This window comes from Chryseobacterium sp., from assembly GCF_029240215.1.
Classification (GTDB): Bacteria; Bacteroidota; Bacteroidia; order Flavobacteriales; family Weeksellaceae; genus Chryseobacterium.
The window spans coordinates 1-57,671 of sequence record NZ_JARBTK010000007.1; the positions used below are offsets into that span (position 1 = coordinate 1).

The window sequence follows — 57,671 nt, forward strand, 5'->3', positions numbered from 1 at the left end:
TGAAGTGATTTTTTTCGATTGAATCGAGCTTCCTGTAATCAAATATTGCTGATCGATTGTCGTAGTGACTTGTGAAAGAAAATCCTGAGTGGAGGATTTAATGTCTTTCTGCCAAACCACCTCCTGAGCTGAAATGCTCATGACGGTGCATAAGAATAATGCACTCATGTAGAGTTTTTTCATGATTTTTGTTTTTTAATTATTGTTAATTTTCTGCTAATATAAAATTATATTTTACTCCTGTTATGAGGAAAACCTTAATCTTCATTAAATATTGACAATAATTAAATTTTTTTATCTTTTTTCATAACATTTGTTTGTTTTTAAGTTCTTAATGCAAATATCAATGCCAGATGCGACAAAACCTGTCGTGTTATTTTAATTGATTCTTTCTGATTTTAGAAAATAAAAGGCACGGAGCAAAAGTCGATCCGTTAAAGAGGTACTGCGAAGAACCCGACAACCAGAAAGACTACGCCCGTGCCCCATTTATGAACATGGGCGTAAGCCTATCAAAATATGGTTGTCAAAAGAAGATTCGCAGTTTTCTTTAACCAATATGATAGCTTACGCTTTTATTATTTCGTTAAAATCTGCTGCGAAGATAAAAATATTTTTCATATTTTAAAACATAATAGTGAATTTAAATAACTTTTTAATGGATAAGCAGGTGGGAGATAGGTAAACGTAATTTTTTTTAACAGAATTTGTACATATAAAAATATTTTTTAAATTTGTCATTAATATTAAAATAAAACACAATGACGACAAAACAATCCAACAGGCTGAGCATGGCCAAAACCCTCAAACAGTTTTTTTCCGTTGAACAAGGAAAATATACAGGTAATAATCCCTTAACCGTAAGAATTTCAGAGCTGAACATCATTGTAGATAATCTGGATGCTTTAGCGGGAATTCAGACTACCGACACCACAGCAAATACCGGCTTAAAAACAGACGCAAGAACGAAGATGATCAGCCTTACGGTAGCATATGCCAATACGGCTGCAGATTATTTTGATGGTCAGGACAGTCCTTTAGCCAAACAGCTTACTACAAGCAAATCGAAGATCAAAAACATGACCGGGGTAGAAGCGAAAATTTACTGTCAAAAGCTGTACAATATAGTAAATGAAAACACTGTAAATCTTGATCCCGATTATGTGACCTCAGCCGAAGTACAGGACTGGCTGACAGCAATTAATAATTTTGATGCAAAGGCATATGATGCAGGAGTAAGTATTGACACAACCCAAAATGCAACGCATGATCTGCAAAACGAATTTAAAAAGTTCAGCGTATGTTTAAGCAAAATCGACAGGCTGATGAAGAAATATGATGTTCTCAATCCATCATTTCACGGAAACTATAAGCTTTCGCGCAAAATCTCAGATTTGGGAACCCGTCACAACAACGAAATTCCATTAACATAATAAATATATGAAATACCTGATTTGATGATCGGGTATTTTTGTGTGAGAAATTTCTTTACCATTCATCAAGATGTCTTTCCGTAGCAGTCAGAAGGTATTCCTGATCGTAAAGAAGGTATTCCTTTTAATACAGTTGATATTCTTTAACAGGCAGCTGGTATTCCGAACCGTTAAGATGTCATTCTCAGTTAGATATTTTGCATTCCGGTGTTTCCATATAATATTCAATATGGGGAAGCCGGGATTCCTTGAAGGTAAGACCACATTCGGAGATAAACAGCTTGTTTTCCCGATCGTACGGATAGTATTCTTGAATAATGAGCGGCAATGATGGTCAGTAAAATAATATTCAACAGGTCAATAAAGTAGTATCGATATAAGGAAAATTCATAATTTCTTACAGTTACATTCGATCAGAAAAAAAATAAAATCAGTATGTTTGCAGCGATGTAATTAATATCTGAATGAAGGATAAGTTTACACTCAACAGGGATCATTTGACTTCCGTATTCCTGCTCATAGGTTTTTTCATAGAACTGATAAAGATTAGTTTGAAGGTTTTATCTGAAATCAAAGAAAAATAAGTAAATTTGTGAGCATTAATTAAAATAAATTAAAACAACAATAAAATGTCAATTTTAGTAAACAAAGATTCTAAAGTAATTGTACAAGGTTTTACAGGTAACGAAGGTACTTTCCATGCAGGTCAGATGATTGAATACGGAACGAACGTAGTAGGTGGTGTTACTCCCGGAAAAGGAGGAAGCGAGCACTTAGGAAAGCCGGTATTTAATACTGTTGCTGATGCTGTTGCAAAAGCCGGAGCTAATGTAAGTATCATTTTTGTACCACCTGCATTTGCTGCAGATGCTATCATGGAAGCTGCTGAAGCGGGTATCAAAGTAATTGTATGTATTACAGAAGGTATTCCTGTTGCAGACATGGTAAAAGTAAAATCTTATATCGCTGACAAAGAATGCAGATTGATCGGGCCAAACTGTCCGGGAATCATCACTTCTGATGAAGCTAAAATTGGTATTATGCCAGGTTTCGTTTTCAAAAAAGGAAAAGTAGGGATCGTTTCAAAATCAGGAACTCTTACTTACGAAGCTGCTGATCAGGTTGTAAAAGCTGGTTACGGTGTTTCTACAGCGATCGGAATCGGTGGTGATCCAATCATTGGAACAACAACAAGAGAAGCTTTGGAATTATTCATCAACGACCCGGAAACTGAAGCGGTTGTAATGATCGGTGAAATCGGTGGTGGTCTTGAGGCTGAAGCTGCGAGATGGTACAAAGCTAGCGGTTCTACAAAACCTGTTGTTGGTTTTATTGCCGGGCAAACTGCTCCTAAAGGCAGAACAATGGGTCACGCAGGTGCTATTGTTGGAGGTGACGAAGACACAGCTCAGGCTAAAATGGAAATCATGAGAGAAAACGGTATCAATGTAGTAGATTCCCCTGCTGATATTGGTGTTACTGTTGCAAAAGTTTTAGGATAATTTAAAAAACAAAATGATATGAAAAAATTTTTATTAGCATCAGCTTTAGCGCTTTCTACTTTATCTTTCGCACAGATCGATTTTAGTAGTACAAGATTTGGTGTTACTGCTGGTGGAAACTATTCGAGAGTTAAGAATGCACATAATCCTTCAGGGGCAAGATTTGCTTTTCAGGGCGGTGCTTTAGCATTGATCCCAATGGGAGGAGCCAATCAGTTTTATCTTCAGCCAGAGGTTACATATTATGGAGCCGGAGAATCTGGGAAAGATAAAGATGCTAAAAATGCTGACGGTTATGATGCAATGTACGCTAATAATTATTTGAGCGTACCGATTTATTTCAAAGGATATTTTTCTGAAGCAGAATCAGAATTTTTTGGAATGATTGGTCCGAGATTTAATTTTTTATTGAGTCAGAATGTTAAAAATGTACCTGCAAGCAGACCCTATTATGATCCGGATGTAACAGTTCCCGACTATCCACAAATCAGCGGAAAAGCTAACAGCTTTAACTTCGCAGTAGGTGTCGGAATTGGGTATAGCTACAAAAGACAACTCGAATTAGCTTTAAAGTATGACTTCGGTGTTTCCAACACTTATCCTAAACTTATTGAGGATTTTACAAAAGATCCGAATACGGCAAAAAAGAAATCTGAACAGGTTCTTAGCTTAAGTTTAAGTTATATTTTCGAATAAAATTCTTAATTTAAATAAAAATCCCGGGATATTTATCTCGGGATTTTTTATGCTGTATATATTTATTAGTGCCACATCAGCATTTCTTTGAAATCCTTGATGTATGAGAATTTCTCATAACCTAAATATTCAAATTTATTCTCAATTTGAAATTTAATTTCGAAATAATTTTTATGGTAAGATTGTGAAATAGTAGCCACTGTCTTATTATTTCTAATGATAAGAATAAACTCACGTTGTGTATGATTATAAGTTTGATGAGATAATTTCCAGCCATCAATTACTGAATTTTTTATTATTCTTTCTTGTAAGCCCCAAAATCGTTTAATTTCTAACTTATTGTTATCTATATATAATTGTATGCATTTGTTTTTCAATTCCCCCATTGTCAAAAAAAAGAGAGCGAAAATAACAATTGAAGGAAGAAATATCTTTGGGAAAATTGTTCCATCATAGTAAGGATCAGTAAACAGTTTTGGTACTAAACTAAATACAATATAGACGAATGCAATTATTACAATTGTAAGTGAATAATATAGTAGGGTGAATTTAGTTTTCATTTGCTAATCGTATAGAACAAAATTTTGTAGTAAAATTAACTTCTGATCCACTTCCAAAGTTCCTTCAACGTGGCTTTATTTCCATACATTAAGATTCCTACTCTGTAAATCTTTCCAGCAAGGAAAATCATAAAAATAGTCGTAGCTAAAAGTAAAAAAATAGACAAAGCAATTTCCCACGCCGGAACACCATAAGGTATCCTCGCAATCATCGCAACAGGCGATGTGAAAGGAATTATTGATAACCAAAATCCTAAAGGTCCATCAGGATTATTCATTAAAGAAAAACTTCCGTACATTCCTAAAGTTAGCGGTAAAATGGCAAATAATGTGAATTGTTGGGTTTCTGTTTCGTTATCAACTGCAGAACCAATTGCTGCATAAATCGAGCTGTAAAAAATATATCCCAAAAGAAAAAATACAATAAATACAAATATGATTAAAGGAAAATTTAAATCCAATAAACTATGAGAAACCTGAGTCGCAATCTGTGCAATATCCAATTTGTCAGATAATTCTTCATTGCTGCCCGGAATATTTTTTTGAATGGATGAAGAGCCTGTATTTAAAACTAATGCGCCAATTACTGACATCGTAATCCAAATAATAAACTGTGTAAGTGCAACCATTGTTACGCCTAAAATTTTTCCCATCATCAGTTCAAAAGGTTTTACAGAAGAGATGATGATTTCTACTACACGGTTGTTTTTTTCTTCTAAAACACTTCTCATCACACGCACTCCGTAAATGATGATAAACATGAAAGTGACATACATTAAACCCAAACTCAACCCCGTTTTTACACCAAAAGCAAGATCAGAATCTTCTTTATTATCTTCTGAAACATTGATCGTTTTCAGTTCAAAAGTTTTATCAAGATTGTTAAGCTGAGATTCTGCAATCCCTAATTGCTTTATTTTTTCTTTCTTAATAACGTTGCTGATATCAGAAATAATGCGTTGTTTCGTATCAAGACCGATTTTTGTATTGACAACCAGTCTTGTGTTTTTTTCTAAGTCATCAAAATTCTGACTGTTAATCTGAGGCAGAATCAAAATTCCATCTAAAGATTCATTGTCTTTAAGGTTTTTAATTTTAGATTTTTCATCTGCTACGGGAACGAAAACATATTCCAGCTTATCATTAGATTTAAGCTGACCATTGAAAAGTCCGCTGTTGTCTACAACTTCAATAACATTATGTGATTCATTAGCTTTGAACATCAATCCGATCACTGCGCCAAATCCGATGATCATTAAAGGAGCCAATAAAGTCAATAGAATGAAAGATCTTTTCTTTACCTGCGTAAGAAATTCTCTTTTTGTAATTAAAATAATATTTTTCATAAAATTTAAGAATGATTACCAACGGCATTAATAAATACTTCATTCATACTAGGGATTTTCTCGTCAAATGATCTTACTTTTCCGGCTTGCACAAGATCAAGCAAAATATCATTTTGATTGACTGTATTTTTCAGATCAAAAGAAATCAGATTGTTTTGTTCTGATAAATTGAAAATATCGTACTTATTCTGAAAATTTTGAAGTTGCTCATTATTCACATCCGAAAGCGTAATTCCAAAAATATTTTTCTTGAATTTTTCTCGTACATCAAAAACTCTTCCGTCAATAATTTTTTTAGAATTGTCAATCAATGCCACATAATCACACATTTCTTCTACACTTTCCATCCGGTGAGTGGAAAGAATAATCGTAGTGCCGTTATTTTTAAGTTCGATGATCTGATCTTTAATCAAATTGGCATTTACAGGATCAAAACCTGAAAATGGCTCGTCAAGAATCAACAAATGCGGTTTGTGAAGTACCGTTACAACAAACTGTATTTTCTGAGCCATCCCTTTTGAAAGTTCAGAAAGTTTTTTCTTCCACCATTGATCGATGTGTAACTTTTCAAACCATTTTTTGGCTTCATTAAGAGCGTCACTTTTTTTCATCCCCTTCAGTTCTCCGAAATAGAGAATCTGATCTCCGACACTCATGTTTTTATATAAACCTCGTTCTTCAGGCATATATCCGATGTCTTTGATATGATTCGGATTCAGTTTTTCACCGTTGATGAAAACATCTCCGGAATCTGCCTGTGTAATCTGATTGATGATGCGGATAAATGAAGTTTTTCCTGCTCCGTTGGGTCCGAGAAGACCGTAGATACTTCCTTTCGGCACATGGATGCTAAAATCTTCCAAGGCTGTTTTCTTTCCGGCGTTGTAAGTTTTAGTAATGTGTTCAGCTTTTAGCATTAAGTTGTTTTTTTACTATGAGAATAAAAATAATCCGAAAGTTACGGAATTATTAAAACAGAAGAAATCTAAAAGAAAAAATCCTGATGATTATCAGGATTTAATATTATTGTTTTACTATTTGAGTAACCTTTTGAGTATTGTCGCTGAGAATATAGCGGATCAGATACTTTCCGGGTTTTAATTTTTCAATATTGATCTCAGCTTTATTGGTATTCACATTGTAATTGGCAACCTGCGTTCCTAATATAGAGTAAAATATCACTGATTTTATTTTTAACGAAGAATCTTTGGCTTTTACCACCAAAAAATCTTTTGCAGGATTTGGGTAAGCAGTAAGAACACCATCATCAGACTTCTGTAAAGTGGAGGAAGGCTCCTTTATTTGTGCTTTAATATTGTCGGAAAAACCAACAAAAGCGCCCGTAAATATAATTAATAGTAAAAGTTTTTTCATCTAACGTATTATTTGCATAATTATTACTAACAAAAGTAATAAATTCTATAATCATCCACAATAGTTTTTTATAGAACTTATATTAAATTTGCAATAAATTATTCAAAAAGTATTCCAAAATGATATATTCAAGAAACAGAAGATTGAGAGTAAATGAATCTATGAGAGGATTGGTAAGAGAATGCAGCCTTTCTACAGATGATTTTGTAATGCCGATTTTCGTAATGGAAGGTGAAAATAAAGAAGAAGCAATTTCATCAATGCCCGGAATTTTCAGACGAAGTATTGACTTGACGGTAAAAGAATGTAAAGAATTATTTTCTTTAGGCGTAAAAGCGGTCAATCTTTATATGAAAGTTTCAGAACATTTAAAGGACAACACCGGAAAAGAAGCTTGGAACAAAGACGGATTGATGCAAAATACCATTAAAGCAATCAAAGATGCCGTTCCGGAAATGATTATTATGCCTGATGTAGCTTTAGATCCTTATTCAATTTACGGTCACGACGGAATCATCGAAAACGGAAAAATTCTTAACGACGCGACCAATGAAGCTTTAGCAAGAATGTCAGTTTCACATGCAGAAGCCGGAGCAGACATTGTAGCACCGAGTGACATGATGGATGGGAGAGTTTTGGCGATTCGAGAAGCTTTAGAACAAAATGGGTTCCATGATGTGGGAATTTTGAGCTATGCTGCAAAATATGCAAGTTCATTCTACGGACCTTTCAGAAGTGCTTTAGACAGCGCTCCGAAAGACAATATGGAAATTCCAAAAGATAAAAAGACCTATCAGATGGATTTTCACAATTCCCGTGAAGCTTTAAATGAAGTTTTCAAGGATGTGGAAGAAGGTGCAGATATCATCATGATAAAACCGGGACTTCCATATCTGGATATCGTTGCAAAAGTACGTGAAGCCATCGACTTACCAATTGCAGTTTATAACGTAAGCGGAGAATATGCAATGTTGAAGGCTGCTGCTCAAAACGGTTGGTTAGACAATGATAAAGCCATTATTGAAAGTTTAACCTGCTTCAAAAGAGCAGGAGCAGATATGATTTTCACATATGCTGCAAAAGAAGCCGCAATGATTTTAAATAGATAAACAATGAAATATAATAAAAAACCACTTCAATTTGAAGTGGTTTTTTTATTATATTGCTATCCGAAACATGCATTGTAATGAAGAGATCCCGGAACAATAGGATTTTGTCCACCGTTGTCATATACACATATATTAGAAGGGCATAGATACCATCCTGGCTGGCAATTACCATTTTCGTCTGGAAATCTTATGTTTCCACCATTAATTTTCATTAGATTTTTTCTTGTTAACTTTTTCATAATAATATTTTTTTGATTAGTGAAAAACTAAATTAACAAAAAAATATCACATAATATCAAAATCTTTTCCTTTGGTGAATTTTGCTGCAAAAGGTGCTTGATTTCCTGAATATTTTAAAACAAAATGTTTTTTAGTATCCGTATCAACTTTGGCATCAACTTCCACATCCTCCGTTTGAAAACTCACATCTAGACCAATACCTGATTCTTTCTCCAAGAAAATTTCTACACTTTCAGCATAAAAAAGTGAGGTGCTTAAATAATTGAATTTAATATTCTTCCGGTAAGTTTTTGATTTTGAATCTGTGAACTCTGAATATTTCCTAAGAATTTCAATTCCGGGAGAATCAATATTGGTAATTCTTGATTTTGTTACTCCGTTCACGCGTACAGAAAAACTTTTGGCATTATTGATATTTCCATTAACTCCAATATTGAATAAAGATGGCAACGAAAGACCATATTCAACCATATTTTCCTTTGTAAATTCAAAATCGGGAATCAAAGCCGGATGTTTTGGAACATTCAAAAGTTGATCTTTAACTGTTTTCAATTGCTCTTCAGAAAAGAGAAAACCAATGAGATTATTGTTGGTTGTTCTCCAGTTTCTTCCGTTCCATTCGTAGATTTCGCAGAGCAAAGTATCTATAGAAGAATGGGGCAGAAGATCAATGTCCTGCCATTTAAAAACTTCTTTCGCGTATGGTCTTCGGTTAATCAGATTTATTCCGAGATCCGAAGCCAGCAAATCTGTCAGTTGTTGGTTATTTTCCATAAAATTTAAATTGTGATTGGTGATTTAAATTTAAGAAAAATACCAATTGATATGATTCAGGAAAAGAAAATTGTTTTAAAATTTACAGCCAGCCATTATGATCACTTAATATTAAGCACAAAGTTTGTCATTCCGTTAGAAATCTAAACGACAAAACTATTTTACAACCTTTGCTCCTTACGTGATGATAAAATGAGAGTTAATTTAAATTCACAACGTTCAAAATAACCTTAAATTTTCATAAAACTAAACCATCCGTTTTTTTAATCTGAAATTTAAATTCAAAAAAACTTTATCTTTGCCTTTATGATTTTACGAGGAGAAAACTTAATCAAAGAATACGGTCCGAAAAAAGTTGTAAAAGGCGTTTCTGTAGAAGTTCAACAGGGAGAAATTGTTGGTTTGCTTGGTCCAAACGGAGCCGGGAAAACGACTTCATTTTATATGATCGTAGGTTTGGTAAAGCCAACCTCCGGAAAAATTTTCCTCGATAAACAGGAGATCACGACCGATGCGATGTATCGAAGAGCCCAAAAAGGAATCGGTTATCTTGCACAGGAAGCATCCGTTTTCAGAAAATTATCTGTTGAAGATAATATCATGGGTGTTTTACAGCTAACGAAACTTTCAAAACGCGAGCAACAAATTAAATGTGATGAACTGATCGAAGAATTTTCTTTACAGCACGTCCGTAAAAACCGTGGAGATTTACTTTCAGGTGGTGAAAGACGTAGAACTGAGATCGCAAGATGTTTAGCAACCAGTCCGAGTTTTATTTTGCTGGATGAACCTTTTGCGGGAGTTGACCCGATTGCTGTGGAAGACATTCAGAAAATCGTAAGAAGTCTGACCGACAAAAATATAGGAATTCTGATTACCGATCACAACGTACAGCAGACTTTGGCGATCACCAACAAAACTTACATCATGTTTGAAGGAAAGATTTTAAAAGAAGGTCTTCCTGAAGAACTGGCAAACGATCCTCAGGTAAGAGAAGCCTATTTAGGGGAAAATTTTGTTTACCAGAGTATTTTCGACAAACCAAGTAAGAAAAAACATGCGTACAATATCTGGGCAGGAAATTTTGATTCTAAATCTCAGTTTCAAAGTTTCGTAGATGAAAATTTCGCTCAGTTTGACGATTTGAGATTGATGTATGGGTTTGAAGACATCAGTTTTTCATCATTAGGAAATTCAGAAATCCAACATATTTTCAATGATATCGTAGATAAAAATGCCAACAACTCTTTTGTTTTTCAAAAGAAAGAAATCAATATGCAATATTCTCTCGAACAGGCAGAAGCGGAATCGAAAGCTGCAAGCAAACCTGACCTGCATTATCTTACAACATATATGTTTGAAGGATAATCCTTAATAAAGTATTTAAGAATATGTTTTTTAAAAACTTGTTTAATAAAAGAAGGACTAACGCTTATTCTAAATCAAGTGATCTTTCTAAGATTGAGTATTTTGAAAAATATCAACTTCATAAACTATTCAATTTATTACATCAAGCTGAAGTATTACTCGAAGAACTTGCTTTAACAAATTCGGACTTGAAATTCTTGAAGTTTAAAAATGTTTTAATTGAAGAAATTTATGAGGTAGAGGGAGATAATGTTGCGGATTTTACAAATATCTGGAATTGGTTTAAGCCAAATAAAGAATGGAGACAATTTACCGAATCTAAAGGAATGGAAATAGGTTCTCAAATATTTAATATTACCGATATTTGGAAGATAGATGATGATTTTATTTCTGGAAGTAAAGTTTTTTTGGATAACGAATATGGAGTTATTCTTGATAAAGAAAAAAATAATAATTTTGGAATTATTAAATGGGATACACCGAAAGAAATAGATGAAGAAGATTGGATTGGGATGTTTGGTACATTTAAGGAGTCAGGAGGTGTAATTGTAGATAAAAGTCACCCATTTAAATATATTGATGATCATGGAAGTTTTAAAAAATAGCTTAGAAGGAAAGAATTATTTGCCTTAAAAAATAATAAAACGTACCTTTTCTCTCAGAAACGGTACGTTTTTCTTTTAACACCAATTCATGGCAAAACCTTTTAACAGAACAGTCACTTTATTTGGAATTTACAAGCAGTTGATTCCTTTTATTAAGCCTTATCGTTTAATGATTTACGGAACTTTGTTTCTTACTTTTCTCGGAGCTTTGGCGGCTCAGGTCAATCCTTTGGTCTTAAAATATACGGTAGATGAAGTTACAAAACTGACTCATTTGCCAGATCCGATGAATGAAGGAATTCATATTTTAATTATTATTTCAATCATTTTATTGGGTAAAGAACTACTGAATATTTTCATCAATTTCGGACAGAAATTTTATGGTGAAAAGATCAGAATCAATGTCAGTTCGGTTTTAGCGCAATCAGCAATTGATAAAATTCTGACCTACAGAGTCGCTTATTTTAATGATGAGAACCACGAGTCAGGAAAGCTTCAGATCAGAATCGATCGCGGAATTGAAAGTCTGACGAGACTGGTTCAGAACTTCTTCATTGATATGCTTCCCTTGTTTTCAAATGCATTTATTGCTTTGATTATAATGTATATGCAGAATGTTTATGTTGGGATTGTTTCTACGGTTATCGTTCCTATTTATTTTTATATCAGTTCGTTACAGGCTAAAAAATTAGGAGGCGTGAGAAGAACTTTGAGAAATCAGCGAGAGCAAAAAACTTCCGGACTTTTAAATCTGATCAATTCAATTATGGTCATTAAAAGTTTTGTCCGTGAAAAATTTGAAGGCAAAAAACAGTATGATCTTCAGATGCAGTTGATGGGAAGCCAGATGTTTACAAGAAAAACCAATTTTATCTATGACGGTTTGAAAACTTTTATCGAGCAGTTCGGAGTGGTTTTAATTATACTTTTAACGGTTTATCTGGTTTTGGATCAGCAAATGACAATCGGTGCAATCATGCTTCATATTATGTTATTTAATAATGTTTCGGCACCGATTCGGCAGTTGCACAGGATTTATGATGATATGAATGATGCGATGATTTATGCTGAAGGATATTTTGATATTTTAAATGCCGAAAACGAAGAGGAACCCAACGGAACTTTCATTGAAAACAAAATCACAGGAAATTTTGAATTAAAAAATGTCAACTTCACTTATCCGAACGGTACAAAAGCTTTGAATAATGTTTCGATGGTGATTGAAAACGGTAAAACGACTGCTTTGGTCGGTTTAAGCGGAGCAGGAAAATCTACGATTATCAATCTTTTATGTAAATTCTACCTTCCCGATTCAGGCAAAATTATGTTAGATAAAGTTGATTTAAATGATTTTGAAAACTCTTACTTAAGGAATGATCTCGGTTTGGTGTTGCAGAAAAATCATATTTTTCAGGGAAGTATTGAGGACAACATCCGTTATGGAAATATGAATGCAAGTTTTGAAGAAATCCAGGAAGCTGCAAAAAAAGCCTATCTCCATGATCAGATTATGGATCTTCCTCAAAAATACAATCATGATGCAACCCAACTTTCTGGCGGACAACAACAGAGAATAGCCATCGCAAGATTATTCTTAAAAAATCCCCCGATCATTTTTCTGGATGAACCGACTGCAAGTCTGGATGCGATCGCAACTGAGCAGATTAAAAACTCTTTGGATGCCATCAAAGAAGGAAGAACGGTTGTGATTATTTCTCATTCACTTTCTCAGATTTTAGATTCAGATAAAATTTATGTGATGAAAAAAGGAGAGGTGGTAGAAAGCGGAACTCACGACGAACTTTTTGAAAAAGACGGATCGTACAGAGAGATTTTTGATGCTTCGGCAAGAAGTTTAAATCTGGATCGTCTGATAAAAACCTACAAATAAATTCAATGAACGATCATTATCTCAAAAAACTAGATCGGGTAACTGCAATTCTCACGCAATTACAATCGAAACCATTGGTACGTGCACAAGATTTGGCTGAAAAATTTGAAGTAAGTATAAGAACAATTTACCGTGACATCAAAACGCTTGAAAACGCTGGAATTCCGATTATTGGCGAAGCGGGAAGCGGTTATTCTCTGATGGATGGTTACAAACTTCCGCCCGTGATGTTTACAAAAGAGGAGGTTTTAAGTTTCATTACCGCAGAAAAACTGATGCAAAAATTTTCGCATCAAAGTTTGGGAAATTATTATCAGACGGCAATGGAAAAGCTGCGTTCGGTATTGAGGCATTCTGATAAAAATTTAATTCAGAATATTGAAAATCAGATTGATATTTTTGATTACAGTCCGAAATCTGATGATTCTATAAAAAATGTGATTCCGATTATTCTGGAAAGTATTGCCGAGAAAAAACAACTTTCAATTGAATATCAAAGTGTTGAAGGAAAAGTTTCAAATCGTGTAATCGAAGCCGTTGGAATTTTTTATGAATTTACTTACTGGTACATCATGGCTTTTTGCACCTTGAGGAAAGATTTCAGACAGTTCAGAGTCGACAGGATTTTGAAGATTTCTAAAACAGAAATCGCTTTTTCTCAGGAATACGGAAAAATCAACGACCATCGAAGAATTGCATCAAAAAACATCACAAAAGTAAAATTGTTGGTCGATAAAAAAATAATGGGATATTTAATTAATTCTAAAAGCTATTACGGATTGATTGAAGAAAAAGAAACCGAAAAAGGCATCGAGATGACCTTTGAAACGGAATGGATTGATGAGGGTTTCCCGCGCTGGCTGATTACTTTTGCAGATTATGCCGAAATTCTGGAACCGGAATTGTTAAAGGTAAAAATGAAAAAATTAATTAATAGAATTTCAGAAAGAATTTAAAAGATGGTTTTAAAAAGAAAATCAGAGAATTTCTCCTATTAATCTAATTAGTTAAATAAAAACTCCACGTCAGTTTGAGTGTTTTAAGAAACAAAATGGAAAAAAATGTATCGAGAACTACTGAACCCTTCACAAAATCTCTTTCAAACAAAGACATTAATTAAAAACTTCTCGATACGATTTTTTCAAAATCTACTCGAAGTGACGATAGTATAGATTTTAACAAAAAAACTTTCAGAAAAATTCCGAAAGCTTTTTTTAAGTTGATTAAATGCTAAATCTTTCCCAGAAAAAAGGTGGCTCAATTCCTAAAGCTCTCAGGTAAACAAATCCCTGTCCACGGTGATGAACTTCATTGTCAACGAAATAAAGAATATTCTGATAAACCGGAAACTCATACTGACCAAATAAATTAAAAGTTTCCTGAAATTTTTCTTCTGAAATCTGATTGAAATAATGGTTGATTACTTCGGTTTCTTCGTCCCATTTTTTCAGGATGTCTTCTTTAGTTTTTGGTTGAAAAGCTTCCTCTGAAAATCCTTCGATTTGCGCTTCTACAATTCCTCTCAAACCCGGACCGGCAATGCTGATCAATTCAACTGCCAATTTCGCAAATGGTCTCATTCCGCCGATGGAAAATTCGAATAAATCTTTTTCAGGGAACATCTCGATCACTCTTCTGGTGAGGTTTCTATGTCCTTGCCAATGTTCTAATAATTGTGCTGAAGAGATAAACTGTTTCGTTGCTGTTGCTGTAGTTGTCATAATATTTAATTTTATTTGTTAATGTTAAGACAAAGGTAAGTCGACGTTATGACAACAGATTGTCAGTAGGTTTTTTGGGATTTAATTTTTTTTTCTTTAATTGTTAAATAAAATTCATCAGTTTGCGTTAAGTAAATAATTGGCAGCGAAATTGATGCTCAACTTTAAAATTTAGATTAAAAAATGAAAAGAATTATTGTTGCAGGAATCATTGGTTTTACTGTGCTGTCATGTAATAAAGTAGAAGACAAAATCAATGAAACCGTACAGCAGACTAAAGAAAAAGTACAGCAAGAAGCTCAGAAAGTAATGGAAGAAACTGTTAGTGAATCGATTAATTCGCTAACTCACTCACAGGATGTTAAATTTGATGATGTTTTTAAAAATGCCGGAACTAATATGATTTCGGAAGCAAAAGGAAAAACTTTTAAATTTCCGAATGGTACCGAAGGGTTTATTTTTAAATATAAAGCCGACAAAGCTGTATTAATTCCTTTTTTGGAAAACCAGCTAACAACTGATGAAAGCAAATCAGATCAGAAAGTCCGGAGAATTGACGGACAAAGTATTGTAGATAAAATAAGTTTAGTTGAGAAATTTCTTCCCGAAAATACTGTTGATACAGGTTTTCTTGAAGATATGAAAAATGATCAGAGTATAGAATATTATAAGCTAAAAAGATTTCCAAACAGCAGTACAATCATCTACAATCCGAAAAATCAGACCGTTTTACAATATGTAGAGGTAGATAAATAATTTTGAATGAGACCGGTTTTATTAACCGGTCTTTTTTATGATGTGTAACTGGGAATTTATTTTTAGTTTCTAAAGCTTTCCTGTTTTTTACTTTTGAAATTGTACAAAATAAACTATTTTAGTCTTATGAAATCGCCATGATTGCGTATGGCTTTTAAAGACAATGAAAATTTACATATGAAAATTTACACCAAAACAGGTGACAAAGGACAAACCGCTTTGTACGGCGGAACCCGTGTTTCCAAGGCGAGTGCGAGAGTAGAAAGTTACGGAAACATTGATGAGCTCAATTCGTTCATCGGAATTTCAAAAAGCCATATTACTGATGATGAGGTTTTAATACAATTAAAGAAAATTCAGTTTGATTTGTTTACGGTTGGCTCCGAAGCAGCAACCCCGGTTGATAAACTGATGTTGGCAAATGGAAAATCCCGGCTTCCTTTAATTATTACAGATAAAGAAATCGAAGAGTTGGAAAACTGGATGGATGCTTTTGAAGAAAAACTCGAGCCATTACAATACTTTATTCTTCCCGGTGGCGGAAAATCTGCAACATTTTTGCATGCTGCGAGAACGATTTGCAGAAGAGCCGAACGTTCTTTGGTTTTTTTAAATGAATCTGAAGAAGTGCGTCCAGAATTGATAAAGTATCTCAACAGACTTTCAGATTATCTTTTTGTTTTAGCAAGATATATTTCAAAAATCAACGACGAACCGGAAGAATACTGGAACCCGAATGAAAGATAAAGCACTTCTTTTCATCAATGGTGATGTACCAAAGTCACTTCCCAATCCAGAAAACTATAATCTCATAGCGTGTACAGACGGTGCTTTTCATTATCTGAAAAATCTTAATTTCCCATTAGAAAAACTGGATTTTATTTCCGGCGATTTTGATTCGCATTCAGGTGTTGATGAAAACATTTATGAAGACAAATTCATATATACTCCGGATCAGGAAAAGACAGATTTTCATAAAGCTTTGGAACTTATTTCAGAAAAAAGCTTTAAAAATATTGATGTTTTTGGTGGAAGTGGAGGAGAGCAGGATCATTTTTTAGGAAATCTAACAGTTGCCTATTCATTTAAAAATACTTTAAACATAAAATTTTATGATGAGTTTTCTGAATATTTTTTTATTTCCGAAAATGTTGTTTTAAAAAATGTCAAAAATAAACTCATTTCACTGTATCCTTTTCCAACGGTTGAAAATGTGACAACTAAAGGTTTAAATTGGTCATTAACTGATGAAAATCTGAGTATTACGTCAAGAATCGGAACGAGAAATTTTGCAATTGAGGACGAAGTTTTTATCCAATATGAAAAAGGAGATTTGCTGGTATTTATCGGAAAGAATTATCTCTGATTTTTACATAGAAAATAACGATACGGGTAATTTCAAATCTGTGAAAACTTTAAGAAAATTTAAAACTAAAAAATCAATCTTTTTTAGCAATTTTGCATTCTTAATTCACTTGTCAGAAAATGAAAATAAAATACTCGGAACTTATTGATCAGACATTGTATTTTCCAACGGAAGAATTCAATGTTTCTGAGAACAATTTGTCTTTTCACGATATTCCTTTGATGGAGGTTGTTGAAAAGTTTGGAACACCTCTTAAGGTAAGTTACCTCCCGAAGATTTCTCAGAATATCCAGAAAGCAAAAGGCTGGTTCAAAGAAGCTTTTGAGAAAATCGATTACAAAAAAAACTACAGATACTGTTACTGTACAAAATCCAGCCATTTCAAATTTGTAATTGAAGAAGCCCTGAAGAACGATATTTCTATCGAAACGTCTTCGGCTTATGATATGGATATTGTAAAATCGCTTTACAATGAAGGTAAGGTTGATAAAAATATTGAAGTGATCTGCAACGGTTTCAAAACGGATGATTATCTGGCGAAAATTTCAGATATGATTAATAGTGGTTTTGAAAACATCACTCCGATTCTGGATAATTATCGTGAATTGGATAAATTAACGGAAAGCATTGACACAACATTCGACATCGGAATCAGAATTGCTTCCGAAGAAGAGCCAAAGTTTGAATTCTATACTTCAAGATTAGGAATCGGATATAAAGATATTATTCCTTATTACAGTCAGAAAATTGCGGAACATCCGAATGCAAGACTGAAAATGCTTCACTTTTTCATCAATACCGGAATCAAAGACACAGCGTATTATTGGAATGAATTGTATAAATGTCTTCGTGTATATGCACGTTTGAAGAAAATTGCTCCGGAAGTTAATTCATTAAATATCGGTGGTGGATTTCCAATCAAAACTTCTTTAAATTTCGATTATGATTACCAATATATGGTAGAAGAAATTGTTTCTCAGATCAAAAAATTCTGTGAAGAGGAAGGAGTAGAAGAACCCAATATTTATACTGAATTTGGAAGCTTTACAGTTGGTGAAAGTGGCGCAAATCTATATAAAATTATTTCTCAGAAACGTCAGAACGACAGAGAAAAGTGGAACATGATCGATTCATCTTTCATGACTACACTTCCTGATACTTGGGCGATCTCAAGACACTTTATCATGCTTCCGTTAAACCGTTGGGAAGATTCTTATGAAAGAGTTTTCTTAGGTGGATTAACTTGTGATTCAGATGATTATTATAATTCTGAACAGCATACGAATGCAATTTATTTACCTGTTTTCAGTGATACGAAACCTTTATATATTGGTTTTTTCCACACTGGAGCTTATCAGGAAACTATTGGCGGCTACGGTGGAGTTCATCACTGTTTGATGCCTCAACCGAGACATATTCTGATTCAGAAAGATGAAAATGGAGAATTTCAATATGAAATCTTTAGAGAAAGACAGGAACCGGAAGATATTTTGAAAATATTAGGCTACTAAATAACTGAAGCACTCTAAACGAAGGCGACGAACAGTTTGCAATTTTAAAAAGACAGCTCTCAGATTTTTGAGAGCTGTCTTTTTATTCAAAAGAACTTTGAAATCTTATCAACTTCCAATTCAGAATAATCTGATACAATTATATTTGCCAGAGTATAATCCTGATTATGTGTATGCAGACTTTTGTATGCCGCACAGAAAATATTAGCACGATGAGCTGCCAAAATTCCGTTGGTGGAGTCTTCAATGACCATACAGTTTTCAATTGGTTTACCAGCCATTTCTGCTGCCTTCATAAAAATTTCAGGATGTGGTTTTGATTCCTTTAAATCGGCACCGCTGATTTTTCCGCTGAAATATTTTTCTAATTCAAATTTCTCAAAAACCATATTGATGGTGGTCATCGTTGCGGAAGATGCTAAAATTAAAGTAATTCCGTTTTCGTAATAATGTTGAATTAATGTTCTTACTCCAAGAATTAAATCAAACTCTTCATCATGATAAAAATAATCTTTGAAGTGTGCTCTTTTGATGCCGGCAATTTCTTCAAAAGTTTGAGAAAGATTGAATTTTTGAATTAACGTTTCGCAAACCTTTCTCGTGGAAGCACCAGTGAAGGAGGTGTAAAGTTCTTCAGAAACTTCAATTCCCAATTGATTAAATGTTTTGAAATACGCTTTTCTGTGCAAAGGTTCTGTATCTACAATAACGCCATCCATATCGAACAGCACAGCTTTTAATGACATGTTTTAAATTTTTGCAAAGGTAGGAAATTTGGATGGATGCTGGGAGTTGGATGCTTGTAGCTTAAGAGATATACATATTTCGGAAATTTGTTTTAAAAGTAAAATCAGCAAAATCAACGAGAGTTTTAAAAATTAATACGAATTTATTTTTTCACTGCAAAAATTTCAAGCTTCCAACTCCCAGCTTCCATCTTTTACTATCTTTGCAAAAATCATTTAACTTTAAAAACATTATGAAAACATACGCAGGAATTCCTGAAGAAAATGCTTCATTAGAAAATTCAAAAGTAGTTTTGGTAACGGTTCCTTACGACGGAACGTCAACCTGGGGAAAAGGTGCCGACAAAGGTCCGGAATTGTTCTTAGAAGCTTCCGAAAATATGGAACTATATGACATAGAAACAGGAACAGAGCCTTATCTTGAAGGAGTTTACATGGCAGGAGAAGTTTCAGAAAACTCTACTCCTGAGGCAATGACAGAAGCGGTTTATCAGAAAACAAAAGAGCTTTTGGCAACAGATAAATTATTTACGCTATTTGGTGGTGAGCATTCAGTTTCTATCGGTTCGATTCGTGCGGTTGGAGAGAAATTTGAAAATCTGACGGTTTTACAATTGGATGCTCATACAGATCTTCGTCCTGAGTTCCATGGTTCTACTTCCAATCATGCTTGTGCGGTTTTTGAAGCAAACCAGAAACATAATCTGGTTCAGGTCGGAATCCGCTCTATGGATGTTGAGGAAGCTGAATATTTACCTGAAGGAAGAGTGTTTTTCGCTCACGAAATTGCCAATAACGAAAACTGGGTAAATGATGTTTTAGAAAAAGTTTCAGGAAATGTTTATATCACAATCGATTTGGATGCTTTTGATCCGTCAATCGCACCTTCAACAGGAACTCCGGAACCAGGTGGTTTACAATGGTATCCAACATTGGAATTATTAAGAAAAGTTTTCGAAAAATGTAACGTTGTTGCTTTTGATATTGTTGAATTAATGGATTCTGCTTATTCAAAACCAAGTGCATTTTTAGCGGCAAAACTGTATTATAAAATGTTGGCATATTATCACATCAACAGAGACTAAAATTCCGCAGGAAACGGATTTTTTTATTCAGGATTTCTTTGGAAATTTGTGATATAAAACAAAAGTAAATGTCCATACAAAACGAAATAGACTATCAGAGAATTGCCAAAGCGATCGAGTTTATCAAAATCAATTTCAGAAATCAGCCAAATTTGGACGAGGTTGCTGAAAAAGTAAATTTAAGTCCGGCACATTTTCAGAAAATATTTACGGATTGGGCAGGAACAAGTCCGAAGAAATTTTTGCAGTTCATTAGTCTTGAACACGCAAAAAGTTTACTGAAAGAAGAAAAAGCCACGTTGTTTGATGCAGCTTTAGAGACCGGACTTTCAAGCACGAGCAGATTGCACGATTTATTTGTGAAGATTGAAGGAATGTCGCCTGCAGAATATAAAAACGGCGGTAAAAATTTAAATATCAATTACAGTTTTTCAGAAAGTCCATTTGGAAAAATCATTACAGCTTCCACAGAAAAAGGAATCTGCTACATGGCTTTCGAAGAAGATAAAGAAAATGCATTGAGAGATTTACAAAATAAATTTCCCAATGCATCTTTTTTTGAAAAAAAGAATGAGTTTCAGCAAAATGCATTATCCATTTTTAATAAAGACTGGACGAAGCTGAATACGATAAAACTTCATCTCAAAGGAACCGATTTCCAGCTCAAAGTCTGGGAAAGTTTACTAAAAATTCCACTTGGGAAATTATCAACTTATGGAAATTTAGCCAATGAAATCGGAAATCCAAAAGCTTCAAGAGCAGTCGGAACTGCGATTGGAAGTAATCCGGTTGCATTTTTAATTCCTTGCCACAGAGTGATACAATCTTCGGGAAAAATTGGCGGCTATATGTGGGGAAGTGACAGGAAACAGTTGATGATTGGGTGGGAAAGTTCGCAGGTTTATTCTGATGATTTTATTTAAAAAATATTCGGCTTTTTGACATTGACTTCGTCGAATCTGCGATTTCCGCAGGAATCTCAACAGTTAAAAAAATAATATTGCTTAGATTCATATGGAATGACAAACTAAGTTTTGATAAATAGGTAATTAATTTTAGTTTAATCATGAACAATTTATTTGAAGAAATACAAGATTTCCCCATCAATATTCTTCCCAAAGACGGAAATGCAGAATATTATGGCAAAATTTTTTCTGATGCTGAATGCGAAAAATATTATCAGTATTTATTCAGTCAAATTCCGTGGGAAAATGATGAGGCTGTTATTTTTGGAAAACTGATTATTACTAAACGAAAAGTTGCATGGTTTGGTGAAAAAGAGTTTGAATACACCTATTCCAACCGGACAAAATACGCAAAACTCTGGACTTCCGAATTGTTAGAATTAAAACAAAAATGTGAAGAAGCTTCAGGTGAAACCTACAATTCATGTCTGCTAAATTTATACCATGACGGAAGCGAGGGAATGGCTTATCATAGTGATGCCGAAAAAGATCTTAAAAAACACGGTGCAATCGCTTCTTTAACTTTCGGAGCAGAACGTAAATTTTCTTTTAAACATAAATTATCTAAAGAAAGAATTGATGTGATGCTTGAAAACGGAAGTTTACTCGTGATGAAAGGGACAACTCAGGAAAACTGGCTTCACAGACTTCCGCCAACCAAAAAAGTGACAACTCCGAGAGTGAATCTGACGTTTAGAACAATTAAGGATTGATTTTAAGTGTAAAGATTTTATAACATTAATATTATCCACTCAGTTTGTCATTCCGTAGGAATCTCAACAGGGATTTTTACGATTCGATCTCTACAAAATGAACCTAGATTCCTACGGAATGACAAACTGAGTGGATAAGTTGATGCGAAAAAAAAGCTGTTCAAAACGAACAGCTTTTTAAAATTTATTTCAAAACCTCAACTTCAATCGCAGAATCCTCAAAAACTTTAATAAAAGCTTTCGTATAATCTTCCTTTTTCGCCATATTCGGATTGTCTAAGAACTTTTGTGGATTCACCGAGAAAAGCGGAAACCAGGTTGAAGAAATTTGAATCTGAATTTTATGCCCTTTTTTAAATGTATGCACCACATCCTGCAATCTGAAATTCACTGCAGTTTTCTGATTAGCAACTAAAGCTTCAGGTTTTTCTCTCGAATTTCTGAATCTTGCCGGCATAATTTCGCTTCTTACCATCTGATGATAATTTCCATAAATAATACCTTCTTTTTTCTCAACAGGTTTAAAATCTTCCGGATAAACATCGATTAATTTCACAGCAAAATCTGCATCAGTAGAAGTTGAAGCGATATTTAATTTAGCCATAATTTCTCCTGCGAAAATCATATCTTCTGTCAAAACATCTGTTGTGAAAGTCAAAACATCAGGTCTTCCGACTGCAAATCTCTGGTCTTCCGACATATAATTTCTTGGAGTAAAACCGTTAAAGTCTTTTAGATTGTCAGAACTTAAAACAGGGTTATTCGGATCACTGTAATATTCCGAAGAGCCTTGTTGTGGGGAATTTTTCAATGTTCCGTTTGCCAAATAGAAATTGACTTTCTGAGTGTTTTTCGGAGGATATTGTGCAAATTCTTTCCATTCTTTGGCTCCGGTGTCGTACATCAAAGCTTCCGGCAAACCTGCGTCTTCTTTTGTATTTCCTTTTAAATAATGATTAAAAAATTTAGTCTCAATATTTTTCTGATAATACGTTGCGATGCTGTCTCTAAAATAAATTTGGTTATGGAAATGTTTTCCTTCTTCTCTTGACCATCCGCCGTGTGAGAAAGGTCCCATGACGATTGTATTTTTAGCTTTCGGACTTGTTTTTTCAATCGTTTTGTAAATATTTAAAGGTCCTGAAAGATCTTCGGCATCAAACCAGCCTCCGACAGTCATTACCGCATGATTTACATTTTTCAGGTGAGGGAGAAGATTTCTTTTTTGCCAGTATTCATCGTAATTCGGATGATTCATAATTTCGGTTATGAAGAAGTTGTCTTTGTAATATTTGTCGTAAGCTTCTTTCAAAGTTCCTAATTCTCTATAAAATTTCAAACCGTCTTCTGATGTAGATTTAATCATAGAATCAGAATACCATGCTTTTTGTTCAGGCTTAGTTTTTTGAACTCCAAAAACAGGAAACGTTCTGAAATAACCCAACATAAATTTTCCGTTGTGAAGAAAATCGTCATTCCAGAAATCTGAAATCGGAGCTTGAGGTGAAGAAGCCACCAAAGCTGGATGTTGCGCCAAAGTTCCTACTGCAGTGTAAAATCCCGGATATGAAGTTCCGTATTGACCAACTTTTCCGTTGTTGTCTTTGATGTTTTTGATCAACCAGTCTATCGTATCATACGTATCAGTGCTTTCGTCGACATCTTTTTTTGTTTTCCGCTCAACCTGCGGAGTCATATTGGTAAAAGTTCCTTCGCTCATGTATCTTCCTCTCACGTCCTGAAAAACAAAAATGTATTTGTCTTTCATCAAATATTGATTGGGACCAAGCTTGGTTCTGTATTCGTTTTCTCCGTAAGGTGCAATGCTGTAGCAGGTTCTTTGCATTAAAAATGGATATTTTTGCTTTTTTGAAATGTCTTTCGGAATGTAAACAGCTGTGAAAAGTTTTACGCCGTCACGCATCGTAATGTAAAATTCTTTTTTGGTGAAATTATCTTTCACGAAGCTTTCTGCCTGCGCCGGGTTTTGAGATTTTCCTAAAATAAGAAAGAAAATAAGTACAATTGAAAAAGGAATCTTCATAGTTGAAATTTGTTGCTAATTTATTAAAATAAATATCTCCATTTAATTTAAAAAAGAAAATGACCAGAATCTCTCCTGATCATTTCAAATATATATAAAAGTGGGTTTGGTCGCTATTTGGTTTCCATTTTTTTACCTGCAAACTTATTAAGCTTCATCGTCAATGAAAACATCACATAACGTTTCAGAATAAGATCTTCACGGTCTTCAAAATAAGCAGGCATAATGGTTCTTCTTACACTTTGATTTTGATTCAGAATATCATATACTTTCACTTTTGCAGTCAGCTGTTTGTTGAAAAATGAATATCCCAAACTCGTATTCCAGAAGTAAAAATCTCTTTTGAAACCTGGTGCTATGTTTGAGTTGGTGTTGTATTCAAAATCGTTGCCAAAGACGAGTTTTGTTTTAAAAATATAGTTGGTAAGTTCAAGTTTTACGACCTGATTTGTAGTCTGCACTCTTCCGATATCATAGTTGGTGTAATCTGAAAAATTGTAACCGATTTTGTATGAGGGTTTTATAGTAATTTTGTCTTTAATTTCATAGGTAAGGTTAAATCCGGGATTGATAGTGTAAGAATCACTGGTATATTGCACCGAATTAATAAAACCTCGATTATATCCGTAATTCATGCTGAATCTTGGGTTGAGTGTAAGTTTATTTTCTTTCCATTTAAATGTTTTGGTAAACCCGCCGCCAAAATTCAGGTTTTTATTCCCGCTCACATTAGCATAGGTCACAAATTGTTTCCCCGAATCATCGAAATACGAATAGTTCACCACATCATTATTACCATATGTGAAACCAATATTAATATAATAGCTGATGTTTTTTATCATATTAAAATTGTTAAAATAAAGATAAGCCTGATTTCGCCAGGAGTTTTTTAGATCGGGATTACCCTGATAAGCGATCAACGGATTAGCAAGATCTACATAAGGGGTAAGTTGCTCCGCAGTAGGAATTGTAAAATCTGAGTAATTGTAAAAGCTTAATCTTTTGTTTTGCGAAAACTGATACTGCACATTAAAATTATAACCAGGAAGTGCAAAGTTTTTCTGAAGATCATATTGTTTTCCATCAAATACAGAATTAACTCTCATATTTGAAATGTCAAGATCTGCGGTTGCCCACAAATTCAGTTTGTTTTTATTGATTTCATAGACTAATTCCGGACTGATTTTGTCGATTTTTTGATTCATTCTGTTGGATAATCCCATATTGTAATTGGAATATTGACCTGTGTTTTGATCAAAATCATTTACTTCTCTCAGATTTCGGTCAACATTGTTTTCATAGTTTAAACTAAGACTTATTGATGTCGAATCGGATAATGGTTCAGAATATCCTGCGCTGAATCTGTAGCTGTTTGTCTGAGTTTTGTTTTTTGAAAGCTGATTTCTAATATCGTTGGGCTCACTCGTTTGATAGAATAAAGTTTGAGATTTGTTTAATTGATCTTTTTTTGATTCAGAGATCGTAGAATTCATATTGACATACGCAGACCGTCCTTTTTTCTTAAATTTTTTAGAAAAATAAATGTTCGGAGTGAATGAATTGCTTTCAGAATCTGTACTAGTGTAAGCATCACTTTCATTCAGAAGAAGATCATCTCTTAATGTGCTTGATTTTGAATTGTTAAAATTAAAGCCTTCATTTCGCGAAAATGACGGAGAGAAATAGATGCTGGTTAAAGAATCCAGTTTTATTCTTGCTGATGTATCAAAATTATACTGTCTGTTATCATTTTCACCATTGCTTTCCGAGTTGGTTTTTAAAGTATAGTCAGGAAGTAGAGTTGTTCGTGAAACTTTAGACCTGGTTTTAAGATTATTATCTGAATGCATCAGACTTAAAGTTTCCAGATCAGCATCATTAGACAGTTTATCACTGTAGTTAAAACCTACTGTGGTTGATCTTTGAATTCCTTTGGTATTTCCGCTTCCACCCTGATTATAAAATGTTGTTCCGCCAACGGTCATAACGCTTCCGCCCTGCATCAGCCATGAATTTCTTCCGTGTCCCATACTGTCGAAAACCTCATCATTTGAAAATCCTTGAGAATTGATGTTGTTGGATGATGCAAGAAGACTTATTTTGGTATCCTTTTTAAAGTAACTTAAAAGTCCGCTTCCTTCATATCTTTTGTCTGAACCATAGCCCAATGTAAGTCTTGAGATCAGACCTTTGTTTTTCTTTTCATCAATATTAAAATTGATTGTCGTATTATTTGATTTGGCAGTTTTTCCGCTGAGTTCTTCTTCTTTGGTTTTGGTCGTTGTAAATTGAATGTTTTTAATAATATCTGCAGGGAGATTCTGTAAAGCGATTTTTCCGTCTTTGTCGAAGAACGGTTTTCCGTTGATCATGATTTGGTCAACTTCTTTTCCGTTAACGGTAATTTTCCCTTCATTGCTGATTTCCACTCCCGGAATTTGTTTTAAAAGCTCTTCAATCTTACTGTCCGGACGAACTTTGATCGCAGAAGCATTAAATTCAATCGTATCTTTTTTGATTTTAACAGGAGAAGCAGAAATTTTGACTTCTTCAATATTGAAAACAGAATTTTTTTCCAGTTCGATATCACCTAATGACATTGACTGGGTAATTGACTCGTATTTTTTTGAAAAGGAAATAAGTTTATCAGCATCAATTTTCAGAACGGTCGGCTCCTTTACTTCGTCAGCTTTCAGAGAAAATTTCCCTTCGCGGTTGGTCGCGGTGTAATTGATGATTGATGAATCTTTTTGTTTGAGAAGATAAACGGTAGCATTTTCTACAGGTTTTTTTTCGAAGTCTGATACTTTTCCGTCGATGTTTAACTTTTGTGCATTGAGAATAACTGCGTTGAAAACAAAGAACAGCAACAATAAAATTTTCTTCATCTATTTTTTTTTGATGGCGCAAAAGTATAAAAAAAACATCCCCAATTGGGGATGTCAAATGTTAAATATTTCTAAAAAGCGTGAGTTTTTGAGAAACTTATGCTCTTAAATATCTTGAGTATGCGTAACCTTCCTGTCCGTCGGCAGTTTTCACTTTCCACCAGTCGTCAGAAGTCTGTTCTACTAATGTTACTGATGAACCTTTTGCCGCTTTACCCACAACAGCAGCTTCCGTGGAAGGCTCTTGTCTGATGTTCAGGTTAGAATCTTCTGTAGCAATAGTTAAAGTTGCTCCTGCTGCTAAACCAGCTACCTGTACATCAATGTTGATGTCTGAAGCTGAGTAAGTAGAATCGATAGCTCCTAAAGCATTCCAAACTGCATCTTTTGCTGCAGTATTAGAAGCGTTTCCCGAAACATAAAGAATTCCGTCCTGCTCCTGAACCTGCAAATTTGAAACTCCCGCAGACTGAGCTGCAGAAACTACACTCGAATATTTATCTTGTAATGTGCTCATCTCTAATTATTTTACAGTGTAATTATAGTTTACTTTTCCAACTTTCAAAGCATCCACAGATTCTTTGATTTTTCTAGCCTGAGCAGAAGATGCAGTTCCTGTAAGCGTCAATTCTCCGTTTACTACTTCCACATTTACAGATGGAAAATCTTTCAAAGCATCTTTTACTTTCTGCTGAACCATAGGATCTACAGCAACAGTAGTTTCTACCGGTGGTGGAGGTGGAGCTACTTCAGCAATAGTTGCCATATCGTGTACGTCTTTTACACCTTTAATTTCTTTAAGAGATTTAATAGCTGCATCTTTTTCAGCTTGCGAAGCAAATGTTCCTCCTAAATGAGCTACACCTTCTTTTACTTCTACAGTTGCTGAAGGATTAGCTGCTACAATTGTCGTTGCTGAAGTTTGCAGATCAGCATCAGAAACTTTCTTTTTGCACGAAATAGATCCAAACGATACTGCCAAAGCTAAGGCAGAAATTGCGATTGTTTTTTTCATAATTGATTTAATTTAATGTTTTTAATTAGACTCAAATGTAATAATAAAATCTATACCATTTATCTAAAAAAAGAATAAATATATCAGAGTTTTACTTTAAACGTTTCATTATCTGTATATTAATTTTTGTTTGGTGAATTTTAAGTAATTTTAACATAAGTTTAGGCTTCAATTGAAAAACCATTATATTTGTGGCAATTGAACTCTATATATGAAAGGACAGAATAAATTATTCATAGCAATCATTATTGCACTTATCGTAGGTGTGGCAATTGGAGGATTTGTACACATTCAATATCCTGAAAGCGCAAAACCATTTTCAGATAATATCAAACTGCTCGGAACCGTTTTCATCAGATTGGTTCAGATGATCATTGCTCCTCTGGTTTTTACCACATTAGTGGTTGGAATTGCCAAAATGAGCGACATCAAAATGATCGGAAGGGTAGGAACAAAAGCGATGCTTTGGTTTATTTCTGCCTCACTGGTTTCGCTTTTCATCGGTTTGATTTTAGTGAATTGGTTAGAGCCGGGTCACGTAACGAAGCTTCCTATTCAGGATGCAGCTTCTGTGGATGAGCTTTTAAAATCAAGCAAAGGTTTTTCAATGGAAGATTTTGTGAAACATATTATTCCTAAAAGTTTATTCGAAGCTTTTGCAACGAATGAAGTCCTTCAGATTGTGGTTTTTTCTATTATGTTTGGGGTTGCTTTGGCTAATTTAGGTGATGAATATGCTCAACCTGTTATCAAATTATTTGACGTTATAGCTCATGCAATTCTGAAAATGGTAGGTTACATTATGTGGTTTGCACCGCTTGGAGTTTTGGGTGCAATTGCGGCAGTCGTTGCAACCAATGGTTTTGAAATCTTTAAAGTCTATGCCATTTATTTAAGAGATTTCTTCTTCGCTATAGCAGTTTTGTGGCTCGTACTTTTAATCGTTGGATATTTAATTTTAGGAAACCGACTTTTTGAATTATTAAGAAGAATAAAATCACCATTATTGATCGCTTTCTCGACGACAAGTTCGGAAGCTGTTTTCCCTAAATTGGTTGAAGAATTGGAAAGATTTGGCTGTAATAATAGAGTAGTGTCATTTATTTTACCTCTAGGATATTCATTCAATCTGGACGGAAGTATGATGTACATGACGTTTGCATCAATTTTCATCGCTCAGATCTACGGAATTGAAATGACTGTCGGACAGCAAATTACCATGCTTTTGGTGTTAATGTTAACCTCAAAAGGAATTGCCGGAGTTCCGAGAGCTTCTTTGGTAATTATCGTGGCAACCTGCTCTATGTTCGGAATTCCGCCGGAAGGAATTGCTTTAATTCTTCCAATTGATCACTTCTGCGATATGGCGAGAAGTATGACGAATGTTTTAGGAAATGCTTTAGCAACTTCAGCCGTTTCAAAATGGGAAGGACAGTTGGATAATCATGGTGGAAATATGTAAAGATATAAGTAATGTGTAATTGGTAATAAGTAATTTGAACACTCTTCAATTTTAATTAAGAACACTAAAGTTTAAATAAAAATGTTGAATTTACCACAACATAAAAATACAATTGCTGATAAAGGATTTTCCGTTATCAGCAATGTTTTTTCTGAGGAAGAAATTGAGAAAATAATTGAAGTCATTCAGAATATTGACACTTCAAAAGATACCTTCAGGAAATCAGAAGATCTTTTTGCGATCAGACAGTTTTTAAAGGAAATTCATGAAGTAAAAGATTTGATTTTTAATGAAAATTTAAAAACGATTATTAAAGAAATTTTTGGCGAAAATTATTTTGTCGTTAAAAGTATTTACTTCGATAAACCAGAAAAATCAAACTGGTACGTGGCTTATCATCAGGATCTGACCATTTCAGTTGATAAAAAAGTTGAACTGGAAAACTTCGGACCCTGGACGACAAAACAAAATCAGTTTGCCGTTCAGCCACCTTTACATATTCTTGAAAATATTTTTACGATAAGAATTCATTTAGACGATACTGATGAGAATAACGGAGCCTTAAAAGTAGTTCCAAAATCTCACGCAAAAGGAATTTACAGACCAGAAAACATCGACTGGAATGTTGAGGCAGAAAATATTTGCAACGTAGAAAAAGGTGGTATTATGATCATGAAACCACTGCTTCTACATGGTTCGAACCGAACAACAAACGGAAAGAAAAGAAGAGTGATTCATATCGAATTTTCAGATAAAGAGCTTCCTGAAGAATTGAATTGGTCGGAGAAGATGAATTGATTTTATTTTATTTAAGTTTGAATCTAATACTTTAATTATTTAAGATTTGCAGATATAAAAAAAAATATTGATTTGACAAGAAATGCTAATCCTAATTTAGACTTTTGGAATTATTTATTAGAATGATTCTTTTGGGCAGCTGAGATTCCTCCGGAATGACAAACTTTGCAGTAAATTGGAAAATCAGAAGAGCCTTTGTCATTCCGGAGGAATCTTAACAACGTCTGTATTTAAATAATAATGTGAAGATTCCTCCAAAATCGCAGATTCGACGAAGTCAATGACAAACCTTTGGTCCATTTATTTCATTATTGCTCTAAACCGATAATCATAAATAAATAAATAAATAAATAAACCTCTTCCAAATCGAAAGAGGTTTATTTATTAAAAAAAAATCAGTCTTACTTCACAGAAATCTCATCCACAAAAATGTAAGCATCACCACCTGCACCTTGATGCCATTCCGGAAGTTTACCGAAGTGATATGCTTTTACCTTAAGATAACGGGCTTCTGTCGGAAGAACTTCAGTCGAGAAATTTTTCACCTGAACTTTTTCGTCTTTAGCATCAATGTCATTTTCCAAAGTTTTTAGAAGAATAAAAGTTTTACCATCCATTGATGCATAATATTCCACTTTTTTAGGCATTAAAATCCATGCGCGGCTGTCCTGTAAGTACGTTGAAGAAATCTGACTGATCTGTTGGGGAGACTTAAAATCAATAATTGCTTCCACAGTTTGCCCTTGGTAACCCTGCCATTCTCCTTTTCTCCAATTGGTATCACCGTTGATTCCGTCAATTAAAGAGAACTTTCCGCCTGCTGTGTATTGAGGATTAACGTTGGCATTGATGGTAATATCCCAATGATTGGGTCTTCTGTTAAAATTCGCAGTCGTAATGCCGCTTTTCTCGCCATTTCTTTCAGCATATGTAGAAACTTGCGTTGTTTTATTGATGGTAAATGGTTCTTTGTAGACTTTAAACGTTTTTCTCACATTGGCGTCATTTTCATCCATCGTTATGTAATAGACTTTATCTTTTTCGTTCAACGGTGTGATTTTTACCTGAGTGGTAAAATCAAAAAGTCTGTCAGCAGCGATTACCGGAGAAGCAGTTTGTTCAGGATATTTTAAATCTTTTGCAACTTTTACATTTTCAAAACCTAAATGTTTAAGTTCACTTTTCGGAGTGTTTTTAGTAATAATTCTAGTCGTTCCATCTTCGAGATGTAATTTAATTTCATCAAAATAAGGTGTCACCGTTTCCCATTCAGGTTTCCCCGGAGTTACAGCATAAATTCCCATAGAACTCAAAATAAACCATGCACTCATCTGTCCACAATCTTCATTTCCAATCAATCCATCTGGCGAATTTTTGTAGAAATTATCAAGAATATATTTGATTTTCGCTTCCGTTTTTTGTGGTTTATCAACGAAATTATAAAGGTAAGCAATGTGATGACTCGGCTCATTTCCTTGTGCATACTGTCCCATTAATCCTGTAATATCTACTTGTTCTCTTCCTGTTGTTTTATCAGAAGCAGAGAAAATCGCATCAATGAATTGTTCAAATTTTTCTTTTCCGCCATGTACTTCGATCAATCCCGGAATATCCTGCGGAACGGAGTATGAGTAATGCCACGAATTTCCTTCCGTATAATTGTTGTTCACTTCACTTGGATCAAACGGTTCATACCAGTTTCCGTTCTTTCTTGCCTGCATAAAACCGTTTTTCGGATTGTAAAGGTTTTTCCAATTTTGAGAACGTTTCATGAAGTATTCGTAATCTTCTTTTTTGTTTAAAATTTTTGCCATTTGAGCAATACACCAGTCATCATAGGCATATTCTACAGTTTTAGAAACGCTTTCATGCTCATCATCAATGCTGATGTAGTTGTTCTGTTTGTAAGCGTTTAACCCAAAAAGATCCTTCATTGCCGAATTTTTTGAAGCTTCAAACGCTTTTTCATAATCAAAACCTGTAATTCCTTTTGCCATCGCATCTGCAATCACAGAAACGCCATGGTAACCAATCATACATTCCGTTTCATTGGAAGCCAGTTCCCAAACAGGAATTCTTCCGCCTTGTTCACGTTGTTTAATGAAAGTGTTGATGAAATCTGCCGTTCTTTTTCTGTCGATTAAAGTCATCAAAGGATGCGCTCCTCTGAAAGTATCCCAAAGCGAGAAAACGGAGTAGTATCCAAAATCTTTCGCCATGTAAAATTTGTTATCTCTTCCACGATATTTTCCGTCAACATCCATATTGATATTGGGTTGCGTGAAAACGTGGTATAAAGCCGTGTAGAAAACGGTAAGTTTATCTTTGTCAGAAGATTTTACTTCAATTTTTGAAAGTTCTTTGTTCCAATCTGCTTCGGCTTGTTTTTTAATGATTTCAAAATCATTTGAATTTCCTTCAGCCAGCATGTTTTTTCCTGCACCTTCGTAATCTGTAGGAGAAATTGAAACTTTTACGAGAATTTTCTCGCCTTTTTTGACCTTTGTCGAAAACGCCATCTTCCGTTCAGTCAATTTCTCAGTTACAAAACCTATTTGTGGATTTTCTGTTCCTTTCACATTCCTGCTCCAAGGCATCGGTTTAGAAAACTCAATTCTTGCATAGATATATTGGTTTGTCGCCCAGGCTTCACTTCTTCTAAAAACCTCAATCGTTTTATCATCGATAATTTTAACTTCACCTTCCAACAATTTATCTCTGTGATTTAAATCTAAAATAATATTGGCGTTTCCGGCTTTGTTAAATGTGTACTCGTGATAACCAACCCTTTTTGTTGTGGTTAAACGTACATCGATGTTGTGTTTGTCTAATTTAACCGAATAAAATCCAGCCGTTGCTTTCTCGTTTTTGTGTGAAAATTTTGATGAATATTCTTTTGGAGTCAGTCCCGGATTTCCCATTGTCGGCATCAACATAATGTCTCCGTAATCAGAAACTCCCGTTCCATTTAAGTGTGTATGTGAAAATCCATAAATTACCGAATCTGAATAATGATAACCACTGCAGCCGTCCCAACTTCCGTCAATTCTTGTATCGGGAGAAAGCTGAACCATCCCGAAAGGGACGATGGCGCCGGGAAAAGTATGACCGTGACCGCCTGTTCCAATGAAAGGATTCACGTATTGCGAATAATTTTGTGAAAATAAATTATGGCTAATCAATCCTAAAAGAATGAAGAAAAATTTTTGCATGAGTTTAAAATTAAAATCCCCCTAAAATACTACAATAATTCGTTCCACAAAAGAATTTATCTATCGCCATCTTTATTGATTCTAAATAGCTAAAATTTCCGTAAATTTGTTGACAATTTATATTTTTATGTTGACTAAAGAAAAGGTTCAGGATTTCCTTAAAGAAATAGAAGTAGATGATTTGGTGAGTAACTTTCAGGTAATGGGCAGCGATGTGTATATTGACATGACCGCTCATTCACCGGCAATGCACGAAAAAAAGAAGCTTGAGGCAGCAATGAAACAGGCTTTTGCAAGTGAATTTGGAGAAGAAATTAATTTAAAATTAAAAATAGTTTCTCCCGAGCCGAGCGAAGTTCAGCTAAGTCAGATTAAAGGAAAACAAATTCCTGGAATTCAAAATATTATCGCCATCGCATCCGGAAAGGGTGGTGTTGGTAAGTCTACGGTTGCTGCCAATCTTGCCGTGACTTTAGCAAAAATGGGTTTTAAAGTTGGAATTTTAGATGCCGATATTTACGGACCGTCTGTTCCGACAATGTTTGACACAGAAGGTCAAAAGCCAATTTCTGTTGACGTCAACGGAAAAAGCTTAATGAAGCCTATCGAAAATTACGGTGTGAAAATGCTTTCCATCGGATATTTTTCAGGAGCAAACCAGGCGGTAGTCTGGAGAGGTCCAATGGCTTCAAAAGCCTTAAACCAGATGATCAGAGATGCGGCTTGGGGAGAATTGGATTTCTTGTTGATTGACCTTCCTCCGGGAACGGGTGATATTCATTTATCAATCATTCAGGAAGTTCCGGTAACGGGAGCGGTGATTGTAAGTACACCTCAACACGTTGCTTTGGCGGATGTTAGAAAAGGAATTGCAATGTTCCAGATGGAAAGTATCAACATTCCGGTACTTGGATTGATAGAAAACATGGCGTATTTTACACCGGAAGAATTACCTGACAATAAATATTATATCTTTGGAAACCAGGGAGCACAATATTTAGCTGAAGATTTGAACATTCCTGTTTTGGGTGAAATTCCATTGATTCAGAGCATTAGAGAAGCGGGAGACGTAGGAAGACCTGCAGCGCTTCAGGAAAATTCAAAAATTGCAGAAATCTATGTAGAGACTGCAAGAAAAATGGTTGAGAGTCTAGTAGAAAGGAATAAATTTCTACCGCCTACAGAAGCCGTGAAAATCACGACTATGGCAGGTTGCTCACCAAAAAAATAAATAATGATTTCAAATTAATTTTTGAAAAACCAAATTCAAATATGGAGACAAATATAGCACACGAACAAACTGTAACTAAGGTAATGGAAGCTCTTGAAAGCATTCGTCCGTTTCTGAACAAAGACGGTGGAGATATTGAGTTGATTGATGTGAAAGAAGATACTGTTTATGTAAAGCTTTTGGGAAACTGCTCTGGCTGTTCTCTGAACTTTTCAACCCTGAAACTGGGTGTAGAAAATACCATTAAACAACACGCTCCTGAGATTACGAAAGTAGTGAACGTAGAATAAAAAATACCTAATATATTTTTTGAAGACAGGCTTTTAGTCTGTCTTTTTTTGCTTTTAACAAAATCGTTTTTGTTCTGAAAAGTGTGGTTTTGGTTGATTAGTGATCTGTTTTGGTCTCACACTGGGAATTTTACCTTCCGAACCGAAAATTTCTGCTTCAGGATAAACTTGTTTAGGTATTGTATCGAATTTTTTTGGTTTTGAACGATATTCTTTCGGTCTTTTACTCTATCGTTTCGGTTGTTTAGAGGTTGGTTTCGGTTATTAACCGAAAAATATACGTTATGAACCAGAAACTTTAGGTATTGAACCGAATCGTTTATGTTTAGAACCGAATCTTATTATTAAATAACCGTATTGTATAAATGAAAACCACAGGCTAAACCTTGACAAGGTTGACTGCACAAGATTTACTTAAACAAAAAAGCCCCGGAAAAACCGAGGCTACATTAAAATCAAATATATAAAAGTTACTTTACAATTACTCTTTTTACCTGTCCTTCAGAAGTTTTGATTAAATAAACTCCTGTTGATAATTTTGAAGTATCAATCGTCAAAGCATTCTTTTCTTTTCCAAGTAATTTTCCAGACATATCGTACAATTCATAACCTTGAGCTCTGTTAAAATACAATATATTTCCTTTGTTTACAGGATTCGGGAAGATATTGAATGTTGCTTTTTCAGTTTTCACTTCTCCTGTAGATAAAGTTGGGGAAGGAGCAACTTCGTACATTGATAAAGTTCCGCTGATTTCGTTGGCAACAATTACATAGCCTTTTCCTGTTGTTGTATTTTGAGGAGCGATGTATGTAATTCCTTCCGGACCGTTATCACCTCCAAATGCAGAAGTGCTTCTGGAATGCTTGTAATCTGTAAATGTTACATTGTTGGGATCTGTTACGTTGTATACCATGACACCTCCCGTTCTTTCTAATGTGATGAAGGCGAAAGTTTGTCCGTTGATCGTTCCTAAAGTTACGCCTTCAGGTTCCGGACCTTTTGCACGGCTTCTTGCTTTTGCGCCGTTTGCTTCATTATCAGCGTTGAAAATTAATGGATGATTGGCTGCAGTATATCTTTCAAACTGATCTCCGCTGTCATAAACGATTTGTTTTGTGTCAGCATTGAAGATTGAGAACGAACGAGCTCCCAAAGCATGAATTTCCTCATATTCTGCATCGGCATCTGTATTTCCGTTCACACTTGTTACTCTGAATCTTCCTAAATTATTTGAAGATTTTAAAATTGAAGCATTTGGGAAAACTGTTGAATCTAAACCGTAAGTTGCGGCACCCACAGTAGTTCTTTCGCTGAATCCTCCCAAATCTTTTTCATCTCCTTCGTTGGCTGTAACGATATAGTTTGTATTTCCTACTTGATAAGATGCCATTGCATCCGGATTGTAATAAGCTTTTACAGGCCAGTTGGCGATTAATATTTCTCCGTTGTTATCAGAAGCATCAAAACCGTTTCCTGGAAGACTCATGTCTTTTTTACCTAATCCCCAAATGTTGGTAAGTGTTTTTGTAGCTAAATTTACCTCAATCACGGCATTGTTTTCCTGACAAGAAACCCAGGCTTTTTGGTTATCTGCGCTGATTGCGATGTATTCAGGTTCAAGATCCTGAGCCAAAGTGCTTGTAGATTTTACTTTTCTTACTCCTGAAGCAGCCAATGTTGCTTCCTGACCGTTAAACTGAGTAAATCCAAGTGTAGTTACATTCGTTTGTGTTAATGCCTGAATTCCAGCAACAGTTAATGAAGGAATGTCAATAATACTGATCGAGCCTTCCGGATCAACTGTGTATGCATCGTTTGGTTCGCCTTCATTCGCCGTCATTACTTTTGTTCCGTCCGGTGAAAAAGTAATCATATCCGGTAAAACTCCTACAGAAACCTGCTTCAGGAAAGTCCCGTTAATATCGAAGAAAACAACAGATCCATTGCTTTGTGCATTGGTTCCGTTTGGAGAAGCTACTGCAATTATTCCGTTTTTCACGGCGATACTTGTGATTCCACCGTAAGGAAGCATATTTACTGTACTAATTACAGTTGGTGCAAGTGGATTGGCAAAATTGATGATGTCGAAAACATCTGTTAAAGAACTGATTGTGAAAAGTCTTTGTGTTGCAGGATCGTGAACTACAATTTCTGTTGAGCTTGTGCTATTTCCTGAAGGGTCAAAGCTTCCGATATAATTTAACTGAACCTGATTTGATGCAACCGGAGCTGCTTTATCATTATCAACAATATAAACAGTAGATAAGGCTTCACCGGAAATGGTTGCTCCAACAGGATTTTCAAGACTTAAAACAAAATATTCAGCCATTTGTTCTTCCAAAGTATCATCAATAATTGGAATATTAACCGTAACGCTTGTCGTTGCCGGAGTAATATTAATGGTTTGATTTGCTAAAGTAAAATCACTGGTGTTTGCTGTATTAAAAGGTGCAGGTTTTACAACCAGATTCACCGTTGCATTTGAAGGATTGTTAACATTGATCTTAAATGCCAACGTTCCTGAATTTTCGTTAACCTTTACAAATGTTTTATCTAATGAAATTGATGTTCCTGCCGTAGTGAAAGTTGTAGAAGTTGCCGTTGTCACTGCATTATCACTTGTGTCTTCTACCATATTTGGTTTTAATGCTAAATAATACGCCTGATTCGGAACCAAACCTCCAGTAGGAATTACCGTAATCTGATTATTAGCAAAAGTTGTAGTGAAAGGAACAACTGCTCCTGTTGCATTGCTTAATCTTAATTCGATTAAATTTTGAGCATTTGCGGCGGTAATTGCTGAGTTGTCAAGCAGTCTTACATTTTCGTTAAATGTAATGGTAGGATTTGTTGTTGTAGAAGCGTTGTTTACATTATTCGCAGGCAAATAGGTCACAGTGGGTGGAGTAGTGTCAACTCCACCAACTGCCGTTGCGTCAACCGTGAAATTGTCAAAACGATTGTTTCCTACATTTCCTCCTGCTCCTGTTGCGAACTGAACTTTAAGTTTAAAATTAGGGTTGTTTGATGCTCCCGAAATTGTTGAAAAATCAAAAGTAACCAGTTGCGGATTGGCATCTAAAGTAGTAACGGTTTGATAGGGTATAAAAGTAGTTCCGTCCAAAGAATAAGACCACGATTGCGTTCCAGCTCCCGAACCAGACCTTCTTGTTGTAAATTTTACAACCACATTATTATATCCAGTGGTTGGTAAATTAAATTGTACATTCCCGTTGATCGGATAATTGTATCTCAAATGTGTACCTGAAGGGTCTCCGTTTCTTGCGTTTAAATTCTCAACATTAAAGTTTTGTGATGTTCCTCCTGCAAAATCAATGAAAGTATCTGTATTTCCCGTTCCTGTTGAAACCGCAGTGATAGATCCGTTTAAAAGCGTTGAAGTGGGAGCTGTAATAGCTGCAACTGAAGCGTTGTTGTTAAAATTCCAGTAATGAATCAAAGTCTGTCCGGAAACTGCGCCATGAAACAACGCAGCAATGGGTAATAAACTTCTTAAAAGGTATTTGTTCCTCATTTTTACAATATTTAGATTGTTGCAAAAATGAAGATTATTCTCTGTGAGGGTTTTAATTAAACTTTAACAAATGATTAATTGTGTGTATCAAATCCTGAATCAGTTTGCCAGATTTTTAATGTCTTCGATTTCCAGAACAGATTCGGGGTAACCTCGTTTTACGACATTAATCATTGCTTCTCCGACCTGATGTAGCGATAATGTTTTTGAAGGCGAAATCATCGGGAAAAACCAGACGAAAGGTTTGAAAAGCATTTTTACGTTTTTTTGACCTTCAACCGGTTTCATAAACCCCGGACGGAAATTGTAGACCGCTTTAAAACCAAGTTTCTGTAAATTATTTTCGGTTTTTCCTTTTACTCTTGCCCACATGAATTTTCCATTTTCGGAGCTGTCTGTGTAAACTCCTGACACAAAATTGAAAGTGCTTTCAGGGTTTTGATTTAAAACTGCTTTTGCAAAATGTAGTGTTGTATCATAAGTAATTTTGGTGTAATCTTGTTCGTTCATTCCCATGCTGCTGATTCCTGCGCAGAAAAAACATGCGTCGTAACCTTTTAAATTTTCGTCGTTAAGGTTTATTTTTAAAAAATCAGGGACGAGATATTCTTTCAGCTTTGCATGTTTTTTCCCGGATGGTTTTCTGCTGACGCTCAGGATTTCAAAAACATCAGGATTTTCAAGACATTCCATTAACACTCCTTCACCTACCATTCCTGTTGCTCCTGTGAGAATTACTTTCATTTAAGTTTATTTTTTAGTTGTTTTGAATGACGTTTGTTTCTTTAGAATTACTTTAATAATAGAGTACGATTAATGAAAATTTAAATCTGATATGTGAAGATTATGCTTATAAAAATTATAAAGTTAACCTGAATTTCTGTTTATTGGTTCGTCACTTCGAGTAGATTTTGAAAAAATCGTATCGAGAAGTTTTTGATTGATGGGCTGTCTGCAGTTCACAAAATTCTCGATACAAAATTCTTTTAGAATTTTTACTCGAACTGACGATAGTTTAAAATTATCTTATCCAGATTTAAGGACTGTAAGACTTCTTGTGAATTGGAAACGATCATTTTTAGCCCCGATTGAAGTGGCATCCTTTTTTGCAGTTTTCTGAGCGTAGCCGATGGAAACTGCAAAAAAGATATAACGGAAAGCGGGATTAAGCTTCTGAAAAAATCCGGTCACAAAAAATGCAGCCGGCTAGTATGTTAAATCAAAGATCCAGATAATTATTTTTCCCCGGAAACCCTCTCATAAATATTGTGAATCAATCCATCCGCAACCGAGATCTTTGGAACATATATTTTGTTGATTTCTGCCCAATGCATCACGAAGTTGTAGATTTTCAAGGCATGTACCAAAACATCTGCTCTGTCTTCACGGAAACCATATTTTGTCATTCTTTCTTCAACGGTAAGATCGTTGAATTCTTTGTAAGCTTTCTTCAGATAAGCAATAGACATTGGTTTTCCGTCTTTGGTTTTGCTCATTGAGAAGACTTTGTTGATGTTTCCGCCGGAACCAATGGCAACGATCTGTTTTTTGCTGCTGATGTTGGCTTTTATTTCTTCTTTCATTTCTTGCCAGTTGTCTTCTGTTACGAGATTGTTGAGAAGGCGGATGGTTCCAATGTTGAAAGATTTTTCGTAAATCATTGTATCATTTTCATAGAACGTCAACTCGGTAGAACCACCGCCAACATCTACATATAGATAAGCGAAGTCTTTGTCGAGACCTTCTGCAACGTGGTTTTCGTAAACTAAAGTCGCTTCTTCATCTCCCGAAATGATTTCGATATTGATTTCTGAAGTATTTTTCACTTTTTCAATGATGTCTTTTCCGTTGGAAGCATCACGCATTGCGCTTGTAGCACAGGCTCTGTAATGTTCTACTTTGTACACTTTCATCAGATCGCTGAAAATCTTCATTGAATCTAAGACCATTTTTTCTCTTTCTTCACCAATTTTTCCGAGGGTGAAAACATCCATCCCTAATCGTAGAGGAATTCGCAGGAGATTTAATTTAATAAATTCAGGCTTTCCGTTTTGAATTTTTACCTCGTTGATTAAAAGTCGGGCTGCATTACTTCCTATGTCTATCGCTGCAATGATCATTCTTGGGGTTTGTATTTTATTGAATTTCAGTAATTTGATTGAAAATGTAATGTTTTTTAAAAGTCGAATTTACAAAAATAATTTCTTTAAGTTATTTAGATGACCTTTAAAACCTCTTTCGGCAGTTATTTTCCTGTTGTTTTTGCTTTTAGGTAATTATAGGTTTCTATTTGTGATCGACATTCTTTTTGGTCATTGCTGATGTATTCGTTGCTCAGTTTCTTATCTAAAATCCTTGCTTTTACATTATCCCTCAACTGAATGTCAAGAATATCTCTCAATTCTTTTTTAAGATTTTTATCGGTGATTTTTGCAGCAGCTTCTATTCTGTAATCCAGGTTTCTGTTCATCCAATCGGCTGAAGAAATATATATATCTTCTGCACCTTTGTTATAGAAATACATTACCCTTGCATGTTCAAGATATTCATCAACAATACTGATCGCTTTTATTTTTTGCTTAAAATCTTTCTGATTGATGGCGCAGTAAATACCTCTCACAATAACTCTTATCACGACACCGGCTTCTGCTGCTTCGTACATTTTCAGAATAAGACCACGATCACTGACTGAGTTGGCTTTGATGATCATTTCGGCTTTACGTCCAGCTTTTGCCTCTTCAATTTCTTTATCAATATGCTGTACAATTTTTTCACGCATAAACTGTGGACAGACCAACAGGTGTTTACAGGTTTTTAAAACCGACAAATAATCTTCCTTTGGTTTCTTAAGTACAGTGAAAACTTTATTGATATCTGCCATTACCCCTCTGTCGGAAGTCATGATGAGATGGTCTCCATAGATTCTTGCAGTTTTTTCATTAAAGTTTCCGGTGCTGATAAATCCGTATTGAAGTGTTTTATTATGAACTCTTTTTTTGATCACACAAAGCTTCGCATGAACTTTTTTGTCAGGAATTCCGATTAAAACCGTAATTCCTTCAGGTTCCAGCATTTCTTTCCACTCAAGATTTGATTCTTCGTCAAATCTTGCCTGAAGCTCGAGCATCACCGTGACATCTTTTCCGTTTCTTGCAGCGTAAATCAATGCATTAATGATTTTTGAACTGCTTGCCAAACGATATGCCGTAATCTGAATTGATTTTACATCAGGGTCCATCGCAGCTTCACGCAGAAGATCAATAACAGGAGTGTATGTGTGATATGGAAAACTTAATAAAACGTCTTGTTTCAAAATAACATCCGTCACTCTTTCGCCGTGTTCAAAAGCAGGATGGGTGAATGAAGTTCTCTCAATAGGCTTTTTGTAATATTCAAAAACATCCGGGAAATCCATAAAATGTTTGAAGTTATGAATTTTTCCGCCGGGAATGATGCTGTCTTTTTTACTTAAATTTAATTTTCGGATCAGTAACTCAAGCAGAGCTTTATCCATATCTTTATCAAAAACAAAACGGGTAGGTTTACCTTTTCGTCTGTTTTTAAGACCTTTTTCTATTTTTTCTGCGAAATTTGTTCTGATGTCATTATCGATGTCCATTTCTGCATCTTTGGTTACTTTAAATGCATTGGCAGAAAACTCGTCATATCCGAAATAAGAGAAAATATGTGGGAGATTGAAAGTAATAACATCTTCCAAAAGCATAACATTTTTTTCCTCTAAATCTTCTGTAGGTAACAAAACAAATCTTCCCACAAAACGTGAAGGAATCTCAATAATGGCATAATTGCTGTGGTACTGCCAGTCTTTTTTTCTCATTGCCACACCCAGATACAAACTTTTATCTCTGTAATAAGGCATTGGTGTATTTTCATGAAGTAGAATAGGGATCACATTAGATTCTACCACTTCATCAAAATATTGTCTTACAAATTCTTTCTGTTTTGCAGTCAGGTTTTTTGCAGTTTTGATGAAAACTTTCTGCTCTGCCATTTCAACCTGAATTTTTTTCCAGGTTTTGTCGAAATCGGCTTGTTGTGTGATGACAATTTCGTTGATTCTCTGAAGAATTTTTGATGGTGGCTGATAAAATGATTCTGCAATCACTTTTTCTTTAAAATCCATTGCGCGTTTCAATCCTGCAACACGCACTCTAAAAAATTCATCTAAATTATTTGAGAAAATCCCGAGAAATCTGATTCTGAGATGCAAAGGTACTTTTTCGTCCATTGCTTCCTGTAAAACTCTTTCATTAAACGCTAACCAGGTAATATCTCTGGGATTAAAATGTACTGACATACGTATTCATAAAATTTATCAAAAATACTAATAAAAACAGTTCTTTTATTTGATTTTAAAGTTAATTCTTAATTAAATTTTTAGTTGAAAAAACAGCATATAAATAGAAAAAACAGATTTTATCAAATCCAATGTATTACTTATATATTTTTAAAATTAATTAAAGCTATTAAACATTCATTGCAGGACAGAATGATAATATTTTTCCTCAAAATTTATGGAAAGATTCTCAAGTCTGTCAATTTGTCATAAAAAATCTAATGGTACAGATATTGAGAAAGTGAGAGTGTAATTAAAACTTAAAAATTAGAAAAATATAAATATTATGAGTAAAATAATCGGAATTGACTTAGGAACAACCAACTCTTGCGTAGCAGTAATGGAAGGAAAAGATCCCGTAGTTATCCCTAACTCGGAAGGTAAAAGAACGACTCCTTCTATCGTAGCATTTACAGAAGATGGTGAAAGAAAGGTTGGAGATCCTGCAAAAAGACAGGCTGTAACCAATCCTACGAAAACAGTATATTCTATCAAAAGATTTATCGGAACACATTTTAAAGATGATTCTGCCGAGATCTCAAGAGTACCTTATAAAGTTGTAAGCGGACCAAACGATACTGTAAAAGTAAAAATCGACGACAGAGAATATACTCCACAGGAGATTTCTGCAATGACTCTTCAGAAAATGAAGAAAACTGCTGAAGATTATCTTGGACAAGAAGTAACAAGAGCGGTAATCACTGTTCCTGCTTATTTTAATGATGCTCAAAGACAGGCTACAAAAGAAGCTGGAGAAATTGCAGGTCTTACAGTAGAAAGAATCATCAATGAGCCTACAGCAGCTGCTTTGGCTTATGGTTTAGATAAATCTCATAAAGATCAGAAAATTGCAGTTTATGACCTTGGAGGTGGTACTTTTGACGTTTCTATCCTTGATTTAGGTGACGGCGTTTTCGAAGTATTATCTACAAATGGTGATACACACTTAGGTGGTGATGACTTTGATGATGTAATTATCAATTGGATGGCAGACGAATTCAAAGCTGAAGAAGGTGTTGACTTAAAATCTGATGCAATTGCATTACAAAGATTGAAAGAAGCAGCTGAAAAAGCAAAAATCGAATTGTCTTCTTCTCCTCAAACTGAAATCAACCTTCCTTATATTACAGCTACAGCTACAGGTCCTAAACATATGGTGAAGACTTTAACTAAAGCTAAATTCGAGCAATTATCTGCAGACTTGGTAAGACGTTCTATGGAGCCTTGTAAAAAAGCGCTTTCTGATGCAGGTCTTTCTATTTCAGATATCGACGAAGTGATCTTGGTAGGTGGTTCTACAAGAATCCCGATCATCCAGGAGGAAGTTGAAAAATTCTTTGGTAAAAAGCCATCGAAAGGTGTTAACCCGGATGAGGTTGTAGCAATTGGTGCAGCGATCCAAGGTGGAGTTTTAACCGGAGATGTGAAAGACGTACTTTTATTAGACGTTACGCCACTTTCTTTAGGTATTGAAACAATGGGTTCTGTTTTCACTAAATTAATTGAAGCAAATACTACAATCCCAACTAAAAAATCTGAAGTATTCTCTACAGCTTCTGACAATCAGCCGGCTGTAAGCATCAGAGTAGGACAAGGTGAAAGACCAATGTTCAACGATAACAAAGAAATTGGTAGATTCGATTTAACGGATATTCCACCAGCACAAAGAGGAGTTCCTCAGATCGAAGTGACTTTCGATATCGATGCGAATGGTATCTTGAGTGTTTCAGCTAAAGATAAAGGAACTGGTAAAGAGCAGTCTATTAAAATTCAGGCTTCTTCTGGTCTTTCTGATGAAGAAATCGAAAGAATGAAAAAAGAAGCTCAGGAAAACTCTGCGGCTGATGCGAAGAGAAAAGAAGAAGTTGAGGTTTTCAACAAAGCTGACGGATTGATCTTCCAGACTGAAAAGCAATTGAAAGAATTCGGTGATAAATTGTCTGCTGACAAAAAAGCAGCAATCGAATCAGCTCACGCAGAATTGAAGACAGCTTACGAAGCTAAAAACGGTGACGATGTAAAAGCTAAAACTGAAGCTCTTGATGCAGCTTGGATGGCAGCTTCGGAAGAAATGTATGCAGCAGGACAACAAGGTCAGGGTGCTGATGCAGGAGCTCAGAATCAAGGAAATGCAGGCGGTGCAGAAGATGTACAGGATGCAGACTTTGAAGAAGTAAAATAAGCAGTCACAGACTGATTAGATATGAAATCCCCGAACTTATGTTCGGGGATTTTTTTGTGTTTAAAAGCTATCTATCTGTAATTTTCTCTTACGATTTTCAAAAATTTTAGCTTAAAACATATTAGAAATGATTATTAAGTCCCATTCCTATATTGAAAAGACATGAGCAGGTAACAGCAGGATAGCAGAAATTGATGATAAGTATACTTTTATAAAATTAAAATATGAGAAATATCATGTCGATTCCAATCTCCTTGTTCTTATATTTTGATTTCATAGAAATTGTATAAATAAATTTTAAATAATCACCCACCACAGAATGAAGAAATCTATAATAACGCTTGGTATCTTACTGAACACTACAGGTTTAGTCTTCGCTCAAGAAGAACAAACGACAGGCAAGGTCAAGGATCAGGATACTATACAACCAAGTCCTAGTAATAAAACTAAAGATATCGAGGAAGTGGTTATCATCGCCTACGGTACACAGAAAAAAGGAGAAGTTACCGGTTCTGTTGGCAGAGTAAATGCCGAAAGTTTTAAAGATCGTCCCATAGCAAGGGTTGATCAGGCATTAACAGGTCAGATTGCGGGTGTTAAAACACGGGCAACGTCAGGAAAACCCGGAGAACCTTTAGAAATCAGAGTGCGTGGTACAGCGTCAATCTCAGCAAGTAATTCTCCTCTTTATGTAGTGGATGGAATGGTGGCAGATGATATGGCAAACGTTTCTCCGGACGATGTGCAATCGATTGAAGTTTTGAAGGATGCTGCTTCTACTGCAATGTACGGATCTAGGGGTTCTAACGGTATTGTTATTGTAACGACCAAGAAAGGAGTATCAGGAAAACCATCATTTTCATTTTCTCAATATTATGGTGTCCAAACGATTGAAAAAAAGTTAGATATTATGACAAGTTCAGAGTGGATTGATTACGCCACTGAATCGATTAATAAAAGATGGGTTGCTCTAGCTCCGGGTAATTCTGCATCAGATAGTTACGCAGTGAGAGCTAATTATTTTAATTTAGCAAATACCACAAATTATAATCTTGCCAATGTCAACTATATGGTTGATCCCAGATGGGGAACCGATCAGGTTGCTTATATTGACTGGCAGGATGCTTTCTACCGTCCGGCTTCTATTCAAAATTATCAGTTGTCGGTAAGAGGAGGAAGCAAGGATGTGAAGTATGCAATTTCGGCTGCGTATTTCGATCAGGAAGGTTTGGCTCTCAATACAGGCTTCAACAGATATAACCTAAGTGCAGTTGTTGATATCAACATTTCGGATAAATGGAAAGCCGGAATTGCTTTGAGGCCAAGTTATTCACAAAGTTACGGAGCAGCGGTTGACGGAAAAGACAATGAAGCTCATAAAATGCTTTCTATGGTCCCTGTGGCAGAATTGTCAGCTGGTCTCTACACCAATTTCTGGAAAAATGATCGGTATCGATGGGCGAGTTCTTCGCAAAGCTCAATTGGTGTTTTAGAAAATACTACCAATAATACTAATGAATTCAGGTTATTGTCAAGTCTCTATATGTCCTATGATATTTTACCAAATTTAAATTTTAAAATTTCAGGGGGTGCAACCAATAATTTTAATCTCAATAACAGCTATACCCCTACTTTCAATTTGATTACAAATATTCCTGGGCAGGTAAGTATTGCCAGTCGTAGAACGGTAAATTATAACCGATATTTGGGAGAAGCATTATTAAATTATAAAAAGACTTTCGGAAGCCACAGTGTAGCCGCTCTTGCAGGTTATAGTGCGGAAAATTACAGAACGACAAGTCAATATAACCGAAACAAAGGTTTTCCTAATGATGATTTAAAAACATTTAATTTTACCCAATCTGCATCAGTGCTTAATTCAGAATATACAGCTTCAGAATGGATGTTGGTTTCAATGTTCGGTCGTGTAAATTATGATTATAAAAAAAAGTATATGTTATTTGCAAGTATTCGTAGAGACGGTTCTTCCAGATTTGGCTGGAATAATCTTTGGGGAACATTTGCAGCATTTGGAAGTGCGTGGAAGATAGATGAAGAAGAATTTTTAAAGAATAAAACATGGTTGAGCAACTTAAAACTGAGATACAGCTGGGGAGAAAACGGAAATAATAACATAGGAGATTACAGAGCTTTCGGTACGCTTTCAGGGGGAAATTATTCATTCGGAGGTAATTTATCTAATGGTTTAATACCAAACACTATTGAAAATCCTAATCTGACCTGGGAAAAAACGCAGTCATCAGATTTTGGTTTTGAATTGGGACTTTTTAATAGAATTGACTTCACGGCAGATTATTATATCAAAAAAACCAATGACCTTCTTTTGCAACAACCAATTCCGTTTGCAACAGGTTACAATATCATGTGGAAAAATGTAGGTTCGGTTCAGAATACAGGTTTGGAATTAGATTTAAGCACCAAAAATTTAACAGGAGCATTCAAATGGAATACCTCCGCAAATATTGCATTTAATAATAATAAAGTGCTGCAATTGGGTTCTGATAATGCACCGATCTACACTGGTTTTAGTAACACGACAAATATTATCAAAGTAGGAGAAGAGCTCAACTCTTTTTATTTGTATGAAGCGATAGGAGTGCTTTCAACTGCAGATCTTACCAATACAGGTGTTGCAAAAACAGCGGGGGCTATTGCAGGAGATGTAAAGTACAAAGATTTCAACGGAGACGGTAAAATTACAGAAGATGACCGCCATATCATCGGAAGTCCTACTCCGGATTATTATTGGGGTTTCACCAATACGTTTTCTTATAAAGGCTTCGATCTTTCTGTATTTTTTCAAGGACAAAAAGGTGGTTACAGCTACGCATTGTTAGGTCGTGCAATTGACCGTCCAGGTATGGGAACCACTACCAACGTAATGGGGAACTGGGCAAATCGTTGGCGTTCTGATGCGGATCCCGGAGACGGAAAGACACCACGTTTGGACGGAACTACAGGAAGTCTTCTCGATACAAGATGGTTGTATGATGCGACCTACATTCAGTTAAAAAATGTGACATTAGGTTATAATTTTGAACAGGAATTAGTCAGTAAATTGAAAATTTCTAATCTAAGAGTTTATGTCAGTTTAGAAAATGTTTGGAGAAAAGATCATTATTATGGTGGTTATAACCCGGAATCTGTACAGTCAGACGGTACCGATTATGGAGCATATCCGAATGCAAAAGTGTATATGATGGGCTTAAACTTTAACTTTTAAATTAAAAAAAATGAAAATCACTACAATAAATACATCCTTTTTACAATTAAATATGAAGTCGCTTAGTAAAGCATTGATATGCGGAATCATGATGTTGGGAATGGTCAGCTGCGAAGATGATCTGATGCTGGAACCTGAAAACAATATTACCCAAAACTCTTTTTATACTACCGAATTACAAATTCAGCAAGCTTTGTCGGGGGTTTATTCTGCGATGGTGAATGCTTCATCGAGAGGCGGTTATGATGTTAATTTTTATTTATTGGCATCGGAAGTTCGTTCTAATAATTTCAATGCAATTTCACAAAACGGAAACAGAGATTATTACGCAATCAATCGTTTTCAGGACACCTCTTCAACAGATGAGATGGAAATTCTTTGGGAAGACGCTTACCAACAGATTTCTTATGCGAATATGCTTTTGTCAAGAATAGATGCAGTGCCATTTGCGGATCCTGCAACAAGGGAACAATATCGTTCTGAAGCTCGTTTTCTAAGATCATATGCCTATTTTGAGTTAATGAGAAGTTTTGGAAAAGTTCCTTTAATCGATAAACCGGTTAGTCCTGAAGAGGCATCCAAGATACCGAGAACAGACTTAGCAACGCTTTATAATTTCATCACTTCGGAAATTGAAGCATCGATAGCAGGTTTGAAAAATGTGTACGATGCCGCAAATAAAGGAAGAATAACAAAATCAGCGGCTCATGCGATGTTGGGTAGAATTTACCTTACGGGTTCGGGTTATCCGCTCAATAACAGTTCTTATGTTGCAAAAGCGAAAGACCATTTGTTTGCGGTTATTCAGGGAGAAGGTCAGTTTGTGACGTTTGCACCTAATTATGCAGATTTATTTAAAAGTTCAAACGATAACAAATTCCATATTTTTGAAATTCAGCATATCAGTGGTGGTTTGTCGCAGGGTTCTTACTTGCCAAGTTATGTGTCGCCAAACTTTGGGAGTGCTGATCCTTACTATAATGCACAAGGCAGTTTATTCAGTTCTGCTGAATTAGGAGTTTCTCAATCTTTGATTGATACTTATGAGCCGGGTGATTTAAGACTTCCTTTAACGATCAAAACAAGTTTTATTGGGACAAACGGACAACCTGATCAGGCTAAATTTTTCGTGAAATTCCGTGAAAAGGGAATTGTTTTGAGCAACAGATACGACTGGCCAATCAACTTCCCAATCATTCGATATGAAGATGTTATGTTGATGTATGCCGAAATTTTGAATAATGAAGGAAGTACAAGTGCAGCTGTTTTTCAGTTAAACAGAATCCGTCAGAGAGCAGGCCTTGCACCTTTATCTACATCAATCTCAGCTGCAGATTTCACGACAGCACTTCGTAAAGAAAGAAGAGTGGAGTTTGCCGGTGAAGGGGTTTATTGGCATGATTTAGTTCGCTGGAATACAGGAGTTTCTGTTATTAATCAGGCTGCTGCACAGCTCAACTATAATTATACAATTACAACGAATGATTATTTATATCAAGTACCTTTATCTCAAATTCAGGTGGCAGGATATGATCAGAATCCTTAAATATTTTTAAATTAAATGTGAAATCCCTTTGCGAAAGCGAAGGGATTTCACATTTAAATTCTTGATATAGTTGGTATTTGTAATTTTTTGTCTATCCAATTTTTTTGAATTTCTTCATAAGATTCTATTCTTTGTGGAATGAAGAGTTTATCAATTTTATCAAATTCAACAATCAAATTTTCAAACGGTGTAATATCTAAATTTTCGTAATAAACTATTTCATCTTTAGAATAAAAATCCGATAAAGATTGATTTTTAATTAATTTTTTAGTGTTTTGGTAATCGTTGTAATTAATTAATTGCGAAAAGATCTGAGCTCTGATGTTACTAAGTGCCATATCTTGCTTAGATATGACATGACCAATCTTGGTTTCATATTCGAGTGGAAATTCAGAATAATATCGATATAATTTGATTATTCTATGGTCTTTTCGTGCCACTAAAACTGAAACTGAATTTATTCTAACAAATGTACTTCCATTTAATGCTAAATAGAATAGTTCATCATTCGTTGCAATAGCAGAAACTTTACTAAACATTTTGTATAAGCTGGAATATCCTTCTTCATCATAATTTTCAGTAAGTATAATTTTGAAATATTGATGATCAATTGGCTCGACAACTTTTTTTACTTTATTACTGATTTGTGCGGAATAGAATAATGTCTGAAGTAATAGTATTAGAATGATTTTAAATTTAGATCCCATAATTTAATTTTGTTTTAAATATATATTTTATTTAATTAAAATCGTATCATCAATTTAAATCTAACCGACAAAAAATTTAGCAAAGAAATATCAAAAAAAATCTCAATATTTACCAAAATAAAACGACAGCGCCCAAACTAAAAGCTTGGGCGCTGTCTATTGCAAAATTTAATTCTTCTTAAACATGATCTCATCCAGCCTGGTCTGGTTAAGATAAATCTGCTGAAACTCGATCGGCATATACTGATACAAAATGTTCCATTGTTGGTTGTCAGTATGTTTTTTTAAACTTCCGAACGATCTGATAAACAGATTTTCAATAATGTGTTTCACGTTGAATGTTCCATTTTTGTAAAGCCATTCCATCATTTTGATGTTCCGGTTGACGATATTGATTTTAGATTCCTGTAAAAGAACTTTCAGATAATCGACAGTCGATTGAATGATTGCAGGAAAATTGTTCTGTGCAGAAAGTTGCGCTATTTCGTTCTGAATTGTTGGATAAAATATTTTCAAATGCTCAATTGCCTGAGTTTCATTAATAGTATCCGCTTCAAAATTCTTCATTGTTAAAATATTTTTTAAACATTCTAAGACTTACTAAAAGTGTACCAAAACCAACGGGAAATTTAAAATAAATTGATTTTGTTTAATTTAAAAATTTAAATTTCAAATTCTTCTGGAATCCTTTATTTACCAATGATTTTGAGCTTTTAATACAATATAGTTTTTTGTAAGTGTTTGATTATTAAATCTAATTGTTTGTGTTGAATTTTAGAAATATGTAATCAAACATTTAAAATCTGTAATGAAATGGGAAACAAATTTATAAAAGCAATATTTTTTTACTGACAATTTATAACATAATAGATGTCTCTTCAATAATTAACTCATTAATTTGAAAATGTTAATTAAGAAACAAATAATGGAAAGTGATTTTTTGATTTTAGAAATTTAAAAAAATCAAGTTAGCATTATTTTAAAGGATAATCAGTCTCAAAAAACAATTGAATTTCCAAGGAAATCTGACAGAAATGAAATGAATTTGAAATTAAAGCAAAGCAATCAGCGAAGAAGCATATAAATTCCAACGCCAATACCGGCGTAAACAAGTACAGTTATAATGTCGGACAATGGTTTAGAGAAGCGTCTTTCTGTGATAGATTCAGCGTTGATTTGATTTTTATGTAATTTCAGGATTGCTTCAGGTTTATGTACTCGATGCGAAACCAGAGTGTCACCTTCCCATTTGTCAACTATTATTTTATACGATCTGCCATCAACTTTAATTTTATAATTTTTAGTAGGCCGAAGCTCATTTTGGATATTGATAGGAACGAGTTCTTTTTCATTAACCGTTTGCGGTGATTTCTTATTTTGAGTTTCGGTTGCTGTATTGTTGAGTTGAGCCGAAGCAATATTACCATCAACAGCTTTCTTCTTTGATTCCTGAATGTTTTCGGGTGGTAATGTCACGTGCTTTTTACGTTGATAAGTATAGCAACTCGTAACAAAAAATGATAGTATAATGAGATATAGATATTTTTGCATTATTCAAATTTAAGAATTAAACGCATTATTCTGTGTTTTCTTTTGAGGGATTTTGTTTTTCTAGAAAAAATGCCGAAAAACTCAATAAATTAAACGGTGTTGCATTGATGTGTTGAATCTACCTTTTATATCTTTTAGCGAAATCAAATTGTGCATTTTTGTTACCTTTTTATGGAAAAAAATAATTTGTCCTTTTTAAGTCAGAGATTAATATCTTTGCAGTCCACAAAAAATCAAAGATGTTTTCAAAAATTGTAGTACACAGAGTCGGAAATAAAATCAACGGAGAATCTCTTTTACTTTCTCAGGAAGAGCTTGAGCTGGACGAAGGAACCGTAGAAATGCTGGAAAATTATTTTTTAGGATCATTTAAAACTGAAGAAACTTATCAGTTTTATAGTGACTCTTACCTGGTCAATAATCCTGTTTACAGTTCTGTTTCCGAAATTTTTGAAGACAAAGCTAAATTCCTTTGGGAATCTGAAAACCTTGCCAAGCATCTTTTTGAAGCGGCAGAAAACCCGAGAGTTCAAGGAGGTGAGCTATTCGTTGTTTATTTTGAAGACGAACGAGAAAGCGACGAAAAAGTAGATAAAATCGGAATTTTTAAAACCGAAAAAAGAGAATCTTTCCTTAAAATTTTCCCTAAAAACGAATCATTTGAGATCGATAAAGATCAGGGAATTAGCCTTTCAAAAATCGATAAAGCAGCGTTGATTTACAACAGCAGTAAAGAAAGCGGATATGTACTTTCTGTAGTAGACAACAACAAAAACGGAGATATGTACTACTGGTTTGAAGATTTCCTGAAAGTAAAACAGCGTGACGATGAATATTTTCACACCCAGGAAGCGTTGATGGTTTATAAAGACTATATCACCAAGCAGCTTCCGCAGGAATTTGAGGTTTCAAAGGCAGATCAGGCAGATTTTTTGAATCAGTCTATCAATTTTTTTAAGGAAAAAGAAGAATTTAAGTTAGATGATTTTACAGCTGAGGTTTTGAAAGACGAGCACGTAATTGAAAGTTTTAATAATTATAAAACCGATTACGAGCAGGAAATGCAGATCAATATTGCAGAAGAATTCCCGATCAGTGAGGCGGCGGTAAAAAAAACGCAGAGACATTTTAAAAGTATCATCAAATTAGATAAAAACTTCCATATTTACATCCACGGAGACCGGAAAATGCTTGAGCAGGGTCAGGATGAAAAAGGAAAATACTATATGCTTTACTTCGACAAAGAAGTGTAAAATAGCATAGTAATTTTATGAAATTCTCTTATTGATTTGTTTCTTATTATCCTAAGATTGATGAAGTCTTGATAGAAAAGTATTTAAAGATTATCAATTACCGCTGCGTAATCTGAAAATAATGTTAAGAAAATATTAAAAAAATATAATTATTATTAATTATTGGTGTAAATTTCATCTCGTATACCACAAAGTAATTTTTAGGAAAAAAAATGATTAACTTTGATATCTTTAAGTGTTATTTATGAATTTTGTTGAATGTCATGAGGAGCCCATCCATATTCCGGGCTACATACAAAGTTTTGGGTATCTGATTGGCATCGATTCAGAATCTCATACCATTACTTTCTTCAGTGAAAATATTACAGATATTTTTAATGTTGAAAATTCTGAAATCTTTTTTGGAAAGAAATTATCAGATTTTCCGGTGCTTTTTCAGAGTGTTATGGCTTCTGATATTTTTGAATCTTTAGAAAATCTTACCAAAAGAGATAACGAAATTTATTTTGATAAAATTTTTATCGGAGAAAAAGAATATCACTTTTCTGTTTTTCGCAGTCAGGATCATATTTTCTTTGAATTTGAAGCAGTTATCAATAATCCTCATAAACGGATAACCAATAAATATGATAACTTCTACATCATTGATAACGAAAAAGAAATCTGGGATCAGCTTTTGGGGACACTTTTCAGTATCATCAATTATGACCGGATTATGGTCTATAAATTCATGGAAGACGGTTCAGGTAAAGTGATAGCTGAAAAAACCAATGAAAATATAGAAAGTTATTTAGGCCTGCATTATCCCGAATCTGATATTCCGAGACAGGCACGCGAACTTTATAAAAAGAAAAGAAAAAGAATCTTCAGCAATGTATATTCTGAACCTGTGAAAATTCTCAGCAAAACGATTGACAAAATAGATCTTACTTTTTCATCATCACGTGCAATGTCACCCATTCACGGGCAGTATGTCAAAAATTCCGGAGCATCGTCAAGTTTCAGCATTTCTATTATTATTGATGATCAACTTTGGGGTTTGGTAACCTGTCAGAATTCTGAGCCCAAACATATTGATTTGGAAGACCGTGTACAGGCAGGAATTTTTACTGTTTTGGCATCCAATGCCTATTCATCGTTCAAATCAAAAAAAGAACTCGAATACCGTTTGGATTTAAGTTTAAAAGCTTCTCAGCTGAAATCTGAATTTTTAAAACACAATACTTTATTTGAATCACTTGTCGAAAACAAATCTGCAATCAGAAACCTTCCTGAAGCAGACGGTTTGGCAGTTGTTTCTGAAAATTATATCGTAACAGACGGAATAACTCCGGAAAGGGAAACGATTCACAAAATTGTAGATTGGGCTTACCGGAATACGGAAGAAATGATTTTCATCAGCCGTAGTTTTCTTAAAGATTTTGGCGAAGAATTAGGTCTTGACGAAACGGTGGGCGGAATTGTTATTTATTTTGTTGAAAAAAGTAAAAATGAACTGCTAATGTGGTTCAGAAAAGAATTTGACGACCATATCAACTGGGCAGGAAATCCGGAAAAGAAAATCGAAGTGTTTTCTCAAAATGGGGAAGAGAAAAAAATCGTTTCACCAAGAACGTCTTTTGAAGTTTTTACAGAAGACATTAAAGGAAATTCCAGAAGATGGAGCAGCAGAAACGAAATTGCGATACAGGCTGTACGTGATGTGATTTTAGAAACTTCTCACAAGCAATACGTTACAATAAAAAGACTAAATGAACAGCTTAAAAAAGTAAACGAAGAACTGGATAGTTTCTCATACACGATTTCCCATGATTTGGGAACTCCATTGACTGTCATGAAACTGAACGCTCAGATGTTGCTGAAGAGCCTTTCTGAAACTTCAGATAAAAATAAGCATAAGATCAGCTCAATTATTGATGAAATCGACAATATGGCTGAAATGATGCACGATGTATTGCAGCTAAGCCGTGCAAAACACAGTGAAATTGAACTTGAAAATATCGAAACTCAGCAAACGATCGAGAAGATTACCGAGAATGCCAAATTGACTTTTGACAGTCCGAACAGTATCGTGATTATCAAAAATTGTCCGAGCGTTCTGGCAGATAAAACTTTGCTGCATCAGGTTTTCCTGAATATTATCAACAACGCCATCAAATATTCGTCTAAACAGGATCAGCCAACCGTACAGATTGAAGGGACAGAAGAAGGTGATCAGGTGATCTACCGAATCACAGACAACGGCATCGGAATTCCCGAAACTGAGAAACACAGAATGTTTAAGATCTTCAACAGAATGGATAATGCCAGAAAATTCAAAGGAAACGGAATCGGCCTTTCTATCGTTCACAGGATTATGAACAGAATCGGCGGAAATGTAGATTACGAAAGCAATAATAACGGAACCTGTTTTATTTTGACGTTCCAAAACCCTAAATTTGTGGAACTTTAAATCTAATCAAACAATGGTATCTGAATATCTAAAACAAAACACAGCTGAGTTTCATGATGCAGCCGAAAAACTATTTAGCTCTGATAAAATTTTCAGCAAAACTTTCACTTTAGAAGATTATAAAAAAATAATCAATACCAATTATCTGATGCTTCTTCACAGTGAAGACAAAATCTTCAGCAGTCTTTCTGAGAAATTCTCTGAAAAACTTCATTTAGATAAAAGAATAAAACTTCCTTTGATAGAAAAAGATCTGGCAAGTTTAGCATTAGAAAACCAAACGACAACTCATACCCTTGAATTTGCGAATGAGCATGAAGCTTTGGGAGCAATGTACGTGATTGAAGGTTCTACTTTGGGTGGAAACGTAATCGCAAAACAGCTTTCAAAAACGGAAGGTTTTGATGATGTGACATTCAATTTTTTCGGGTGTTATCAGGAAAATACAGGACCGATGTGGAAGAACTTCAAAGAGGTTTTGGATACTGAAGTGATTGAAGAAAACTACAATGAAGTATTATCAGGAGCCAAAAAATTATATACATTTTTACTAAGCGTTAATTAATTTCCTTAAATAATAATTAAAATTCCCGAAAGATTGCTCAATTTTTCGGGAATTTGTACATTTGGGAGGCAAAAATTAAAAGCTAAACAAAAAATAAATAATTAAAAAAAAGTAACATTATGAAACTATAAAGTTCCATAATACCATTAAAAACAATAAATAAATATATTATGAAAGTAACTGTAGTAGGTGCAGGCGCTGTAGGAGCAAGTTGTGCAGAATACATCGCAATGAAAGACTTCTGTTCGGAAGTAGTTTTAGTAGATATCAAAGAAGGTTTTGCTGAAGGAAAAGCAATGGACTTGATGCAGACTGCATCTCTGAACGGATTTGATACAAAAATTACCGGAACAACAGGAGATTACAGCAAAACAGCAGGTTCTCATGTAGCAGTAATCACTTCCGGAATTCCAAGAAAACCGGGAATGACAAGAGAAGAATTGATCGGTATCAACGCAGGAATCGTAAAAGAAGTTACTGAAAATTTAGTAAAAAATTCTCCTGAAGTCATTATCATTGTGGTTTCCAACCCAATGGATACGATGGCTTATCTGGTACACAAAACTTCAGGTCTTCCTAAGCACAAGATCATCGGAATGGGTGGTGCTTTAGACTCTGCAAGATTCAAATACAGATTGGCAGAAGCTTTGGAAGCTCCAATCTCTGACGTAGACGGAATGGTAATCGCTGCTCACAGTGATACTGGAATGCTACCTCTATTAAGCAAAGCAACAAGAAACGGAGTTCCTGTAACTGAGTTCCTTGATGATGCAAAACAAAAATATGTAATCGAAGAAACTAAAGTTGGTGGAGCTACATTGACTAAATTGTTGGGTACTTCAGCTTGGTATGCTCCGGGTGCGGCAGTTTCTGTAATGGTTCAGGCAATTGCTTGTGATCAAAAGAAAATGATCCCTTGTTCATTAATGCTAGACGGAGAATATGGCGAAAGCGATATCTGCTTGGGTGTTCCTGCAATCATCGGGAAAAACGGTGTTGAAAGCATTGTCAACATATCTTTAACTGAAGAAGAGAAAGCTAAATTTGCTGAAGCTGCACAAGCAGTAAGAGAAGTAAATGGTGATTTGAAGTTTTAATTTTTATTAAACTTATCATAAATACGAAGCCTGAAATTTATTTCAGGCTTCGTATTTGATTTTGAATAAATAATTTACGACAGTTTTACAAATCTTTATAACCTCTTTTATAACTACCAACAGGGGGTTAGGTAAGGGGGGTAAAGCCCCTTTGGAAGTGGCTGTGACCGGTTGTTCAAGTGTTTATTGGCTGTTGTGAAGTGTCTACAGATATTTATCTAACGGGTTGGAGACACTTTCTCAAGTTGTCGGAGGCAGTTATACCAATGGTCGGAAGTAGTTTTTAAGTGCCTTGACATACTTATATAACCTCATCTATACACTTTTGTAAATGATTACAGATGGTCGGAGAAGGGGCAAATGGATCTACATCAATAGGGTCGGGCTAAAGCCCGACTACAATTAAAGGTTTCAAATCTGGCTTCAACCAAATTTATTTTAAAAAATAGATCAACTCTTTAAGATTAGAAAAATTCTCGA

The 57,671-nt window shown here is 34.8% G+C and carries 45 protein-coding genes and 2 pseudogenes; 26 read left to right on the forward strand and 21 right to left on the reverse strand.

Annotated elements, in window-relative coordinates:
* Positions 1-183 (reverse strand): annotated as a pseudogene (locus tag K0R77_RS13500) (T9SS C-terminal target domain-containing protein); the annotation flags it as partial.
* Positions 184-761: 578 nt separating this feature from the next.
* On the opposite strand from K0R77_RS13500, the gene K0R77_RS13505 reads away from it, so the two are divergent.
* From K0R77_RS13505 to K0R77_RS13515, 3 genes are all read left to right on the forward strand, one after another.
* Entirely contained in the window at positions 762-1,433 is a 672-nt protein-coding gene (locus K0R77_RS13505) for a hypothetical protein (protein ID WP_300353309.1), read from the forward strand.
* Positions 1,434-2,062: 629 nt separating this feature from the next.
* Positions 2,063-2,935 (forward strand): succinate--CoA ligase subunit alpha, encoded by an 873-nt coding sequence (sucD, locus tag K0R77_RS13510; protein ID WP_129534654.1) that lies wholly within the window; start codon positions 2,063-2,065, stop codon positions 2,933-2,935.
* 18 nt (positions 2,936-2,953) lie between these two features.
* The gene (locus tag K0R77_RS13515) at positions 2,954-3,631 is read left to right on the forward strand and encodes a porin family protein (RefSeq protein ID WP_300353313.1); all 678 of its coding nucleotides are present in this window, start codon (positions 2,954-2,956) and stop codon (positions 3,629-3,631) included.
* A gap of 65 nt (positions 3,632-3,696) precedes the next feature.
* On the opposite strand, the gene K0R77_RS13520 is transcribed toward K0R77_RS13515, so the two are convergent.
* The 4 genes from K0R77_RS13520 to K0R77_RS13535 all read right to left on the reverse strand — a co-directional run bounded on the left by K0R77_RS13520 (position 3,697) and on the right by K0R77_RS13535 (position 6,911).
* Positions 3,697-4,191: a hypothetical protein gene (locus K0R77_RS13520; protein WP_300353315.1), complete on the reverse strand. Its 495-nt coding sequence runs from the start codon at positions 4,189-4,191 to the stop codon at positions 3,697-3,699.
* Between the two features lie 35 nt (positions 4,192-4,226).
* Entirely contained in the window at positions 4,227-5,537 is a 1,311-nt protein-coding gene (locus K0R77_RS13525) for an ABC transporter permease (RefSeq protein ID WP_300353318.1), read from the reverse strand.
* Between the two features lie 5 nt (positions 5,538-5,542).
* On the reverse strand, positions 5,543-6,454 hold the full coding sequence (locus K0R77_RS13530; RefSeq protein ID WP_300353320.1) for an ABC transporter ATP-binding protein: 912 nt from the start codon (positions 6,452-6,454) through the stop codon (positions 5,543-5,545).
* A gap of 106 nt (positions 6,455-6,560) precedes the next feature.
* On the reverse strand, positions 6,561-6,911 hold the full coding sequence (locus K0R77_RS13535) for a T9SS type A sorting domain-containing protein (RefSeq protein ID WP_300353323.1): 351 nt from the start codon (positions 6,909-6,911) through the stop codon (positions 6,561-6,563).
* A gap of 119 nt (positions 6,912-7,030) precedes the next feature.
* Between K0R77_RS13535 and hemB the strand changes: the two genes are divergently transcribed.
* Complete coding sequence (gene hemB / locus K0R77_RS13540) at positions 7,031-8,020, forward strand: porphobilinogen synthase (RefSeq protein WP_300353326.1); 990 nt, start codon at positions 7,031-7,033, stop codon at positions 8,018-8,020.
* A 56-nt stretch (positions 8,021-8,076) separates the two neighbouring features.
* On the opposite strand, the gene K0R77_RS13545 is transcribed toward hemB, so the two are convergent.
* Together K0R77_RS13545 and K0R77_RS13550 are read right to left on the reverse strand one after the other, a co-directional pair.
* Complete coding sequence (locus K0R77_RS13545; RefSeq protein WP_300353328.1) at positions 8,077-8,259, reverse strand: hypothetical protein; 183 nt, start codon at positions 8,257-8,259, stop codon at positions 8,077-8,079.
* A gap of 46 nt (positions 8,260-8,305) precedes the next feature.
* The gene (locus K0R77_RS13550; RefSeq protein WP_300353330.1) at positions 8,306-9,034 is read right to left on the reverse strand and encodes a hypothetical protein; all 729 of its coding nucleotides are present in this window, start codon (positions 9,032-9,034) and stop codon (positions 8,306-8,308) included.
* A gap of 306 nt (positions 9,035-9,340) precedes the next feature.
* On the opposite strand from K0R77_RS13550, the pseudogene lptB reads away from it, so the two are divergent.
* The 4 genes and pseudogenes from lptB to K0R77_RS13570 form a co-directional block, all read left to right on the forward strand.
* Positions 9,341-10,066 (forward strand): annotated as a pseudogene (gene lptB, locus K0R77_RS13555) (LPS export ABC transporter ATP-binding protein); the annotation flags it as partial.
* A 359-nt stretch (positions 10,067-10,425) separates the two neighbouring features.
* Positions 10,426-11,007 carry a hypothetical protein gene (locus K0R77_RS13560; RefSeq protein WP_300353337.1) on the forward strand — a complete coding sequence of 194 codons (582 nt, stop codon included), beginning with the start codon at positions 10,426-10,428 and terminating at the stop codon, positions 11,005-11,007.
* 88 nt (positions 11,008-11,095) lie between these two features.
* Complete coding sequence (locus K0R77_RS13565) at positions 11,096-12,898, forward strand: ABC transporter ATP-binding protein (RefSeq protein ID WP_367182746.1); 1,803 nt, start codon at positions 11,096-11,098, stop codon at positions 12,896-12,898.
* 5 nt (positions 12,899-12,903) lie between these two features.
* Complete coding sequence (locus K0R77_RS13570) at positions 12,904-13,854, forward strand: YafY family protein (RefSeq protein ID WP_300353340.1); 951 nt, start codon at positions 12,904-12,906, stop codon at positions 13,852-13,854.
* A gap of 267 nt (positions 13,855-14,121) precedes the next feature.
* Here the strand turns inward: K0R77_RS13570 and K0R77_RS13575 are convergent, their stop codons facing one another.
* Entirely contained in the window at positions 14,122-14,619 is a 498-nt protein-coding gene (locus K0R77_RS13575) for a DinB family protein (protein WP_300353342.1), read from the reverse strand.
* A gap of 183 nt (positions 14,620-14,802) precedes the next feature.
* On the opposite strand from K0R77_RS13575, the gene K0R77_RS13580 reads away from it, so the two are divergent.
* The 4 genes from K0R77_RS13580 (at position 14,803) to K0R77_RS13595 (ending at position 18,252) form a co-directional block, all read left to right on the forward strand.
* Complete coding sequence (locus tag K0R77_RS13580; protein ID WP_300353344.1) at positions 14,803-15,375, forward strand: hypothetical protein; 573 nt, start codon at positions 14,803-14,805, stop codon at positions 15,373-15,375.
* A gap of 177 nt (positions 15,376-15,552) precedes the next feature.
* Complete coding sequence (locus K0R77_RS13585) at positions 15,553-16,122, forward strand: cob(I)yrinic acid a,c-diamide adenosyltransferase (protein WP_300353346.1); 570 nt, start codon at positions 15,553-15,555, stop codon at positions 16,120-16,122.
* Positions 16,112-16,741 (forward strand): thiamine diphosphokinase, encoded by a 630-nt coding sequence (locus tag K0R77_RS13590; protein WP_300353349.1) that lies wholly within the window; start codon positions 16,112-16,114, stop codon positions 16,739-16,741. Before K0R77_RS13585 ends, K0R77_RS13590 begins: the two co-directional genes overlap by 11 nt.
* Positions 16,742-16,860: 119 nt before the next feature.
* Complete coding sequence (locus K0R77_RS13595; protein WP_115621595.1) at positions 16,861-18,252, forward strand: arginine decarboxylase; 1,392 nt, start codon at positions 16,861-16,863, stop codon at positions 18,250-18,252.
* Positions 18,253-18,338: 86 nt separating this feature from the next.
* Here the strand turns inward: K0R77_RS13595 and K0R77_RS13600 are convergent, their stop codons facing one another.
* The gene (locus K0R77_RS13600) at positions 18,339-18,998 is read right to left on the reverse strand and encodes an HAD family phosphatase (protein ID WP_300353357.1); all 660 of its coding nucleotides are present in this window, start codon (positions 18,996-18,998) and stop codon (positions 18,339-18,341) included.
* A gap of 233 nt (positions 18,999-19,231) precedes the next feature.
* On the opposite strand from K0R77_RS13600, the gene speB reads away from it, so the two are divergent.
* From speB to K0R77_RS13615, 3 genes are all read left to right on the forward strand, one after another.
* Complete coding sequence (gene speB, locus K0R77_RS13605) at positions 19,232-20,083, forward strand: agmatinase (protein ID WP_300353359.1); 852 nt, start codon at positions 19,232-19,234, stop codon at positions 20,081-20,083.
* Between the two features lie 68 nt (positions 20,084-20,151).
* The gene (locus tag K0R77_RS13610) at positions 20,152-21,006 is read left to right on the forward strand and encodes a methylated-DNA--[protein]-cysteine S-methyltransferase (RefSeq protein ID WP_300353361.1); all 855 of its coding nucleotides are present in this window, start codon (positions 20,152-20,154) and stop codon (positions 21,004-21,006) included.
* A 143-nt stretch (positions 21,007-21,149) separates the two neighbouring features.
* Positions 21,150-21,761 (forward strand): alpha-ketoglutarate-dependent dioxygenase AlkB, encoded by a 612-nt coding sequence (locus K0R77_RS13615; RefSeq protein ID WP_300353363.1) that lies wholly within the window; start codon positions 21,150-21,152, stop codon positions 21,759-21,761.
* 184 nt (positions 21,762-21,945) lie between these two features.
* Here the strand turns inward: K0R77_RS13615 and K0R77_RS13620 are convergent, their stop codons facing one another.
* From K0R77_RS13620 to K0R77_RS13635, 4 genes are all read right to left on the reverse strand, one after another.
* Entirely contained in the window at positions 21,946-23,805 is a 1,860-nt protein-coding gene (locus K0R77_RS13620; RefSeq protein WP_300353365.1) for a CocE/NonD family hydrolase, read from the reverse strand.
* Between the two features lie 113 nt (positions 23,806-23,918).
* Positions 23,919-26,693: a TonB-dependent receptor gene (locus K0R77_RS13625; protein WP_300353368.1), complete on the reverse strand. Its 2,775-nt coding sequence runs from the start codon at positions 26,691-26,693 to the stop codon at positions 23,919-23,921.
* A 97-nt stretch (positions 26,694-26,790) separates the two neighbouring features.
* Complete coding sequence (locus tag K0R77_RS13630; RefSeq protein WP_300353370.1) at positions 26,791-27,210, reverse strand: SH3 domain-containing protein; 420 nt, start codon at positions 27,208-27,210, stop codon at positions 26,791-26,793.
* A gap of 6 nt (positions 27,211-27,216) precedes the next feature.
* Positions 27,217-27,708 carry a BON domain-containing protein gene (locus tag K0R77_RS13635; RefSeq protein ID WP_300353373.1) on the reverse strand — a complete coding sequence of 164 codons (492 nt, stop codon included), beginning with the start codon at positions 27,706-27,708 and terminating at the stop codon, positions 27,217-27,219.
* 211 nt (positions 27,709-27,919) lie between these two features.
* On the opposite strand from K0R77_RS13635, the gene K0R77_RS13640 reads away from it, so the two are divergent.
* On the forward strand, positions 27,920-29,170 hold the full coding sequence (locus K0R77_RS13640; RefSeq protein ID WP_300353376.1) for a cation:dicarboxylase symporter family transporter: 1,251 nt from the start codon (positions 27,920-27,922) through the stop codon (positions 29,168-29,170).
* Positions 29,171-29,251: 81 nt separating this feature from the next.
* Positions 29,252-29,968 (forward strand): phytanoyl-CoA dioxygenase family protein, encoded by a 717-nt coding sequence (locus K0R77_RS13645; protein WP_300353378.1) that lies wholly within the window; start codon positions 29,252-29,254, stop codon positions 29,966-29,968.
* Between the two features lie 401 nt (positions 29,969-30,369).
* Here the strand turns inward: K0R77_RS13645 and K0R77_RS13650 are convergent, their stop codons facing one another.
* Positions 30,370-33,180, reverse strand: coding sequence for a GH92 family glycosyl hydrolase (locus tag K0R77_RS13650; protein ID WP_300353381.1), 2,811 nt, complete (start codon positions 33,178-33,180; stop codon positions 30,370-30,372).
* A 127-nt stretch (positions 33,181-33,307) separates the two neighbouring features.
* On the opposite strand from K0R77_RS13650, the gene K0R77_RS13655 reads away from it, so the two are divergent.
* Positions 33,308-34,411: an Mrp/NBP35 family ATP-binding protein gene (locus K0R77_RS13655; protein WP_300353384.1), complete on the forward strand. Its 1,104-nt coding sequence runs from the start codon at positions 33,308-33,310 to the stop codon at positions 34,409-34,411.
* A 41-nt stretch (positions 34,412-34,452) separates the two neighbouring features.
* Complete coding sequence (locus K0R77_RS13660; protein WP_263004144.1) at positions 34,453-34,701, forward strand: NifU family protein; 249 nt, start codon at positions 34,453-34,455, stop codon at positions 34,699-34,701.
* Between the two features lie 470 nt (positions 34,702-35,171).
* Here the strand turns inward: K0R77_RS13660 and K0R77_RS13665 are convergent, their stop codons facing one another.
* From K0R77_RS13665 to ppk1, 4 genes are all read right to left on the reverse strand, one after another.
* Positions 35,172-38,237 (reverse strand): choice-of-anchor I family protein, encoded by a 3,066-nt coding sequence (locus K0R77_RS13665; RefSeq protein ID WP_300353390.1) that lies wholly within the window; start codon positions 38,235-38,237, stop codon positions 35,172-35,174.
* Between the two features lie 99 nt (positions 38,238-38,336).
* Entirely contained in the window at positions 38,337-38,981 is a 645-nt protein-coding gene (locus K0R77_RS13670) for an NAD-dependent epimerase/dehydratase family protein (protein ID WP_300353393.1), read from the reverse strand.
* A 491-nt stretch (positions 38,982-39,472) separates the two neighbouring features.
* Positions 39,473-40,357, reverse strand: a complete 885-nt coding sequence (locus K0R77_RS13675) for an exopolyphosphatase (RefSeq protein WP_300353395.1) — start codon at positions 40,355-40,357, stop codon at positions 39,473-39,475.
* Between the two features lie 125 nt (positions 40,358-40,482).
* On the reverse strand, positions 40,483-42,555 hold the full coding sequence (gene ppk1, locus K0R77_RS13680; RefSeq protein ID WP_300353398.1) for a polyphosphate kinase 1: 2,073 nt from the start codon (positions 42,553-42,555) through the stop codon (positions 40,483-40,485).
* 325 nt (positions 42,556-42,880) lie between these two features.
* Between ppk1 and dnaK the strand changes: the two genes are divergently transcribed.
* The 3 genes from dnaK (at position 42,881) to K0R77_RS13695 (ending at position 49,566) form a co-directional block, all read left to right on the forward strand.
* Complete coding sequence (gene dnaK, locus K0R77_RS13685; protein ID WP_300353401.1) at positions 42,881-44,776, forward strand: molecular chaperone DnaK; 1,896 nt, start codon at positions 42,881-42,883, stop codon at positions 44,774-44,776.
* Between the two features lie 319 nt (positions 44,777-45,095).
* Complete coding sequence (locus K0R77_RS13690; RefSeq protein WP_300353404.1) at positions 45,096-48,020, forward strand: TonB-dependent receptor; 2,925 nt, start codon at positions 45,096-45,098, stop codon at positions 48,018-48,020.
* A 52-nt stretch (positions 48,021-48,072) separates the two neighbouring features.
* The gene (locus K0R77_RS13695; protein ID WP_300353406.1) at positions 48,073-49,566 is read left to right on the forward strand and encodes a RagB/SusD family nutrient uptake outer membrane protein; all 1,494 of its coding nucleotides are present in this window, start codon (positions 48,073-48,075) and stop codon (positions 49,564-49,566) included.
* A gap of 53 nt (positions 49,567-49,619) precedes the next feature.
* Here K0R77_RS13695 and K0R77_RS13700 read toward each other — a convergent pair whose 3' ends face one another.
* From K0R77_RS13700 to K0R77_RS13710, 3 genes are all read right to left on the reverse strand, one after another.
* Positions 49,620-50,273 carry a hypothetical protein gene (locus tag K0R77_RS13700; RefSeq protein WP_300353409.1) on the reverse strand — a complete coding sequence of 218 codons (654 nt, stop codon included), beginning with the start codon at positions 50,271-50,273 and terminating at the stop codon, positions 49,620-49,622.
* A 168-nt stretch (positions 50,274-50,441) separates the two neighbouring features.
* The gene (locus tag K0R77_RS13705; RefSeq protein WP_300353412.1) at positions 50,442-50,840 is read right to left on the reverse strand and encodes a hypothetical protein; all 399 of its coding nucleotides are present in this window, start codon (positions 50,838-50,840) and stop codon (positions 50,442-50,444) included.
* 498 nt (positions 50,841-51,338) lie between these two features.
* Positions 51,339-51,824: a hypothetical protein gene (locus K0R77_RS13710; protein WP_300353415.1), complete on the reverse strand. Its 486-nt coding sequence runs from the start codon at positions 51,822-51,824 to the stop codon at positions 51,339-51,341.
* Positions 51,825-52,063: 239 nt separating this feature from the next.
* On the opposite strand from K0R77_RS13710, the gene K0R77_RS13715 reads away from it, so the two are divergent.
* The 4 genes from K0R77_RS13715 (at position 52,064) to K0R77_RS13730 (ending at position 57,191) form a co-directional block, all read left to right on the forward strand.
* On the forward strand, positions 52,064-53,077 hold the full coding sequence (locus K0R77_RS13715) for a nucleoid-associated protein (RefSeq protein ID WP_300353418.1): 1,014 nt from the start codon (positions 52,064-52,066) through the stop codon (positions 53,075-53,077).
* 244 nt (positions 53,078-53,321) lie between these two features.
* Positions 53,322-55,529 (forward strand): ATP-binding protein, encoded by a 2,208-nt coding sequence (locus K0R77_RS13720; protein WP_300353420.1) that lies wholly within the window; start codon positions 53,322-53,324, stop codon positions 55,527-55,529.
* Between the two features lie 13 nt (positions 55,530-55,542).
* The gene (locus K0R77_RS13725; protein ID WP_300353424.1) at positions 55,543-56,094 is read left to right on the forward strand and encodes a biliverdin-producing heme oxygenase; all 552 of its coding nucleotides are present in this window, start codon (positions 55,543-55,545) and stop codon (positions 56,092-56,094) included.
* Positions 56,095-56,264: 170 nt separating this feature from the next.
* Positions 56,265-57,191 carry a malate dehydrogenase gene (locus K0R77_RS13730; RefSeq protein WP_229985640.1) on the forward strand — a complete coding sequence of 309 codons (927 nt, stop codon included), beginning with the start codon at positions 56,265-56,267 and terminating at the stop codon, positions 57,189-57,191.
* Positions 57,192-57,671 lie beyond the last annotated feature (480 nt).

Bases quoted from the DNA above. Each gene is read 5' to 3' on its own strand.
- K0R77_RS13505 (WP_300353309.1), top strand. From the start codon at position 762: ATGACGACAAAACAATCCAACAGGCTGAGCATGGCCAAAACCCTCAAA.
- sucD (WP_129534654.1), top strand. From the start codon at position 2,063: ATGTCAATTTTAGTAAACAAAGATTCTAAAGTAATTGTACAAGGTTTT.
- K0R77_RS13515 (WP_300353313.1), top strand. From the start codon at position 2,954: ATGAAAAAATTTTTATTAGCATCAGCTTTAGCGCTTTCTACTTTATCT.
- K0R77_RS13520 (WP_300353315.1), bottom strand. From the start codon at position 4,191: ATGAAAACTAAATTCACCCTACTATATTATTCACTTACAATTGTAATA.
- K0R77_RS13525 (WP_300353318.1), bottom strand. From the start codon at position 5,537: ATGAAAAATATTATTTTAATTACAAAAAGAGAATTTCTTACGCAGGTA.
- K0R77_RS13530 (WP_300353320.1), bottom strand. From the start codon at position 6,454: ATGCTAAAAGCTGAACACATTACTAAAACTTACAACGCCGGAAAGAAA.
- K0R77_RS13535 (WP_300353323.1), bottom strand. From the start codon at position 6,911: ATGAAAAAACTTTTACTATTAATTATATTTACGGGCGCTTTTGTTGGT.
- hemB (WP_300353326.1), top strand. From the start codon at position 7,031: ATGATATATTCAAGAAACAGAAGATTGAGAGTAAATGAATCTATGAGA.
- K0R77_RS13545 (WP_300353328.1), bottom strand. From the start codon at position 8,259: ATGAAAAAGTTAACAAGAAAAAATCTAATGAAAATTAATGGTGGAAAC.
- K0R77_RS13550 (WP_300353330.1), bottom strand. From the start codon at position 9,034: ATGGAAAATAACCAACAACTGACAGATTTGCTGGCTTCGGATCTCGGA.
- K0R77_RS13560 (WP_300353337.1), top strand. From the start codon at position 10,426: ATGTTTTTTAAAAACTTGTTTAATAAAAGAAGGACTAACGCTTATTCT.
- K0R77_RS13565 (WP_367182746.1), top strand. From the start codon at position 11,096: ATGGCAAAACCTTTTAACAGAACAGTCACTTTATTTGGAATTTACAAG.
- K0R77_RS13570 (WP_300353340.1), top strand. From the start codon at position 12,904: ATGAACGATCATTATCTCAAAAAACTAGATCGGGTAACTGCAATTCTC.
- K0R77_RS13575 (WP_300353342.1), bottom strand. From the start codon at position 14,619: ATGACAACTACAGCAACAGCAACGAAACAGTTTATCTCTTCAGCACAA.
- K0R77_RS13580 (WP_300353344.1), top strand. From the start codon at position 14,803: ATGAAAAGAATTATTGTTGCAGGAATCATTGGTTTTACTGTGCTGTCA.
- K0R77_RS13585 (WP_300353346.1), top strand. From the start codon at position 15,553: ATGAAAATTTACACCAAAACAGGTGACAAAGGACAAACCGCTTTGTAC.
- K0R77_RS13590 (WP_300353349.1), top strand. From the start codon at position 16,112: ATGAAAGATAAAGCACTTCTTTTCATCAATGGTGATGTACCAAAGTCA.
- K0R77_RS13595 (WP_115621595.1), top strand. From the start codon at position 16,861: ATGAAAATAAAATACTCGGAACTTATTGATCAGACATTGTATTTTCCA.
- K0R77_RS13600 (WP_300353357.1), bottom strand. From the start codon at position 18,998: ATGTCATTAAAAGCTGTGCTGTTCGATATGGATGGCGTTATTGTAGAT.
- speB (WP_300353359.1), top strand. From the start codon at position 19,232: ATGAAAACATACGCAGGAATTCCTGAAGAAAATGCTTCATTAGAAAAT.
- K0R77_RS13610 (WP_300353361.1), top strand. From the start codon at position 20,152: ATGTCCATACAAAACGAAATAGACTATCAGAGAATTGCCAAAGCGATC.
- K0R77_RS13615 (WP_300353363.1), top strand. From the start codon at position 21,150: ATGAACAATTTATTTGAAGAAATACAAGATTTCCCCATCAATATTCTT.
- K0R77_RS13620 (WP_300353365.1), bottom strand. From the start codon at position 23,805: ATGAAGATTCCTTTTTCAATTGTACTTATTTTCTTTCTTATTTTAGGA.
- K0R77_RS13625 (WP_300353368.1), bottom strand. From the start codon at position 26,693: ATGAAGAAAATTTTATTGTTGCTGTTCTTTGTTTTCAACGCAGTTATT.
- K0R77_RS13630 (WP_300353370.1), bottom strand. From the start codon at position 27,210: ATGAGCACATTACAAGATAAATATTCGAGTGTAGTTTCTGCAGCTCAG.
- K0R77_RS13635 (WP_300353373.1), bottom strand. From the start codon at position 27,708: ATGAAAAAAACAATCGCAATTTCTGCCTTAGCTTTGGCAGTATCGTTT.
- K0R77_RS13640 (WP_300353376.1), top strand. From the start codon at position 27,920: ATGAAAGGACAGAATAAATTATTCATAGCAATCATTATTGCACTTATC.
- K0R77_RS13645 (WP_300353378.1), top strand. From the start codon at position 29,252: ATGTTGAATTTACCACAACATAAAAATACAATTGCTGATAAAGGATTT.
- K0R77_RS13650 (WP_300353381.1), bottom strand. From the start codon at position 33,180: ATGCAAAAATTTTTCTTCATTCTTTTAGGATTGATTAGCCATAATTTA.
- K0R77_RS13655 (WP_300353384.1), top strand. From the start codon at position 33,308: ATGTTGACTAAAGAAAAGGTTCAGGATTTCCTTAAAGAAATAGAAGTA.
- K0R77_RS13660 (WP_263004144.1), top strand. From the start codon at position 34,453: ATGGAGACAAATATAGCACACGAACAAACTGTAACTAAGGTAATGGAA.
- K0R77_RS13665 (WP_300353390.1), bottom strand. From the start codon at position 38,237: ATGAGGAACAAATACCTTTTAAGAAGTTTATTACCCATTGCTGCGTTG.
- K0R77_RS13670 (WP_300353393.1), bottom strand. From the start codon at position 38,981: ATGAAAGTAATTCTCACAGGAGCAACAGGAATGGTAGGTGAAGGAGTG.
- K0R77_RS13675 (WP_300353395.1), bottom strand. From the start codon at position 40,357: ATGATCATTGCAGCGATAGACATAGGAAGTAATGCAGCCCGACTTTTA.
- ppk1 (WP_300353398.1), bottom strand. From the start codon at position 42,555: ATGTCAGTACATTTTAATCCCAGAGATATTACCTGGTTAGCGTTTAAT.
- dnaK (WP_300353401.1), top strand. From the start codon at position 42,881: ATGAGTAAAATAATCGGAATTGACTTAGGAACAACCAACTCTTGCGTA.
- K0R77_RS13690 (WP_300353404.1), top strand. From the start codon at position 45,096: ATGAAGAAATCTATAATAACGCTTGGTATCTTACTGAACACTACAGGT.
- K0R77_RS13695 (WP_300353406.1), top strand. From the start codon at position 48,073: ATGAAGTCGCTTAGTAAAGCATTGATATGCGGAATCATGATGTTGGGA.
- K0R77_RS13700 (WP_300353409.1), bottom strand. From the start codon at position 50,273: ATGGGATCTAAATTTAAAATCATTCTAATACTATTACTTCAGACATTA.
- K0R77_RS13705 (WP_300353412.1), bottom strand. From the start codon at position 50,840: ATGAAGAATTTTGAAGCGGATACTATTAATGAAACTCAGGCAATTGAG.
- K0R77_RS13710 (WP_300353415.1), bottom strand. From the start codon at position 51,824: ATGCAAAAATATCTATATCTCATTATACTATCATTTTTTGTTACGAGT.
- K0R77_RS13715 (WP_300353418.1), top strand. From the start codon at position 52,064: ATGTTTTCAAAAATTGTAGTACACAGAGTCGGAAATAAAATCAACGGA.
- K0R77_RS13720 (WP_300353420.1), top strand. From the start codon at position 53,322: ATGAATTTTGTTGAATGTCATGAGGAGCCCATCCATATTCCGGGCTAC.
- K0R77_RS13725 (WP_300353424.1), top strand. From the start codon at position 55,543: ATGGTATCTGAATATCTAAAACAAAACACAGCTGAGTTTCATGATGCA.
- K0R77_RS13730 (WP_229985640.1), top strand. From the start codon at position 56,265: ATGAAAGTAACTGTAGTAGGTGCAGGCGCTGTAGGAGCAAGTTGTGCA.